Origin of the sequence: Streptomyces sp. NPDC051921 (genome assembly GCF_040680975.1) — a bacterium.
Classification (GTDB): Bacteria; Actinomycetota; Actinomycetes; order Streptomycetales; family Streptomycetaceae; genus Streptomyces.
This window is the reverse complement of the sequence record NZ_JBFAXU010000002.1, coordinates 1-56984: the sequence shown is the minus strand read 5'-3', so window position 1 is coordinate 56984 and position 56984 is coordinate 1. Positions and strand designations below refer to the sequence as shown.

Below are 56984 nucleotides of genomic sequence, written 5' to 3'. Positions count from 1 at the left end.
GCGGTTCGGCCGAGGACGTCTTCTACGAGCCCCAGCACCCCTACACCTGGGGACTGCTCGGTTCCATGCCGCGCATCGACCGCGAGCAGACCGACCGGCTCATCCCGGTCAAGGGCAACCCGCCCAGCCTCATCAACGTCCCGAGCGGCTGTGCCTTCAACCCGCGCTGCCCGTACGCGGACGTCCCCAAGGGCGGCATCACCCGGACCGTGCGCCCCGAGCTGACCGAGACCGGCAGCCGCCACTTCTCGGCCTGCCACATGGCGCCCGAGGAGCGGACCCGGATCTGGACCGAAGAGATTGCGCCGAAGCTGTGACCGACACCATGGAATCCTCGCCGGAGCCCCTGCTCAAGGTCACCGGCCTGCAGAAGCACTTCCCCATCAAGAAGGGCCTGCTGCAGCGTCAGACCGGCGCCGTGAAGGCGGTCGACGGCATCGACTTCGAGGTCTACCCCGGTGAGACCCTCGGCGTCGTCGGCGAGTCCGGCTGCGGCAAGTCGACGATGGGCCGGCTGATCACGCGCCTGCTGGAACCCACGGCCGGCCGGATCGAGTTCGAGGGCACGGACATCTCCCACCTCGGGGTGGCGAAGATGCGTCCGCTGCGCCGCGACATCCAGATGATCTTCCAGGACCCGTACGGCTCGCTGAACCCGCGCCACACGGTCGGCTCGATCGTCTCGGCCCCCTTCAACCTGCAGGGCGTGGAGCCCGAGGGCGGTGTGAAGAAGGAGGTCCAGCGCCTGCTGGGCCTGGTCGGTCTCAACCCCGAGCACTACAACCGCTACCCGCACGAGTTCTCGGGCGGCCAGCGCCAGCGCATCGGCATCGCGCGCGCCCTGGCCCTGAAGCCGAAGCTGGTCGTCGCGGACGAGCCCGTCTCGGCCCTGGACGTCTCCATCCAGGCGCAGGTGGTCAACCTCCTGGACGACCTCCAGGAGGAACTGGGCCTCACGTACGTGATCATCGCCCACGACCTCTCGGTGATCCGCCACGTCTCGGACCGCATCGCGGTGATGTACCTGGGCAAGGTCGTCGAGCTCGCCGACCGCAAGTCCCTGTACGAGTCGCCGATGCACCCGTACACCCGCGCCCTGATGTCCGCGGTCCCGATCCCGGACCCGCGCCGCCGCGGTGCGAAGACGGACCGCATCCTCCTGACCGGTGACGTCCCGTCGCCGATCGCCCCGCCCCCGGGATGCCGCTTCCACACCCGCTGCTGGAAGGCCACGGAGGTCTGCAAGACCCAGGAGCCCCCGCTCCTGGAGCTCCGCCCGGGCCAGCGCGTGGCCTGCCACCACCCGGAGAACGCGGAGGGCCTGACGGTCCCGGCGGCGCGGGAGTCGGTCGAGGTCGCGATCACGAAGGCGCCGGCGGAGGCGAAGCAGGCGGAGACGCCGGCGGAGCCCGAGGCGGACGCGTCGGCCGGGCGGGACGGGACGGTCGAGGCGGTCGCGTCGCCCGCGGCCGTCGAGTCCGAGGCCGCCGAGGCGGACGCCCCGGCGAAGCCGGAGAAGTCGCCGGAGGCGTGAACGCAGGTGAGGCCCCCGCTGCCCAGGGCAGCGGGGGCCTCACGGCGTACCGGCCCCACCGGTGCGCGGAGCCCGTCCCCGCGACCGGGACAATGGGGCGGTGCTCCACGATTTGTTCAACCCCTCCGTCCAACACGCGCTCGACCTCGTCGGCATCTTCGTCTTCGCGATCTCCGGCGCCCTGCTCGCCGTCCGCAAGAACTTCGACGTCTTCGGCATCGCCGTCCTCGCCGAGGTCACGGCGCTCGGCGGCGGGCTCCTGCGGGACCTGATCATCGGCGCCGTACCGCCGGCCGCGTTCACGGATCTCGGCTACTTCCTCATGCCGCTCGTCGCGACCGTGCTCGTCTTCTTCCTCCATCCCGAGGTGGAGCGCACCCAGACCGCGGTGAACGTCTTCGACGCGGCGGGCCTCGGGCTGTTCTGCGTGACCGGCACGACCAAGGCCTACGACTACGGTCTCGGCCTGACCTCCTCCGCGGCGCTCGGTCTGGCCACGGCCGTCGGCGGTGGTGTCCTGCGGGACGTCCTGGCGAACGAGGTGCCGTCGCTGCTGCGCTGGGACCGTGACCTGTACGCCGTGCCGGCCATCGTGGGCGCGACGATGACCGTGCTCTTCATCCGCTTCGACGTGCTGAATGCCTACACCAGCGGTACCGCCGTCGCGACCGCCTTCGTCCTGCGCCTCTTCGCCATGCGCTACCACTGGCGGGCCCCGCGGGCCTGGAACCGGCGCTCCTCCGCCCGCGAGGAGCCCGAAAAAGCTACCGCTCAGTAGCTAAAACCTGTACCGTCGAGGACATGAGCACGAGCATCGAGACGGTGAGCGAGTTCGATCGCGACACCGCCGTGACCCTTCGCGAGCCCGGCGTCTACGACGCCGAACTCTCCGCGGGCTGGACGATCATCCACGCCGTCAACGGCGGCTACCTCCTCGCCCTGCTCGGCCGCGCGCTCGGCGACCACCTGCCGCACCCCGACCCGTTCACGATCTCGGCGCACTACCTCACGCCGTCCGTGCCGGGCCCCGCGGTCATCCGCACCGAGACGGTCCGCACCGGTCGCACCCTCTCCACCGGCCAGGCCTCCCTCCTCCAGTACGCGGAGGACGGCACCGAGGTCGAGCGCATCCGCGTGCTCGCCTCGTACGGCGACCTGGACACGCTCCCGGACGAGGTCCGCACCACCGCGACCCCGCCCGCCGTCGCGCCGATCGACCAGTGCTTCGGCGCCTCCGACGGCCCCGCCCCGGCGATCCCCGGCTCCTCGGCGATCACCGAGCGGCTCGACGTCCGCCTCGACCCGGCGACCGTCGGCTGGGCGATCGGCGCCCCGTCGGGCAAGGGCGAGATGCGCGGCTGGTTCGGCCTGGCCGACGGCCGCGACCCCGACCCGCTCTCCCTGCTCCTCACCGTCGACGCGCTGCCGCCGACCTCCTTCGAGCTGGGCCTCAAGGGCTGGACCCCCACGGTCGAGCTCACCACCCACGTCCGCTGCCGCCCGGCCCCCGGCCCGCTGCGGGTCTCCATCACCACCCGCAACCTCGCGGGCGGCTTCCTGGAGGAGGACGCCGAGGTCTGGGACTCCGCCGACCGCCTGGTCGCCCAGTCCCGCCAACTGGCCCGCGCACCCCGCGGCTGAGCCGAGCCCGGAGGCCCTCGCCCCGCCCGTCGCCCGCGCCCACCTCGCCGGGTGGCGGCCGGGGCGGCGCGCTCCGCGGCGTAAACAGGCCAGAGGGCGGCGGCACCGGGGCCGCCTCGTAGAATCGGTCCCACCATGGCTTACCTCGACCACGCCGCGACCACGCCCATGCTTCCCGAGGCGATCGAGGCGATGACCGCCCAGCTCGCCGTCACCGGCAACGCCTCCTCGCTGCACGCCGCGGGCCGCCGCGCCCGGCGGACCGTCGAGGAAGCCCGCGAGACCCTCGCGGGCGCGCTCGGGGCCCGGCCCAGCGAGGTGGTGTTCACCTCCGGAGGCACCGAGGCCGACAACCTCGCCGTGAAGGGCCTGTTCTGGGCCCGCCGCGCCGCCGACCCGCGCCGCACCCGCGTCCTCGCCAGCCCCGTCGAGCACCACGCCGTCCTCGACGCCGTCGACTGGCTCGCCACCCACGAGGGCGCCACCGTCGAGTACCTGCCCGTCGACCCGCACGGCCGGGTCCACCCCGAGGCCCTGCGCGAGGCCGTCGCGCGCGAGCCCGAGTCGGTCGCCCTGGCCACCGTCATGTGGGCCAACAATGAGATCGGCACGATCATGCCGATCCGTGAACTCGCCGACGTCGCTGCCGAGTTCGACATCCCGCTGCACGCCGACGCGGTCCAGGCCTTCGGACAGGTTCCGGTCGACTTCGCCGCCTCCGGACTCGCCGCCATGACCGTCTCCGGGCACAAGATCGGCGGCCCCTACGGCATCGGCGCCCTCCTCCTCGGCCGCGAGTACACCCCCGTCCCCGTCCTGCACGGCGGCGGCCAGGAGCGACACGTCCGCTCCGGCACCCTCGACGTGCCCGCCGTCGCCGCCTTCGCCGTGGCCGGCCGGCTCTCCGCCGAGGGCCGCGAGGAGTTCGCCCGCACCGTCGGCGCCCTGCGCGACGAGCTCGTCACCACCGTCCGCGCCGCCGTCCCCGACGCGATCCTCGGCGGCGACCCGGTCGACCGGCTCCCCGCCAACGCCCACTTCACCTTCCCCGGCTGCGAGGGCGACTCCCTGCTCCTGCTTCTCGACGCGGCCGGCATCGAGTGCTCCACCGGCTCCGCCTGCACCGCCGGCATCGCCCAGCCCAGCCACGTCCTGCTCGCCACGGGTACCGACCCCGACCTGGCCCGCGGCACGCTGCGCTTCAGCCTCGGCCACACCTCCACCAAGGAGGACGTGGCGGCGGTCGCCGAGGCCATCGGCCCGGCCGTGGAACGGGCGCGGGCGGCCGGCCTGAGCTGAGGGCCTACCTTCGCGGACCGTCCGCCCCCGCGGGACCCGTGTCGGCGGCCGGGCCGCGGCGGCCGGGTCCCGACGGCCCGGTCCCGACGATCGGGCCGCGACGGCCGGGCCGCGACGGTCGGCCCGCGGCGGCCGGGTCCCGACGGTCGGGTCCCGACGATCGGGCTGCGACGGTCGGGCTGCGGCGGCCGGGCCGCGGCGGCCGGGTCCCGACGGTCGGCCCGCGGCGGCCCCGCGCCGGTGGGTCCGACCCTGGCCGTCGGGGGCCGATTGTGCGGCCCTGGCGGTCGGGCCCTGGCGGTCGGGCCCTGGCGGTCGGGCCCTGGCGGTCCCGCGCCGGTAGGTCAGACCCTGGCGGTCAGGGACCCACCGGGCGGCCCTGGCGGTCGGGCCGCGGCGGTCCAGCGCCGGCCGTGCGGTCCCGCCGGTCACCCGCCGGCCGTGCGGCCTTCACGGTCGGGCCCTGGACGCCCCCGCCGGCCGTCCCACGCGGTCTCAGCCCAGCCGTGTGCGTTCCTGCCGTACGAGGGCGATGTAGCGCTTCCAGTCCCAGTGCGGCCCCGGGTCCGTGTGGTCCGTGCCCGGCACCTCCACGTGCCCGATGATGTGCTCCCGGTCCACGGGTATCCCGTACCGCGCGCATATCCCGGCTGTCAGCCGCGCCGACGCCGCGTACATCGCCGCCGTGAAGTCCTGCGGCCGGTCGACGAAGCCCTCGTGCTCGATGCCGATGCTGCGCTCGTTCATGTCCCGGTTCCCCGCGTGGAAGGCCACGTCGAGCTCGCGGATCATCTGCGCGACGTGCCCGTCCTTGCGGACGACGTAATGCGCGGCGGCGCCGTGCCCGGGATCCTTGAAGACCTTCAGCGCCGACGCGTAGCTGCCCTGGACGACGTGGATCACCACGCGGTCGACCACGTAGTCGTCCGGGCGGTCCGCCCGCCGCCAGTTCGCCCGCGAGGCCGCCGACCACTCGGCACCCTTGTGGTCCAGCTCGCCCTCGACCCGCTTCTTCTCCATCCCCGGCAGGCGCCAGTAGAGCCGCGCCAGCTCGTCCCGGGCGAAGACGGCCGTGCCGGCGACGGCGACGGCGCCGCCGAGCAGCACCGCGCGACGCCCCGGCCCTTTCCCGCCCCCTGCCGCGGCCTTGGCTCCGCCCTTGGCCTTGCCCTTGCCCTTGGCCGCGCTTCCGCCCTTGGCCGTTCCTCTGCCCTGTCCCTTGCTCCCCATGTGATCGAGAACGCTTACTCCGACGACCTCGGTTCCCCGTGCCCGTACCCTGGTAGAGCTATGACTCAGACCTCGCCGCAGCGCTCCCACCCCCGTCCCCTCCGGGTACTTGCCGCCATGTCCGGCGGTGTCGACTCCGCCGTCGCCGCCGCCCGCGCCGCCGAGGCCGGGCACGACGTCACCGGCGTGCACCTGGCCCTCTCCGCGAACCCGCAGTCCTTCCGGACCGGCGCGCGGGGCTGTTGCACCATCGAGGACTCGCGCGACGCCCGGCGGGCCGCCGACGTCATCGGCATCCCGTTCTACGTGTGGGACCTCGCCGAGCGCTTCCGCGAGGACGTCGTCGCGGACTTCGTCGCCGAGTACGAGGCGGGCCGCACGCCCAACCCGTGCCTGCGCTGCAACGAGAAGATCAAGTTCGCCGCGCTCCTCGACAAGGCGCTCGCGCTCGGCTTCGACGCCGTCTGCACCGGCCACTACGCGACCGTCGTCCTCAACGAGGACGGCACCCGCGAGCTGCACCGGGCCTCCGACATGGCCAAGGACCAGTCGTACGTCCTCGGCGTGCTCGACGAGAAGCAGCTCGCGCACGCCATGTTCCCGCTCGGCGACACCCTCACCACCAAGGACGAGATCCGCGCCGAGGCGGAGCGGCGCGGCCTCGCCGTGGCCAAGAAGCCCGACAGCCACGACATCTGCTTCATCGCCGACGGCGACACCCAGGGCTTCCTCGCCTCCCATCTGGGTACGGCCGAGGGAGACATCGTCGACGAGTCCGGTACGAAGGTGGGCAGCCACCAGGGCGCGTACGGCTTCACCATCGGCCAGCGCAAGGGCCTGCGCATCGGGCACCCGGCCCCCGACGGCAAGCCGCGCTACGTCCTCGACATCTCCCCGGTGAACAACACGGTCACCGTCGGCCCCGCCGAGTCCCTGGACGTCACCGCGCTCACGGCCATCAAGCCCCGCTGGTGCGGCACCGCCCCCGAGGGCCCCGGCCGCTACACCGCCCAGCTGCGCGCCCACGGCGGCGAGACCCCGGTCACCGCCGCGCTCGAGGCCGGCCGACTGACCGTCACCTTCGACGAGCCGGTCCGCGGCGTCGCCCCCGGCCAGGCGATCGTGCTGTACGACGGCACGCGGGTGGTCGGCTCGGCGACGATCGCGACGACGGCGCGGAAGACGGCGGCGACCGCCGACGCGTGACGCGCGCGCACCGGCGGGCCCGGGCGGGGACTCAGTCCCCGGCCGGGTCCTCCCCGTAGAAGTCCGCCAGGACCGGCGCAAGGACGTGCGGGGCCACCTCGTGGGTCTGCCCGGTCAGGGTGCGGTGGCGGCCGCGCGGTACGGCCGCCGCGACCGTCCGGGCCGCCCTCCGCGTCCAGGCGGGGCTCGCGCCGCCGTCGACCACCAGCACGCGCGCGTGCACCCGGCCGAGCCGGCCCGCCTGGTCGGCGCCGCAGGTCGGCTCGTACACCGACAGCGGCCCGACCGGCACCCCGGCCGCCGCCGCGGCCAGCGCGAGCGCGCCGCCGGACGCCGTTCCGTGCACCGCCGCCGTACCGCTCGCGCCGCCCACCGCGCTCACCAGCGCCGCCAGGTCGGCGATCTCCCGTTCCACGGAGTCCGCGGCGGCTCGACGGTCGTACGCGACCACCGAGAAGCGCCGGGCGAGCAGCCCGGCCAGCGCCCGCTCGCCCCCCACCGTGCCCGGCGCCCCGCCGACCAGGACGACCGGCGGCCCCTCCCCGTAGCGCTCGTAGCCGATCCGCGTCCCGTCCTGCGCCCTGACCAGGCCCTTGGCCCGGTACGGCGTGGTGTTCACCTCGTCCATGGAAGGGCAGACCGGCGCCGCCCCCGGAACTCATCGCTCGCGGCCGGAACTTCACCAGGAAAAGATCTGCCTGTCCGCGGCAGGCCCTACGGTGGAGCGCATGAACATCTGCGTCTTCCTCTCCGCCGCCGACCTCGACGAGCGGTACACGGCCCCCGCCCGGGACTTCGCGGGCCTGCTCGGCAAGGCCGGGCACACCCTGGTCTGGGGCGGCTCCCACGCGGGCCTGATGGGGGTCGTCGCCGATGCCGCCAAGGAGGCCGGCGGCCGGCTCCTCGGCGTCTCGGTCGAGTTCCTGGCCCACAAGGCCTATGAGGGCGCGGACGAGATGGTGATGACGCGTGACCTCGCCGAGCGCAAGGCCCTCCTCCTCGCCCACGCCGACGCGATCGTGGTCATGGTCGGCGGCGCCGGCACCCTCGACGAGGCCACCGAGATCCTGGAGCTGAAGAAGCACGGCAAGCACACCAAGCCCGTCGTCCTCCTCAACACGGCGGGCTTCTACGACGGCCTCAAGACCCAGCTCCACCGCATGGACGAGGAGGGCTTCCTCCCCATCCCGCTGACCGACCTCGTCTTCTTCGCGGAGGACGCGGTCTCGGCGCTGGCGTACCTGGAGGCGTACGCGGCCTGAGTCCGCGAACGGTCCGACAGGGCGGGGGATACGAAGGGGCAGCTCTCGCGTCCCGGTCGTCGGCAGGATCCCGTCCCCGGATCCCCACCCCCGACGTCCGCTCCGACTTCTGGTCCGCCACCACGCCCCTGCCCTGACAGCTGAGAGCATGGGCCCATGGCTACTCATGTGATCACCGGAGCCGGCTCCGGCATCGGGGCCGCCGTCGCGCGGCGGCTGCACGCGCGCGGGGACGAGCTCGTGCTGCACGCGCGGGACGCGGGCCGGGCGAAGGAGCTGGCGGCGGAGTTCCCCGGGGCGCGGACGCTCGTCGGCGACCTCGCCGACCCGGACCGGCTCTCCTGGGCGTTCTCGCACCAGAGCCTGCCCGAGCGGATCGACACCCTGCTGCACGTCGCCGGCGTCGTCGATCTCGGCCCGGTCGGCGACCTCACCCCGAAGACCTGGCACCACCAGCTCAACGTCAACCTGATCGCGCCCGCCGAGCTGACCCGCCACTTCCTGCCCCAACTGCGGGTCTCCAAGGGGCACGTCGTGTTCGTGAACTCGGGCGCCGGGCTCAACGCGCACGCCGAGTGGAGCGCGTACGCCGCCTCCAAGCACGGCCTGAAGGCGCTCGCCGACTCCCTGCGCCACGAGGAGCACGCCCACGGCGTGCGGGTCACGTCCGTGTACCCCGGCCGGACCGCGAGCCCGATGCAGGCGAAGGTGCACCAGCAGGAGGGCAAGGAGTACGACCCCGAGAAGTGGATCGACCCCGAGTCGGTGGCCACCACGATCGTCATGGCGATCGACCTGCCGCGCGACGCCGAGGTCAACGACCTGACGGTGCGGCCGGGGCGCTGAGCGGGTGACGCGGGCGGTGGCGGGGGGACCGGCCGTGCGCCGGACGCCGCCGACGCCCGCGCGCGCACGGCACGTACCCTGCGGGAGTGAGCGAGAAGAACGACTTTTCCTGGGGCCCGGCCACCGGCGTCGGGTCCATGCCCGGCGGGGACGCCCGTGAGGCCGCCAAGACCGTGACCGGGTCCTTCGAGGACTTCCCGTTCCTCCCGGAGCTTCCCGCCCGCGGGCCCGGCGCGGACATGATCGGGCGGACCGCCGGGATGCTCGTCGAGCTCTACGCACACGTGGAGCCCAGCGGCTGGCGGATCAGCGACCGGCCGGGCCGGGACACCCGACGGGCGGTGTCGTGGCTGGGGGAGGACCTGGACGCCCTGGAGGAGTTCACCCAGGGCTACGAGGGACCGCTGAAGGTGCAGGCGGTGGGGCCGTGGACGCTGGCCGCCGCCCTGGAGCTGCGCGGCGGAGAGGCCGCGCTCGGCGATCCGGGGGCCTGTCGGGACCTGGCGGGCTCGCTCGCCGAGGGGCTGCGCGGACACCTCGCGGAGGTGCGGAAGCGGGTGCCCGGCGCCCGGATCGTGCTCCAGCTGGACGAGCCCTCGCTGACCGCCGTCCTGCTCGGCCAGGTCCGTACCGCCAGCGGATACCGCACCTACCGGGCCGTCGACCGGCAGGTCGTGGAGAGCGCGCTGCGGGACGTGATCACCGTGCACGACGGGCCCGTGGTCGTGCACTCGTGCGCGCCCGGCGTGCCGTTCGGGCTGCTGCGCCGGGCCGGCGTCGCCGGGGTGTCGTTCGACTTCTCCCTGCTCACCGAGCGTGACGAGGAGCAGATCGGGGAGGCCGTGGAGGGCGGGACCGTGCTCCTCGCCGGTGTGGTGCCGTCCACGGACCCGGCCTCGGGGGCATTGTCGGACCCGGGAGGTAGCGTCATGGGTGTCAGGACGCTGTGGCGCAGGCTGGGGCTGAATCCGGGGACTCTCGCGGAGTCCGTGGTGGTCACCCCGACCTGCGGTCTCGCGGGTGCCTCGCCGGCGTACGCCCGCAAGGCGCTCGCGCACTGCGCCCGGGCGGCGAGATCGCTCGCGGACAACCCAGAGTGACCGGGTTTCAGGCATCGGGAGGACGAGAAACGGTGGCAGTCGAACAGGGGGCCCCCGCCGAGGCGCGGGAGAAGCACGCCGAGCTGGCGGAGCAGGTCGAGGAGCACCGCTTCCGGTACTACGTGAAGGACCAGCCGGTCGTCAGCGACGCGGAGTTCGACCGGCTCCTGAGGGCCCTGGAGGACCTGGAGGAGCAGTATCCGGAGCTGCGCACGCCGGACTCGCCGACCCAGAAGGTCGCGGGGACGTACGCGACGGACTTCGCCTCGGTCGAGCACCGCGAGCGGATGATGTCGCTGGACAACGCGTTCGACGACGAGGAGCTGGCCGCCTGGGCCGAGCGCGTCGCCCGGGACGTGGGCACCCCCGACTACCACTACCTGTGCGAGCTCAAGGTCGACGGCCTCGCGGTGAACCTCACATACGAGCACGGCCGGCTGACCCGCGCGGCCACCCGTGGGGACGGCCGCACCGGCGAGGACATCACGCCGAACGTGCGGACGATCGCCGACATCCCGGACCGGCTGCGCGGTGAGCGCGTCCCGGACCTGGTGGAGATCCGCGGCGAGGTCTACTTCCCGATGGAGGCCTTCGAGGGACTCAACGCGCGCCTGGTCGAGGCCGGCGACAAGCCCTTCGCCAACCCGCGCAACGCGGCGGCGGGTTCGCTGCGCCAGAAGGACCCGAAGGTGACGGCGACCCGCCCGCTGCACATGGTGGTGCACGGCATCGGCGCCCGCGACGGCCTCGACATCTCCCGGCTCTCGGAGACGTACGAGCTCCTCCACGAGTGGGGCCTGCCCACCGCCCGGCACAACCAGGTCGTCTCGTCCCTCGCCAAGGTCCGCGAGTTCATCGCGTACTTCGGTGAGAACCGGCACTCGGTGGAGCACGAGATCGACGGCGTCGTCGTCAAGCTCGACGAGATCGCGCTCCAGGGCCGGCTCGGCTCCACGGCGCGCGCCCCCCGCTGGGCGATCGCCTGGAAGTACGCGCCGGAGGAGGTCAACACCAAGCTGGTCGACATCAAGGTCGGCGTCGGCCGCACCGGGCGCGTCACCCCGTACGCGCAGGTGGAGCCGGTGACGGTGGCCGGTTCCGAGGTCGAGTTCGCCACCCTGCACAACCAGGACGTGGTGAAGGCCAAGGGCGTGCTGATCGGCGACACGGTCGTGCTGCGCAAGGCCGGTGACGTGATCCCGGAGATCCTCGGCCCGGTCGCGGACCTGCGGGACGGCACCGAGCGGGAGTTCGTGATGCCGGCCGAGTGCCCGGTGTGCGGCACGCCGCTGAAGCCGATGAAGGAGGGCGACATCGATCTGCGCTGCCCCAACGCGCAGTCGTGCCCCGCCCAGCTGCGCGAGCGGCTGTTCTTCCTGGCCGGCCGTCAGTGCCTGGACATCGAGAACTTCGGCATCGTCGCGGCGGCCGCGCTCACCCGCCCGCTGGAGCCGGCCGAGCCGCCGCTCGTCGACGAGGGCGGTCTGTTCGACCTGACGATCGAGCAGCTGCTGCCCATCAAGGCGTACGTCCTCGACCAGGACAGCGGGCTGCCCAAGCGGGACCCGAAGACGGGCGAGGAGAAGGTCGTCGCCGTCTTCGCCAACCAGAAGGGCGAGCCGAAGAAGAACGCGCTGGCGATGCTGGAGAACATCGCCGCCGCCAAGAGCCGTCCGCTGGCCCGGTTCCTCAACGGCCTGTCGATCCGTCACGTCGGCCCGGTCGCCGCCGAGGCACTGGCCCGCGAGTTCCGCTCCCTGGAGCGGATCGAGCAGGCGACGGAGGAGGAGCTGGCGGCCGTCGACGGGGTCGGCGGGATCATCGCCGCCGCGGTGAAGCAGTGGTTCGCCGAGGAGTGGCACCAGGAGATCGTGCGCAAGTGGCGTGCGGCCGGGGTGAGTTTCGAGGACGAGGGCGCCGGGGAGGACCAGGGACCGCGTCCGCTCGACGGGCTGACCGTGGTCGTGACGGGCACCCTGCAGAACTTCACCAGGGATGGCGCAAAAGAGTCGCTGCAAGCCGTCGGTGCCAAGGTCACGGGTTCCGTTTCGAAGAAGACCGCCTTCGTCGTCGTGGGCGACAACCCGGGCTCCAAGTACGACAAGGCGATGCAGCTGAAGGTTCCGGTTCTGAACGAGGAAGGCTTCGTCATCCTGCTCGAACAAGGGCCCGAAGCCGCTTTGGAGGCCGCCCTCCCGGCCGACGGCTAGGCCGCCGGCCGACCGCGGAAGCTCACCCGTTCGGCGCATACCAGATCGTTACGGGTGGCCAGGTCGCATTCGGGCAAGAGATGAAGAGCACCGCCCGTCGGAGCCCTCCGCGGCCTACTGTGGTGACCGTGCGTCCGTCGCGCACGGCCGTGCGAGGGCCCTGCCGGCGCGAGCAGGAGCAGGACACGCGGTACGGCACGCGGCGGGACGACGGCCCAGTGGCATGACGACGGCCCCGCGATGCGACGCACCGCCGGCTGTGAGAGGGACGGGAATGAAACCGACCGAGAGTGCCGCCCCGGTCGCACGGCCCCAGGGCCGTGCGGCGTTCGTGGGCATCACCTCCGGGCTGCCCGGAGCTTTGGTGGGCATCGCCGCCGTCGCGCTCGCCGCCGGTCTCTACCGGGCGCTGAGCACCGGCGAGGGGCTCTTCCCCGGCGGTGCCGCCGGCTGGTCCCTCGCCGTCCTCACCGGACTCATCGTCGGGCATCTCGTGGCCCTCGGCCGCGACCGCTGGTGGGGCGGCACCGGCTCCGGCGCCGCCCTCACCCTCGCCGTCCTGCTCCTCTACGGCTGGGTGCCGGCCTCGCTGGTCTCGCTCACCGTCGTCCTCCTCGTCGCCGCCGCCCGCCGGCACCGCTGGCGCCAGGGCCTGCTGCACGGCGCCGTGGACGTCATCGGCACCGGAATCGCCGCCCTGGTGCTCGCCACCTTCGGGGACGTCCCCACCGTCGCGGAGCCCTGGCGACCCCTCGACTGGGGGATCGCCGACGTGCCCGAGGTGATGCTCGCGGCCGTCTCCTACCTGGTGGCGACCCGGCTCATGCTGTGGTACGCCCTCGCGCCGCAGACCGCCGGACTGCCCACGGCCGCGCGCACCGCCCTGCTCCGCCAGGGCCTGGTCGCCGTCGCCCTGCTCGGCATCGCCCCCCTCATCTGCGTCGTCGCCGCCGCCGGCCCCGCGCTCCTGCCGCTCTTCGCCGTCCCGCTCATCGCCCTCGACTCCACCCTGTGGATCGCCCGCGCCCGCGCCGAGGAGCAGCTGCGCGACCCGCTCACCGGACTGCCCAACCGGCAGTGGCTCCTGGAGCGCACCTGGACCGCCCTGGAGGAGGCCGAGGGCGAGGGCGTCCGCTCCGCCCTCGTGCTGATCGACCTCGACCGCTTCCGCTCGGTCAACGACACCCTCGGGCACCTCGCGGGCGACCGGCTCCTCCTCCAGATCGCCGAGCGCCTCCGGCTCGCGCTGCCGCGCGGCGCCGAGGCGGCCCGGCTCGGCGGCGACGAGTTCGCCGTCCTGCTGCCCACCGCCGACTCCACCACCAGCGCCCAGCGCGTCGCCCGGCACCTCGTCGCCGAGCTGTCCTCCCCGCTCGACCTCGACGGGCTCACCCTCGTCCTGGAGGCCAGTGCCGGCGTCGCCGTCTTCCCCGAGCACGCCCTCGACGCCGAGGGCCTGCTGCGCCGCGCCGACGTCGCGATGTACCAGGCGAAGCGGGACCGCACCGGCGTCGAGGTGTACGAGTCCAAGCGCGACTCGAACACCCCCGACCGGCTCGGCCTCCTCGGCGACCTGCGCCGCGCGCTCGACGCCGGCGAGGTCGAGCTGCACTACCAGCCCAAGGTCCGATTCGACGGACAGGTCGCCGGCCTGGAGGCACTGGTCCGCTGGGTCCATCCGGAGCGCGGAAAGGTCCCGCCGGACGAGTTCATCGCGATCGCCGAGTCCTCCGGCCTGATGCCCCACCTCACCGAGTACGTCCTGGAGACCGCCCTCGCGCAGGTGGCCCGCTGGCGCGCCCAGGGCCTCGACGTCCCGGTCGCCGTCAACGTCTCGCCGCGCGACGTCCACACCCCCGGCTTCGCCGGCGCCGTCGCCGCCCGGCTCGCCCGGCACGGGGTGCCGGCCGGCGCGCTCCAGCTGGAGATAACGGAGCACGTGCTCCTGGAGGACCCGCAGCGGGCCGCCGACACCATGGCCGGGCTCACCGGCCACGGCGTCAAGATGTCCCTCGACGACTTCGGCACCGGCTACTCCTCCCTGGTGCACCTGCGCCGCCTCCCGGTGAGCGAACTGAAGATCGACCGTTCCTTCGTCGCCCGGCTCGCCGTCGACACCGAGGACGCCGAGATCGTCCGCTGCACCGTCGACCTCGCCCACTCCCTCGGCCTGCTCGTGGTCGCCGAGGGCGTCGAGGACGACGAGACCTGGGAGCGCCTGCGCGACCTGGGCTGCGACGCCGTCCAGGGCTGGCTGGTGGCCGCCGCCATGCCTCCCGGCGAGACCACCGCCTGGCTGCGCGCCCGCGGCGAGCACGGCTGGCGCCGGCCCGCCGACATCTCGGCGACCCCCGCGACCGCGGCGATCGCCGACGTCGACCACCCCTCGGACCGCGTCGTCCAGTAGGCGTGGCGGCAGCCGTACGGAGGACCCCGCGGACGCCGTACGGATCTCCGGGAGCCCCCGCGGGGGCAAACCGTTTCACGGGTTCCGGTGCGGGCCCCATAGGATTGGGCCAACACCATCAGACTCACCCCGTGAGGATCCGCATGCCTGGCATCACGCGCGAGGAGGTCGCCCACCTCGCACGGCTGGCACGTCTGGAGCTCAAGGCCGAAGAACTCGACCACTTCGCCGGACAGCTCGACGACATCATCGGCGCGGTCGCCCGCGTCTCCGAGGTCGCAGACCAAGACGTACCGCCGACCTCCCACCCGCTGCCGCTGACCAATGTCATGCGCGCGGACGAGGTCCGTCCGTCGCTCACCCCCGAGCAGGCGCTCTCCGGCGCCCCGGCCCAGGAGCAGCAGCGTTTCAAGGTGCCGCAGATCCTGGGGGAGGACTAAGAACGTCATGACGGACAACAGCACCATCATCAAGCTCACCGCCGCCGAGATCGCGGCGAAGATCGCCTCCGGCGAGCTCACCGCCGTCGAGGTGACCGAGGCCCACCTGGCCCGCATCGAGGCCGTCGACGAGAAGGTCCACGCCTTCCTGCACGTCGACCGCGAGGGCGCCCTCGCCCAGGCCCGCGCCGTGGACGAGAAGCGCGCCCGTGGCGAGAAGCTCGGCCCGCTGGCCGGCGTGCCGCTGGCCCTCAAGGACATCTTCACCACCCAGGGCGTGCCCACCACGGTGGGTTCGAAGATGCTCGAGGGCTGGATCCCGCCGTACGACGCCACGCTGGTCAAGAAGCTCAAGGCCGCCGACGTGGTCATCCTGGGCAAGACCAACATGGACGAGTTCGCGATGGGCTCCTCCACGGAGAACAGCGCCTACGGCCCGACCGGCAACCCCTGGGACCTGACCCGGATCCCCGGCGGCTCCGGCGGCGGCTCCTCGGCCGCCCTCGCCGCGTACGAGGCCCCGCTCGCCATCGGCACGGACACCGGCGGCTCGATCCGTCAGCCCGCCGCCGTCACCGGCACCGTCGGCGTCAAGCCGACGTACGGCGCGGTCTCCCGCTTCGGCATGGTGGCCTTCTCCTCCTCGCTCGACCAGGGCGGCCCGTGTGCCCGTACGGTCCTCGACGCGGCCCTGCTGCACGAGGCCATCGCCGGCCACGACCCGCTCGACTCGACCTCGATCGACGCCCCGGTCCCGCCGGTCGTCGAGGCCGCTCGTAACGGCTCGGTCGCCGGCATGCGCGTCGGCATCGTCAAGCAGTTCCGCGGCGAGGGCTACCAGGCCGGTGTCGTGCAGCGCTTCGACGAGTCCGTCGAGCTGCTCAAGTCGCTGGGCGCCGAGATCGTCGAGCTGGACTGCCCGTCCTTCGACCTCGCGCTCTCCGCGTACTACATCGTCGCGCCGTCCGAGTGCTCCTCGAACCTGGCCCGCTTCGACGGTCTGCGCTACGGCCTGCGCTCCGGCGACGACGGCACCCGGTCCGCCGAGGACGTCACCGCGCTCACCCGCGAGGCCGGCTTCGGCCCCGAGGTCAAGCGCCGCGTCATCCTCGGTACGTACGCGCTGAGCTCCGGCTATTACGACGCGTGGTTCGGCTCGGCCCAGAAGGTCCGTACCCTCATCACCCGCGAGTTCGAGCAGGCCTTCGAGCGGGTCGACGTGATCGTCTCCCCGACGACCCCGACCACCGCCTTCCCGATCGGCGAGCGCGCCGACGACCCGATGGCGATGTACCTCGCGGACCTGTGCACCATCCCGACCAACCTGGCCGGCAACTCCGCCATGTCGCTGCCCTGCGGCCTGGCGCCGGAGGACGGTCTGCCGGTCGGCCTGCAGATCATCGCCCCCGCCCTGAAGGACGACCGTCTGTACAAGGTCGGCGCCGCCGTCGAGGCCGCCTTCGTGGAAAAGTGGGGGCACCCGCTGCTTGAGGAGGCTCCGTCGCTGTGAGTACGAGTGCACTGCAGAAGGCCAAGGGCTTCAAGAAGTCCAAGACCGGTACGTACCTGTCGATGGCCACCACCGCCTTCGGCGCCGTGAGCGTGACGAAGCAGATCAAGAAGGCCCGCAGCGAGCACGACACGCTCAAGCTCGTCGACGCCGTCGTGTCCGCCGCCGCCATCGTCACCGGCCTCGCGATCCTGTACCGCGAGCTGAAGCGCCTCGGCGACGACGACGTCCTGCTGGGCTGAGAGGGAAGTTCCACCGTGACTGTCACTGAACTGCTGTCGTACGAGGCGGCGCTCGCCGAGTACGACCCCGTCATGGGCCTGGAGGTCCATGTCGAGCTCGGCACCAAGACCAAGATGTTCTGCGGCTGCTCGACCGAGCTCGGCCAGGACGCGAACACGCAGACCTGCCCGACCTGCCTCGGCCTGCCGGGCTCGCTCCCGGTCGTCAACGCGGTCGGCGTCGAGTCCGCCATCAAGATCGGTCTCGCGCTGAACTGCGAGATCGCCGAGTGGTGCCGCTTCGCCCGGAAGAACTACTTCTATCCGGACATGCCGAAGAACTTCCAGACCTCCCAGTACGACGAGCCGATCGCCTTCGACGGCTACCTGGACGTCCAGCTGGAGGACGGCGAGATCTTCCGCGTGGAGATCGAGCGCGCTCACATGGAGGAGGACACCGGCAAGTCCACCCACATCGGTGGCGCGACCGGCCGCATCCACGGCGCCTCGCACTCGCTGCTCGACTACAACCGCGCCGGCATCCCGCTGATCGAGATCGTCACCAAGCCGATCGTCGGTGCGGGCGAGCGGGCCCCGGAGGTCGCCAAGGCCTACGTGGCGGAGCTGCGCGAGCTGATCCGTGCCCTGGGCGTCTCCGAGGCGCGCATGGACAAGGGCCAGATGCGCTGCGACGTCAACCTGTCGCTGATGCCGAAGGGTTCCGACACCTTCGGTACGCGCTCGGAGACGAAGAACGTCAACTCGCTCCGCTCCGTGGAGCGTGCGGCGCGTTTCGAGATCCAGCGGCACGCGGCGGTCCTGTCCTCCGGCGGCTCCATCGTCCAGGAGACCCGTCACTTCCACGAGGACGACGGGACCACCACCTCGGGCCGCATCAAGGACAACGCCGAGGACTACCGCTACTTCCCCGAGCCGGACCTGGTGCCGGTGGCCCCCTCCCGCGAGTGGGTCGAGGAGCTGCGGAAGGGGCTGCCGGAGCTGCCGCGCCTGCGCCGCAACCGGCTGCGCGGGGAGTGGGGCGTGTCCGAGCTGGACATGCAGGCCATCCTCAACGCGGGCGCGGTCGAGGCGATCGTCGCCACGACCGAGGCGGGCGCCGACGCGGCGTCGGCCCGCAAGTGGTGGATGGGCGAGCTGGCCCGCAACGCGAACGAGCAGGGCGTCTCGCTGGACGAGCTGCCGATCACCCCGGCGGACGTCGCCCGCGTGTCGGCCCTGGTCGCCTCCGGCGACCTGAACGACAAGCTGGCCCGCCAGGTCATCGAGGGCGTCCTCGCGGGCGAGGGTGCCCCGGACGAGGTCGTCGAGAAGCGCGGTCTGAAGGTCGTCTCCGACGACAGCGCGCTCGGCGCGGCGGTCGACGAGGCCATCGCCGGCAACGCGGCCATCGCCGACAAGATCCGCGGCGGCAAGGTCGCCGCCGTCGGCGCCCTGGTCGGCGCGGTCATGAAGGCCACCCGCGGCCAGGCCGACGCGGCGAAGGTCAAGGACCTGATCCTGGAGCGGCTGGGCGTCAGCGAGGGCTGATCCCGGCCCGTAGGGCTCGTACGGTCGACAGAGCGGCCCCGCACCGGAACTTCCGGTGCGGGGCCGCTCTGTGACGTACGGCCGCTGCCGACGGCGGCCAGGTCGTGTCCGGGAAGGAGCGCCGTCCGCCCGCAGGACAGGGCCTAGCGGCGCAGGATCGGTCCGGCGATCACGCCGTTGCCTTCGTCGGAGCAGGAGGAGGACTCCACCTTCAGCCGCAGCCGGAGCGCTCCGGCGATCTTCAGGGTGCGGGAGATCGGTTTGCCGAGCTGGACGGTCTCGTTGAACAGGGCCGGCTGGTCGTCCACGGAGACGACGATCCGGGCCGCCTCGACCTTCGACCCGTCGTCGATGCCCGCGGTGAACTCGAAGGTCTGCCACTCGCGGTTGAGGTCGTACTCGACGTAGGCGCCGTTGTAGCAGTCGCCGTGCAGGGCGGCGCCGTACTCCTTGGTGTTGATCTTCGCCGGGCCGACCGTGAAGGAGTCGGGTTCACTGACCGAGGAGAGCGTGGTCAGGTCCGCCATGGGCACGTCGGGCAGCGTGCCGGGATCGTACGAGGGGCCGGCGGAGGCGTCCGGGTCGGTGGACTCCGTGTCCGTGGGCTCGGGCGAGGGGGAGTCGGTGGTCGGCTCCTCGGTCGGCGTGGGCACGGTGGTGGCCGGGGCGGAGGAGGTCGTGTCGCCGCCCTTCGCGGAGTCGTCCTCCTTTTTGCCCTTGTCGCCCAGCAGGTTGACGCCGATCACCGCGAGGACGGCGATCACCGCGACGGCGGCGACGGAGCCCAGGACGAGACCGGTACGACGCTTGCGGCGCGGCGGCTGCTGCTCCGGCCCGTGCGGAGCCTGCGGCACGACGGGGATGGGGTACGTCGGCTCCCCGAAGCCCTGGGGGGCGCCCGGGGCCGCCGTCGGCGGACCGGAGGGCTGCGGGCCGGAGGGCTGCGGACCGGATGGCGGCGGACCGGCAGGCTGCGGACCGGAGGGCGGTGGACCGACGGGCGGCGCGGGCGCCTCCGGGACGACGGCCGGGGCGGCGACCGGCGGAGCGACGGGGGGCGCGACGAGTGGCGCCGGGGTGGGGACGGCGTCCTGGAGGGCGGCCGCGCGGTTCGTCGTGGTGGTCGACACGACCCCGTGCCGTACGTCCTTCACCCAGGCCGACAGGCTGACCGGGCGGCGCTCGGGGTCGGCCGCGGCGATGCTCAGCACCCGGGCGCGCTCCTCCTCCGGCAGCCCGGCCACGTGCGGCAGCCCGGCGAGCGCGGCGGACAGCTGCTCGGGAACGGTCGGCGGAGCCTGGCCGCTGAGCATGAAGTAGGCGATGGCACCGAAGGCGTACCGGTCAGAACCCGGGGTCCGCTTGCCCTCGAACACCTCGGGCGCCGCGTAGCCGGGGGTGAACCACACCTCGGCGGTCTGGTGGTCGGCGGTCAGCTTGCTGAGGCCGAAGTCGACGAGGGTGGCCTGCCCGTGCTGGTCGACCATGACGTTGCCGGGGGAGAGGTCGCCGTGCACGACGGTGCGCCCGGACGGGGTGGCCTTGCCGGAGTGCAGCCAGTCGAGGACGTCCGCGAGCTGCTCCAGGGTGCGCATCACCTCACGGCGCTCGGCGGGGGTGGTGAGGGTGCGCTCGGCCCGCCAGTCGCGCAGGTCGAGCCCGTCGACGTGGTTCATGACGAGGACGAGGGCCCGGCCGCTGAGGGTCTCCGCCTCGCCGGGGCGGTGGATCGGCGGGCCCTGGAAGTGCTCGCGGACGCCCACCACGCCGGGGCGGTGGACAAAGCGCAGCAGCTCGGCCTGTTCGTTCCACTTCCGGCTGACCCGTTCGAACAGCTCCGGCGTGATGGTCGTCTTGGAGTCGAGCACCTTGACGACGACGGGCTCGGTCCCGCCCGCCAGCTCGATCTCCGCGAGGTACAGCACGGCCTCGCCACCCCGCCCGATGGACCTCAGCAGGCGGTACCGGTCGGGCGCGGAGTCGGGCCCGATGTGATGCGCAGTGCCGCTCAATCTTCCCCCATGCACCATGAGTTGACAGGCAATCAGCTTGCCGCTCGGGGCGAGGTGGGGTCAACCGAGCTGATATACGATCACGATTGATCAACTTCTGAGCAATCCGGTCGCATTGTCACGATGTGGCCTGTCTGTAGGGGGAATAGCGTGTCCATCCGTCGAAGCGGAAAGGGCCGAAGAGCCCTGGCGCTCCTCGTCGCCGGCGCCGCCGCCGTCTCGGTCATCGGCCTCCAGGCCGGCCCGCTCGCGCCGGAGGCGGCCGCGGCCACCCCGGACGGCAGCCGGTTCAAGGGCGTCAACTGGGCCGACCCGCGTGACAACTTCGCCGCGGACGCCGTCGTGCCGTCCGGCCTGTCGACCGAGGACGACTACCTGACGACGTACTACAAGTCCGCCGCCGTGGTCGGCGAGTTCCAGCGCGAGTTCGGGGTCGACACGCTCCGGCTTCCCGTCAACCCCGCCTCGGTGAACGGCCCTTGGTGGGACTCGTACCAGGGCGCGATCGACGCCGCCGTCGGCAGGGGCGCCAAGGTCGTGCTCGGCTACTGGGAGGGCCCCGGCGCCGCCAAGGACGGCCGGATCGACGACAGGGCCGCCTACGACGCCATGTGGCGGACGATCGTCGACCGGTACGGCGACACCGGCCGGGTCTACTTCGAGCCGATGAACGAGCCGTACGGCTACGCGGCGACCGAGTGGGCCGACACCGCCGCCGACTGGCTCGCCGCCTACGGCAGCATCGTCCCCCGCGAGCGCGTCTTCGTCGGCGGCGTCGGCTACAGCGAGGACGTCCGGCCCGTGTGCGCGGATCCGCGGCTGGCCGGCACCCATCTGTCCCTGCACCAGTACGGCTTCTGGCACCAGGACTGGACCGACCCCGCCCGGTGGGCCGCGGACCTGCGGACCAAGGTCGGGAACTGCGCCTCCCGGACCGTGCTGACCGAGTTCGGGACCGAGCTCACCACCGGCCTCGACTACAACGGCCCGGTCGACGGGCGCTGGCAGATCGCCACCCTCCAGGCCCAGACGGACACCCTGCGCGAGCTGGGCATGGGCTCGGTCTACTGGCCCGGTCTGCGCACCGGAGACGGGTACAGCCTCACCGAGCTGGAGGGCACCGGCACCGACCTGACCCTGCGCACCACCAACGCCTCGGCCGCCGACCGGCTCGCCTGGGCCTGGTGGGGCACCGGCCGTCCGGCCACCACCACGGGTGCGCTGCGCGGTGTGGGCTCCGGCCACTGCCTGGACGTCCCCGGGGCCTCTCGCGAGCCGGGCACCAAGATGATCATCTGGTACTGCAACGGCGGGGAGAACCAGCGGTGGACCTACACCGCCGCGAAGGAGCTCCGGGTCTACGGGAACATGTGCCTCGACGTCGACCACGGCGGCACCGCCGGCGGCACCCCGCTGATCCTGTGGCCCTGCAACGGCGGCAGCAACCAGAAGTGGAACATCAACGCCGGCGGCTCGATCACCGCGCAGGACTCCGGCCTGGCGCTCGACGTCGGCGGCGCCTACACGGCCGCCGGCAGCGCGGTCGGCCTGTGGTACGGCAACGGCGCCACCAACCAGCAGTGGCAGCGCCTCTGACGGGTGCCGCACCCGGCTGATGCCTGGTCCCGCCCGCGCGGCTCGTCCGCGCAGGGGCCCGGCACCCGCCCGGGCCGTCCGCTGCTGTACCAGCCGGACGCCTTCGCGCAGGCCGGGGACGGTGAGGTGACCGTGACGCTGCGCAACGCCGGCAAGACGAGCGCGCACTTCGCGCTCTACCCGTACGCGGGCGAGTCCGCGGTCCCGCAGCACACCGACGTCAGGGGGACGGGCAGCTGGGCGGTCCCCCTCAAGTGTGATCATTGCCGCCGTCGAGGTGGCCGGTCCCGAGGGCTTCCGCCGCCGCCTCATGGGGCACATGGAGAACGGGCGCCCCAGCGTGTCCGGCTGAGATCCCGCAGCCCGGCGCCTTCCCGGGGCCCTTCGCGCGGGGGTCCGGGACCTCGGTCCCGAACCCCCGGCGCGCTCTGTGAGGATTGCCACGAAAGGGACAAACGATCACGTTTGGCTGCGACAGTGGGCGGCGGACCACCGACCACCCGAGGAGCACGTCCTTTGGCAGCCATCGCACGATGGTGCATCAAGCACCGCCTCGTCACCGTCCTGCTGTGGCTCCTCGCCCTCGGCGGCGCCGTCACCGGAGCGGCGATCGCCGGCAACGCGTACTCGAACGACTACGACGTCCCCGGCACCGAATCCGGCCGCGCCGTCGCCCTCCTCGACAAGGGCTTCCACGGCGCCGGCGGCGACACCGACACCATCGTCTGGCACACCGACCGCGGCAGCGTGACGGCCCCCGACGTCGAGCAGCGCATGACCGCGATGCTCAAGAAGGTCGAGCACCTCCCCGGCATCGCCTCCGTCACCTCGCCGTACGGCTCCGTGCCGGGCCAGATCAGCGAGGACGGGCACACCGCCTACGCCTCCGTCACCTTCGACGCCAAGGCCTCCGACATCCCCAAGGCCCGGGCAGAGGCCCTCGTCGACACCGCCAAGGCCGCCGCCACGCCGAGCGTGCAGGTCGAGCTCGGCGGCGAGGCCGTCGGCGCCACCGAGGCCCCCAGCGCCCACATCGCCGAGATCGTCGGGGTGGCCGTCGCCGCCCTCGTCCTCTTCCTCGCCTTCGGCTCCCTCGCCGCCTCCGCGCTCCCCATCGCGACCGCCCTGGTCAGCGTGGGCATCGCCTACTCCGGCATCGCGCTGCTCGGCCACGTCATGACGGTCGCCGACTTCGCCCCCATGCTCGGCATGCTCGTCGGCCTCGGCGTCGGCATCGACTACGCGCTGTTCATCGTGACCCGGCACCGCAAGGGCCTCAAACGCGGTCTCCCCGTGGCCGAGGCCGCGCGGGTCGCGGTCGCCACCACCGGCCGGGCCGTCGTCTTCGCCGGCGCCACCGTCTGCATCGCGCTGCTCGGCATGCTGATCCTGAGGCTCAACTTCCTCAACGGCGTCGCCATCGCCGCCTGCCTCACCGTCGTCCTCACCGTCGCCGCCTCGGTCACCCTGCTGCCCGCGCTGCTGTCCTTCATCGGCATGCGCGCCCTCAGCCGCAAGGAACGCCGTCGGCTCACCGAGCACGGCCCCGAGCCCGAGCTGCCGACCACCTTCTCCGCCCGCTGGTCCCGCTTCGTCGAGCGCCACCCCAAGCTCCTCGGCGCGGTCGCCGCCCTCGTCATGGCGGTCCTGGCCCTGCCCACCTTCTCGCTCCACCTCGGCAGCTCCGACCAGGGCAACAACCCCGCCACCGCCACCACCCGCAAGGCCTACGACCTGATCGCCGAGGGCTTCGGCCCCGGCACGAACGGGCCGCTCACCCTCGTCGCCCAGCTCGACGGCGCCGACGACCGGGTCGCCCTCGACGCACTGCCCGCCGCACTGGCGCACACCAACGGCGTCGCGTCCGTCTCCCCGGTCACGTACAACCACGGCGGCGACACCGCCGTCCTGACCGTCGTACCCGAGTCCTCGCCCCAGTCCGAGGCCACCAGCCAGCTGGTCGACCGGCTCCGCGACGACGTCCTGCCGACCGCCGCGGACGGCACCTCGCTGCAGGTCCACGTCGGCGGCGTCACCGCCTCCTACGACGACTTCGCCGAGATCATCGTCGGCAAGCTGCCGCTCTTCGTCGGCGTCGTGATCGCCCTCGGCTGCCTCCTGCTGCTGCTCGCCTTCCGCTCCCTCGGCATCCCGCTCAAGGCCGCGCTCATGAACATCGCCGCCGTCGCCGGCGCCTTCGGCGTGGTCGTCGCGATCTTCCAATGGGGCTGGGGGACCGAGCTGCTCGGCCTCGGCAGCGCCGGGCCCATCGAACCCTTCCTCCCCGTGATCATGGTCTCGGTGCTCTTCGGGCTCTCCATGGACTACCAGGTCTTCCTGGTCAGCCGGATGTACGAGGAATGGCTGGAGACCGGCGACAACCGCCGCGCCGTACGGGTCGGCCTCGCCGAGACCAGCCGGGTGATCAACTCGGCCGCGGTCATCATGATCTCCGTCTTCCTCGCCTTCGTCCTCTCCGGCGACCGACGCGTCGCGATGTTCGGCATCGCGCTCGCCGCCGCCGTCGCCCTGGACGCCTTCGTCCTGCGCACCCTCCTCGTCCCCGCCCTCATGCACATGCTGGGCGGCGCGAACTGGTGGCTGCCGCGCTGGCTCGACCGACGGCTGCCGCGCATCAGCATCGAACCGCCCGAGAGCCGGGTCGCCGCCGACGCGCGCGCCGCCGACGCCCACCCGAAGATCCCCGTACAGCGCGTGGTCATGGGCGAGGCGGAGGAGACCGAGGGCGTCGCCTGAGGCATCCCCCGGGGCCGCCTGAGGTACCCCGGGGCCGCCTGAGGCGCCCCGGGACCCTCCCTAAGGACCCCCCAGGTCCGCCTAAGGCCCCCCGTACGCCGAACATGCGGCACTCTCCCCATGTGGCCGCACCCCCTGGGAGACGAAAGTAGAGGCATCGCAAGGAGCGATACCGAAACCGGAATCCCCCAGGGAGAACACGATGTTCCAGTACGAGCTGCACCGCGCCGAGCACGCCGAGCTGGTCCGCCAGGCCGCCGCCGCCCGCCTCGCCCGCGAGGCCGTCCGCGCCGCCAAGGCCCGCCGGGCCACCGGGCACCAGGATCCGGAGGGGCGGGTGAGCGCAGACCGGAAGCACTTCGCCCGGGCCGCGTGACCCCGCATGAGCGCGTCCCGTGCGAACGGCACCCGCCCGGTCGGCCCCCGCAGGAGCGGACCGACGGACGCCTGTGCGATGCTCGGCGCCGTGGAGACCAGGTCAGTCAGCCCCGTCTTCGTCGGCCGCGCCGGCGAACTCACCGCCCTCACCGAGGCGCTCTCCCGCGCGACCGCGGGAGAGCCCCAGGCCCTCCTCGTCGGTGGCGAGGCCGGTGTCGGCAAGACCCGGCTCATCGAGGAGTTCACCGACGCGGCCTGCGCCCAGGGCGCCGTCGTCGCCCTCGGCGGCTGCGTCGAGATCGGAGCCGACGGACTGCCCTTCGCCCCCTTCTCCACGGCCCTGCGCGCCCTGCACCGACGCCTCCCCGAGGAACTCGCCGCCGCCGCCGAAGGGCACGAGGGCGAACTCGCCCGACTCCTGCCCGAACTCGGCGACCCCGCGAGCCACGAGCCGGCCGCCGAGGACGCCACCGCCCGCCTCTTCGAGCTGACCGTACGGCTCCTGGAACGCGTCGCCGCCGGGCGCACCGTCGTCCTGGTCCTGGAGGACCTGCACTGGGCCGACACCTCCACCCGGCACCTGCTCGCCTACCTCTTCCGCACCCTGCGCCGCGGCCGGATCGTGGTCGTCGCCACCTACCGCGCCGACGACATCCACCGCCGCCACCCGCTGCGCCCCCTGCTCGCCGAACTCGACCGGCTGCGCTCCGTCCGCCGCGTCGAACTCGCCCGCTTCACCCGCGCCGAGGTGCACCGCCAGCTCACCGGCATCCTCGCCGCCGAACCCGACCCCGGCCTCCTCGACGAGGTCTTCGAACGCTCCGACGGCAACGCCTTCTTCGTCGAGGAACTCATCGCCTCCCACGAGTCCGGCTGCCACCCCGGCTCCCTCAGCGCCTCCCTCCGCGACCTCCTCCTGGTCCGCGTCGAGACCCTGCCCGAGGACACCCAGCGAGTCGTCCGGATCGTCGCCGAAGGCGGCTCCACCGTCGAGTTCGACCTGCTCGCCGCCGTCGCCCGGCTCTCCGAGGACGCCCTCCTCGACGCGCTGCGCGCCGCCGTCGGCGCCAACATCCTCCTCGCCGCCCCCGACGGCGACGGCTACCGCTTCCGCCACTCCCTGGTCCGCGAGGCCGTCAGCGACGACCTGCTGCCCGGCGAGCGCTCCCGGCTCAACCGCCGCTACGCCGAAGCCCTGGAGAGCGACCCCGGCCTCGTCCGCGCCGACGAGCGCGCCAACCGGCTCGCCACGTACTGGTACCACGCCCACGACGCCGCCCGCGCCCTGCCCGCCGTCCTCCGCGCCTCCGTCGAGACCCGCAAGCGCTACGCCTACGCCGAGCAACTGCGGCTTCTCGAAAGGGCCATGGAGCTCTGGGACGAGGTCCCCGACGAGGTCCGCGGCGGGCTGCGCCCCATGGACTACGCCGAGGCCTATCCCGCCTGCGGCTGCGACCCCGAGACCACCCCGCTGCGCTTCCTCGACCTGCTCGCCGAGGCCGCCGTCGCCGCCCGCCTCAGCGGTGAACGCGAACGCGCCCTGAAGATCGGCCGCACCGCGCTGCGGCTGCTCGACAGCGACGAGGAGAGCGACCCGCTGCGCGCCGCCTGGTTCTCCGTCGAACGGGCCCGCATCCAGTCCAACCTGGGCCGCGGCGACGGCTGGGCCGAGATCGCCCGCGCCCAGGAACTCGTCCGCGGGCTGCCGCCGTCCGCCGTGCACGCCGTGGTGCTCGCCGTCGCCGCCGGCTGGGGGATGCTCCGCAACCCCGGCCCCGACGCGCTGGCCGCCGCCGAACGCGCCGTCGAATACGCCCGCCTGGTCAAGGCCGAGGCGACCGAGCTCACCGCCCGGCTCACCCTCGGCACCATCATGGTGGCCGCCGGCGACACCGAGCGCGGCCTCGCCGAGATGCACGAGGTCCGCGAGCGGACCATGGCCCTCGGCCAGTTCCACGAGGCCTCGCGCGCCCACGTGAACATCTCCTCCTGTCTCGAAGGGCTCGGCCGATCCCACGAGGCCGTGGACGTCGCCACCGCCGGGATCGAGATGTGCGGCACCCGCGGCCTGGTCGACAGCGCGGGCTGGGTCCGCGCCAACCTCGCCGAGTCGCTCCACTCCCTCGGCGCGTGGGACCGGGTCCAGGAGGAGTGCGAACTGCTCCTGCGCACCGGCGCCGCCGGCACCAAGCCGGGCGGCACCGCGCTGCTGCTGCTCGCCCAGCTGGCCGCGGCCCGCGGCGAACCCGCCGTCGCCGCCGCCCGCCTCACCGAGGCCGCCGCCCGCTACGGCAGCCGCGACCCGATCCCGCAGTACAGCCTGCCCATGGCCCACGTGACGGTCGCCGTGGCCGCCGCCGAGGGCCGCCTCGCCGACGTACGCGCCGAGCTCGCCACCGCGGCCGAGGGCGGCTTCCAGCCCGGCACCCACCGCTACGGCTGGCCGCTCGTCCTGGCCGCCGTCGCCGCGGAGGCCGACGCCCGGGGCCTGCCGGCCGCCGCCGAGGGCCGCGCCGCCGCCCTCGACCTGGTACGCCGCTGCGTCCGGGGCCTGGCCACCCCGGCGCCGGTCTGGGAGGCCTACTCCCTGTACGTCTCGGCCGAGCTGGCCCGCGCCGAGGGCCGGGACAGCACCGAACGCCGGGCGGAGGTCGTCGACGCCTTCGCCGCGCTCGACCGCCCCTACGAGCTGGCGAGGGCCCGGCACCGGCTCGCCGACGCCCTGCTCGCCGAGGGTGGCCGGCGCGAGGAGGCCGCCGACCTGCTCCTCGAGGCCCACGCCACCGCCACCCGCCTCGGCGCCCACCCGCTGCGGGAGGACGTCGAGCTCCTCGCGGCCCGCGCCCGCCTCGGCACGCTCACCGCCGACCGGTCCGCCCGGCCGGAACCGGAACCGGCCGACGACACCGTCGACGCCTTCGGCCTCACCCCTCGCGAGCAGGACGTGCTGAGGCTGGTGTCCGAGGGCCGTACCAACCGCCAGATCGCCGAGGAGCTCTTCATCTCACCGAAGACGGCGAGCGTCCACGTCTCCAACATCCTCGCCAAGCTGGGCGTCGCCGGCAGGGGCGAGGCCGCCGCCCTGGCCCACCGCCTGCGCCTCCTGGAGCCCCAGCCCCAGCCCTAAGGCCCGTCGGTCGCGCCCGGCGTCCCGGCCTCGGGCGCGGTGTCCGCAGCGGTGTCGGGCGCGGTGTCGGGCGCGGTGTCCGCAGCGGTGTCGGGCGCGGTGTCGGGCGCGGTGTCCGCAGCGGTGTCGGGGGCGGGCGCGGTGTCCGCAGCGGTGTCGGGGGCGGGCGTGGCGCCGGGTATCCGAACCACGACCTTCCCCGAGGCCAGGTCTATCGGCCCCTTGTGCGGGGCACCCTCGCCCAGGTCCTCCCTGGTCAGGGCCAGCCGCTGCCGCTCGTCCTCGGTGTGCTTGCGGCCCGGCGCGAACAGCTCTTCCATCAGGTTGAACATTCGGTCTCGCCTTCCTACCCGACCTCCAGTCGGAGGATCCGGTCGTCACCGGGCCCGGGCGTGCCCCGGGTGTCGGTCTCGCTGGTCACCAGCCAGAGCCGGGCGCCGCCCCCGGTCGCCAGGACCGTGCGCAGCCGTCCGTACTCATCCTTGAGGAACGCCTCCGGCTCCCCGGAACGTTCCGCACCGGAGAGCGGGATACGCCACAGGCGCTCGCCCCGCAGCGCGGCCATCCAGATCGCGCCGCGCGCGTACGCGATCCCGCTCGGCGAGGCCTGGTCGGTCGACCACTGCGCCACCGGGTCCACGAACCCGGCCCGGCCGGCGCGGCCCTCGACGACCGGCCAGCCGTAATTGCGCCCCGGCTGGATCAGGTTCAGCTCGTCCCAGGTGTTCTGCCCGAACTCCGACGCCCACAGCCGCCCGTCCGCGTCCCAGGCCAGCCCCTGCACATTGCGGTGCCCGTACGAGTACACCACCGAGCCCGGGAAGGGATTGCCGGGCGCCGGGCGGCCCTCCGGGGTCATCCGCAGGATCTTCCCGCCGAGCGAGCCCTTGTCCTGGGCGAGCCCGGTGCGGCCCGTCTCGCCCGTCCCCGCGTACAGCATCCCGTCCGGCCCGAAGGCGATGCGCCCGCCGTTGTGGACCAGCCCCTTCGGAAGCCCGGTCAGCACCGGCTCCGGCGGCCCGAGCCGGTCGCCCGCCCCGCCCCCGTACCGCATGCGGACGATCCGGTTGTCCGAGGACGCGGTCAGATACGCGTACACCCAGCCGTCGCGCACGGCGAGGCCCATCAGCCCGCCCTCGCCGCCCGGCACCACCCCCGGCACCTCACCGAGCGAGGTCTGTCGCCCGGTCCGTGCGTCGACCCGGGTGATCGTCCGCTCGTCGCGCGAGGAGACGAGCAGGTCGCCGCCGGGCAGCTCGGCCAGGCCCCATGGCGACCTCAGGCCCTCGGCCGACGTCCCCGCCACCCGCACCCGGCCCGCGGCGCCCGACGGCGCCGCCGACGAAGCGGGCGGGCCCGACGGGACGGACGCCGAGGAGGCGGGCGGCGTCCCCGCCCGCCCGCCGTCCCCGTCCTGCGGCGACGAGCACCCGACGACCAGCAGCAGCAGGGCGGCGGCGCCCGCCACGCCCCCGACGACGACTCGGCCTCGACCCATGCTCCCGATCCCTTCCCGCGGCTGCCTTCCTCTGGTGATACACCGCTCGCGCCGTTCGGGTTCCCGGCCACACGCCGGATCATGCGCTCAGTCCCACGACCCCCGGGGCGCCGGCAGTGCCGCGATCTCCGCCAGGTCCGCCGCGTCCAGCTCCAGCTCCGCCGCCCCCGCGTTCTCCACGGCCCACCGCTCCCGCTTGGCACCCGGGACCGGGATCACGTGCGGGCCCCGGCCGAGCACCCACGCGAGCGCCACCTGCGCCGGCGTGACCCGCTCGCCGTGCCGGGCCGCCACCCGGCGGAGCCCCGCCACGAGCGGCTGGTTGGCCGCCATCATCTCGGCCGTGAAGCGAGGGTGCCGGGCCCGCGGGTCGTCCGCCTCGAACCCGCCGCCCGGCGTCAGCGTCCCGGTGAGATAACCGCAGCCCAGCGGCATCGCGGCCAGGAAGCCCACACCTCGCGCCGCGCACCAGGGCAGCAGCCGCTCCAGCGCCTCCGGCGACCACACCGACAGCTCGGCCTCGACCGCGCTCACCGGGAAGACCTGCTGGATCCGCTCCAGTTGGCGGATCGTTCCCTCGTAACCGCCGCCGGGCACGCCCCGCCGGGCCGACCGGGCGCCCACCGCGCACAGCCCGAGCGCCCGCACCTTGCCGGCCCGCACCAGCTCGGCCATGGCGCCCCAGGTCTCCTCCACCGGCACCTCCGGGTCGGCCCGGTGCAGCTGGTACAGGTCGATCACGTCCGTCTGCAACCGGCGCAGCGAGGCGTCGCAGGCCCTGCGCACGTACCCGGGGCGCCCGTTGGCCACGACGTGCTGGTCGCCCACGAGCAGGCCGACCTTCGTCGACACGAAGGCGTCCGCCCGGCGCTCCTTCAACACCCGCCCGAGCAGCAGCTCGTTGGTGAAGGGGCCGTACATGTCCGCGGTGTCGAGCAGGTTCGCGCCGACGTCCAGGGCCGCGTGGACCGTCCGCAGCGAGCGGTCGCCCCGCTGCTGCGAGGCGCTGTACGCCCAGCTCATCGGCATGCATCCGAGGCCCACCGCACCCACTCCGAGCGCCGCCGCCCCGATCGTCCTGCGCTCCACCTGCCGGTACCCCTCCCTGTGCCGCCCCCCAAAGTAACCAATGGCGCGCGGGATTCTTCGCTTAGCCTCGCCCACATGACACTCGATGACTCCGCCGCTGACGTGTGGCTTCCGATTCCGGCCGACGAGATCGACGGACTGCCCGCGCCGGGCGCCTCGGGCCTGAACTACCGTTTCTGGGACGGCGGACCGGACTTCCCGGCCGACCCCGCGCGCTGCGCCTTCTACGTGGTGCCGTACATGAAGGGCGAGCGGATCGCGGTGCGCCCGCTGGCGGCGATGACCTCGCTGCGGGCCGTGCAGACGCTCTCCGCCGGCATCGACCACGTCACTCCCGGAATCGACGCGCTGCGTCCCGGTGTGCGGCTGTGCAACGCCAAGGGCGTCCACGAGGCCAGCACCGCCGAGCTGACGCTCGCCCTGATCCTCGCCTCGCTGCGGGGCATCCCCGGCTTCGTCCGCGGCCAGGACGCCGAGGAGTGGCGGGCCGGTTTCTACCCGGCACTCGCCGACAAGTCCGTGCTGATCGTCGGGTACGGGTCGATCGGGGCCGCCATCGAGGACCGGCTCGTTCCCTTCGAGTGCGCGCGGGTCGTGCGCGTCGCGCGCTCCGCGCGTGCCACCGAGCGCGGTCCCGTCCACCCGTTGACCGAACTGCCCGCCCTGCTGCCCCAGGCCGACGTGGTCGTGCTCTCCACGCCGCTCACCCCCGACACCCGTCACCTCGCCGACGCCGGATTCCTCGCCCGGATGAAGGACGGCGCCCTCCTGGTCAACGTGGCGCGCGGTCCCGTGGTGGACACCGCGGCGCTCCTGAAGGAGGTGGAGACCGGCCGGATCGCGGCGGCACTCGATGTCACGGATCCGGAACCGCTGCCCGCCGGGCATCCGCTGTGGCACGCTCCCGGTGTCCTGGTCAGCCCCCACGTGGGTGGCTCCACCTCGGCGTTCATGCCGCGCGCGAAGCGCCTGCTCGCGGCCCAGCTGACCCGCTTCGCGGCGGGAGAGGAGCTGGCGAACGTCGTCCTGACCACCTGAGCCGCCGCCCGGAGCCGCCGCTCCCCGCTGTCGCCCCGGTGGTGCGCGCCCCCCGAGTGCGCCGGTCACGAGCCCTCCAGGCCGTCACGGAGAGTACTGCACCCCTGTCCCTGAGTGACGATCCTGGTGTATGGTCCCGGGGCGGGGGACTGCGTCGAGAACGGGCAGACGCTGGGGAGCGAAGTGACGGGACATCAGATTCCGAGGGGGGCGACGGGTGAAGCACGGCCGAGTGACCGACGATCCGACGCGGCGGTACCGCCGGCGACCATCCCCCCGCGCCTCGCGGCCACCCTTCCGGACCAGCCGGTCCCGGACCGGCCCGCCCGCACGGCCGGGCCCGGCGCGGCCGACGCCGCTCACCGCCCGGCCGGCGCCCCCGGGGGCCACGTCGCCGTGCCCCCGCCCCGCAGCGGAGACGGCCCCGCCCCCGACGACGGCGGTGCACGGGCCACAGCGGTGCCCTCGGCGCCATCCCGCGCCCCCGGCGCCCCGGACAGAGCCCCCGACGGCGACTCCGCCGCCCCGGGCGACAGCAGCGCCCCGACCGCCCCGGGTGACGGGGGCGCCCCGACCGCCCCGCCCGCCCCGGGCCACGGGCGTGCGCAGGCCTCCGGCCGTGCCGCCCGCGCCGCCGGCCGCTGCTCCGGCCACGACGAGCCCTCCGGCGGCTGTGGCGGGCACGAGGCGGCGGGCCCCGACCGCCGGCGGGACGCCCTCGGAGCGCAGCACGCGCACGAGCATCCCGGTGAGGCGCCGGAGGAACCGGTGACGGCCGGGACCCTCGTCGGCCGGCGCCCCGTCGCCGCCGGCGGGACCGGGCCACGCACCGGCGCCGGGCCCGAGCTGCCGGGGCCCGCCGCCGGGGGAGTGCTCGCCCAGATCGGGCTCGGGCTCCTCTGCGGCGGGTACGCGACCGGTGCCGCCCTCGGCTGGGGATCCCCCCGGCTCTCCCTCGTCATGGGCGACTTCGGGCTGAGTGCCGCCGCGTTCGCCGCCGCCGTGTCCTGCCTGCTCTACGCCCGCGGGCACCACCGCAGCTTCCGCCCCGCGTGGCTCCTGTTCGCCTTCTCCTCCTTCATGGCCGCCGTCGGCAACGCCGTCTGGGGCTGGTACGAGGTCGTGCTGAGGACCGAGGTGCCCAGCCCCTCCGTCGCCGACGTCTGCTTCTTACTCTTCGCCCCGCCGGCCATCGTCGGCCTGCTCGTCCTCGCCAAGCGGCCCGTGACCCGGGCCGGCTGGGTCTGCCTCGGGCTCGACGCCTGGCTCATCGGCGGCTCGCTGCTGACCCTCTCGTGGAGTCTCGCCCTCGCGCACACCGCGTACGTCCCGGGCGAGAGCGTGGCCAGGGCCGCGCTCTCCCTCGCGTACCCGCTGCTCGACATCGTCCTCGTCAGCATGGTGCTCGCGCTGCACTTCCGGCGCTCCCACGTCAACCGCTCGGCGATCAACACGGCCATCGCCGCCCTGGCGCTCACCGTGCTGTGCGACGCGCTGTTCACGTCGCCGCTGCTGCGCGAGCACTACAGCTCGGGGCAGCTCCTGGACGCCGGCTGGTTCGCCGGCTCGCTGCTGCTCGCGTACGCGCCCTGGGGTGTGCGCCGCTCCGTGGACGTGCCGCCCGCCGCCCGCGTCCGGCACCCGCACAGCCGCCCGCTGGCCGGCTCGCTCGCCGCCCTCACCCCGTACCTCGCGGCAGCGGTCTGCACGCTGGGCATCCTGTACAACGTCGTCGAGGGACGCAGAGTGGACCGCGTCGTCGTCCTCACCGGCTGCGCGGTCGTGCTCGCCCTGGTCGTCCGGCAGGGCATCATGCTGCTCGACAACATCGCCCTCACCCACGAACTGGCCCAGAAGGAGAACCACTTCAGGTCCCTCGTGCAGGGCTCCAGCGACGTCATCATGATCGCCGCGCCCACCGGCATACTCCGCTACGTGAGCCCCGCCGCCTCCGGCGTCTACGGCCGCGAGGCGGAGGACCTGATCGGCTCCGAGCTGGCCTCCCTGATCCATCCCGAGGACCTCGGCGGGGTCGTCCACGAGGTGCGCCGCTTCCTCGCCGCCCCGCCGTCCGAGGAGCCCACCACCCGGATCGAGTGCCGCTTCCGCTCCGGCCGCGGCGACTGGCTCAACGTCGAGTCCACCGTCAACCGCCACCAGGGCGGCCTGATCTTCAACAGCCGCGACGTGACCGAACGCGTCCGCCTCCAGGCGCAGTTGCGGCACAACGCGGAGCACGACCCGCTCACCGACCTGCCCAACCGGGCCCTGTTCACGGACCGGGTCCGGGGTGCGCTGAGCGGCCGCCGCGCCTCCGATGCCGGCACCGCCGTGCTCTTCATCGACCTGGACGGCTTCAAGGGCGTCAACGACCGCCTCGGGCACCAGGCCGGCGACGAGCTGCTCATCCAGGCCGCCCGCCGGCTCCAGGACTCCGTACGGGCCGGGGACACCGCCGCCCGGCTCGGCGGCGACGAGTTCGCCGCGCTCATCCTCGGCGACGGCACCCGCGACCGGGCCGACCGGGAGTGCCGCGTCCACGAGATCGCCGACCGGTTGCGGGTGCGGCTCTCCCAGCCGTACCGCCTGGACGGCGGCAACGAGGTGCGGGTCGCCGCCTCCATCGGCGTCGCCTTCGCCGAGCCCGGCCTCAGCGCCGGGGAACTGCTGCGCAACGCCGACCTCGCGATGTACCGGGCCAAGGCCGGCGGCAAGGACCGCGTCGAGCTGTACGCCCCGCAGATGCAGGCCGAGGTGGTCCGCCGTACCGAGCTCGCCGCCCGGCTGCGCACCGCCCTGCACGACGGCGAGTTCGCCCTGCTGCACCAGCCCGTGGTGGACCTGGCCACCGGCCGGATCGCCGCCGTCGCCGCGCAGGCCCGCTGGCGGTCCGCCCAGGGCATCCTCTTCACCCCGGCCGAGTTCCTGCGGGCCGCGGACGGCGAGCGCACCGCCGAGCTCGGCCGCTGGCTCCTCGAAGAGGCGGTCGAACAGGCCGCCGAGCGGGCCGGGATCGGGCATCGCACGCCGGTGACCATCCGGCTGTCCGCCCGTCGTCTGCTCGACCGCTCGCTGCCGCTCGGCTCCGTGGAGTCCCTGCTCACCCGGCACGGGCTGCCGTCCGGCTCCCTGATCGTCGAGCTCGCCGACAGCGACCCGCGGGACCCCCGGGTCACCTTCGACGAGCTGGAGCAGCGCCTGGCCGCGCTGCGGCGCCTCGGGGTCAAGATCTCCCTCGACGGATTCGGCAGCGGACACGCCGCCATCAACGCCCTGCGCCGCCTTCCGGTCGACATACTGAAACTGGACCGGGGTCTCGTCGAGGGCATCGTGGAATCGGCCAGACTGCGCAAGATCACCAGCGGTCTGCTCCGTATCGCCGGCGACCTCGGGATGCAGTCCGTCGCCGACGGGGTGGACATGCCCGAGCAGGTGCTGGCCTTGCGCGCCATGGGCTGCACCCATGGTCAGGGCATGGCCTTCTCCGGCCCGCTCGACGAGTACCGGCTGCGCCGGGCCCTGGTCAGGGACGAGTACCCGCTGCCCGTGCCGGTTCCGGTGACTGCCGGAAACCGTCCCCCGTTGCGCTCAAATAGTGAGACGCCCGTCCCACCCACTTGACAGTGGCAGCGCGTCGGGGGGAGGGTCAGTGCCATGCGCACCCGAATTCTCGTACTTGGAAAGCGCGTCGGCTGAGGCAGGCCCAGAGAAGGCCCGCCTGAAACGCTCCCGACGCGCTCCCCTCGCTTGCCTCCCGGCACGAGGGGTTTTTTGTTGCACCGGCTCACCCTGAAGTCGTACCAAAACCTCGCAAAACGCCTCGCACACCACCTCGCACCAACCCTCTGCTTCGAGAAGAGAACGCTGATGACCGAGCAGGCCACCGGGCACCATCCGCAGCCGCGCACCCGTAGCGGCGCACCGTCCGCCACCACCGTCGAGCACGTCACGGGTGCGCAGTCCCTCATTCGCTCTCTCGAGGAAGTGGGCGCCGACACCGTCTTCGGCATCCCGGGCGGCGCGATCCTCCCGGCGTACGACCCGATGATGGACTCGACGCGCGTGCGCCACATCCTGGTCCGCCACGAGCAGGGCGCCGGCCACGCCGCCACCGGCTACGCGCAGGCCACCGGCAAGGTGGGGGTCTGCATGGCGACCTCGGGCCCGGGTGCCACCAACCTGGTCACGCCGATCGCCGACGCGCACATGGACTCCGTCCCGCTGGTCGCGATCACCGGCCAGGTCGCCTCCAAGGCGATCGGCACGGACGCCTTCCAGGAGGCGGACATCTGCGGCATCACCATGCCGATCACCAAGCACAACTTCCTGGTCACCAAGGCGGAGGACATCCCGCGGACGATCGCCGAGGCCTTCCACATCGCCTCCACCGGCCGCCCCGGCCCGGTCCTGGTCGACATCGCCAAGGACGCCCTCCAGGCGAAGACCGTCTTCAGCTGGCCGCCGCAGACCGACCTGCCCGGCTACCGCCCGGTGACCAAGCCCCACGCCAAGCAGATCCGCGAGGCCGCCAAGCTGATCACCGGCGCCAAGCGCCCGGTCCTGTACGTCGGCGGCGGTGTCCTCAAGGCCGGTGCCACCACCGAGCTGAAGGTCCTCGCGGAGCTGACCGGCGCCCCGGTCACCACCACCCTGATGGCCCTGGGCGCGTTCCCCGACAGCCACCCGCTGCACGTGGGCATGCCGGGCATGCACGGTGCCGTCACCGCCGTCACGGCGCTGCAGAAGGCCGACCTGATCGTCGCCCTCGGCGCCCGCTTCGACGACCGCGTCACGGGCAAGCTGGACAGCTTCGCGCCGTTCGCCAAGATCGTCCACGCCGACATCGACCCGGCCGAGATCGGCAAGAACCGCGCCGCCGACGTCCCGATCGTCGGTGACGCCCGCGAGGTCATCGCCGACCTGGTCCAGGCCGTCCAGGCCGAGCACAGCGAGGGCAACAAGGGCGACTACACCGCCTGGTGGAGCGACCTCAACCGGTGGCGCGAGACCTACCCGCTGGGCTACGACCTGCCGGAGGACGGCAGCCTCTCGCCGCAGCAGGTCATCGAGCGGATCGGCAAGCTCGCGCCGGAGGGCACGATCTTCGCCGCGGGCGTCGGCCAGCACCAGATGTGGGCCGCCCACTTCGTCGACTACGAGAAGCCGCGCACCTGGCTCAACTCCGGCGGCGCCGGCACGATGGGCTACGCGGTCCCGGCGGCCATGGGCGCCAAGGCCGGCGAGCCCGACCGCACGGTCTGGGCGATCGACGGCGACGGCTGCTTCCAGATGACCAACCAGGAACTGGTCACCTGCGCCCTGAACAACATCCCGATCAAGGTCGCCATCATCAACAACGGCGCCCTCGGCATGGTCCGGCAGTGGCAGACCCTGTTCTACAACCAGCGCTACTCCAACACGGTGCTGCACTCCGGCCCCGACGACGTCAACCCGGAGGCGCGGGGCACCCGCATCCCGGACTTCGTCAAGCTGTCCGAGGCCATGGGCTGTGTCGCCCTGCGCTGCGAGGACCCGGCCGACCTCGACAAGGTCATCGAGGAGGCCAACGCCATCAACGACCGCCCGGTCGTGATCGACTTCATCGTCCACGAGGATGCCCAGGTCTGGCCCATGGTCGCCGCCGGCACCTCCAACGACGAGGTCATGGCCGCCCGGGGCGTCCGCCCCGACTTCGGCGACGGCGAAGACGACTGAAGCGCAGAGCGAAGGAAGAGACCCACACCATGTCCACCAAGCACACGCTCTCCGTCCTGGTCGAGAACACGCCCGGCATCCTCGCCCGGATCGCCGCCCTGTTCTCCCGCCGCGGCTTCAACATCGACTCGCTCGCCGTCGGTGTCACCGAGCACCCCGACATCTCCCGCATCACCATCGTGGTCAATGTCGAGGACCTGCCGCTGGAGCAGGTGACCAAGCAGCTCAACAAGCTGGTCAACGTCCTGAAGATCGTCGAACTCGAGCCCAGCGCCGCGATCCAGCGCGAGCTCGTCCTGGTGAAGGTCCGCGCCGACAACGAGACCCGCTCCCAGATCGTCGAGATCGTCCAGCTGTTCCGCGCCAAGACCGTGGACGTCTCGCCCGAGGCGGTCACCATCGAGGCCACCGGTTCGAGTGACAAGCTCGAGGCGATGCTGAAGATGCTGGAGCAGTTCGGCATCAAGGAGCTCGTCCAGTCGGGCACGATCGCCATAGGGCGCGGCTCCCGGTCCATCACGGACCGGTCCCTGCGGGCCCTCGACCGCAGCGCCTGACACGCCCGACACCGAGCCGACCGTCAAGACGGGTCGACCGACGGTCCACCCGACGGTCCGCCTGGCGAGACCCGAAAACCTTCCTCCCGCACCCCGCCGTACGGTGGGAGCAACACCAGCACCTCAAGGAGATTCCCAGTGGCCGAGCTGTTCTACGACGACGACGCCGACCTGTCCATCATCCAGGGCCGCAAGGTCGCGGTGATCGGATACGGCAGCCAGGGCCACGCCCACGCGCTGTCGCTCCGTGACTCGGGTGTCGACGTCCGCGTCGGTCTGCACGAGGGCTCCAAGTCCAAGGCCAAGGCCGAGGAGCAGGGCCTGCGCGTGGTGACCCCGGCCGAGGCCGCCGCCGAGGCCGACGTCATCATGATCCTGATCCCGGACCCGATCCAGGCCCAGGTCTACGAGGCGTCGATCGCCCCGAACCTGAAGGACGGCGACGCGCTGTTCTTCGCCCACGGCTTCAACGTGCGCTTCGGCTTCATCAAGCCCCCGGCCGGCGTCGACGTCGCCCTGGTCGCCCCGAAGGGCCCGGGCCACCTGGTCCGCCGCCAGTACGAGGAGGGCCGCGGCGTCCCCGCGATCGCCGCCGTCGAGCAGGACGCGACCGGCAACGCCTTCGCCCTGGCCCTGTCCTACGCCAAGGCCATCGGCGGCACCCGCGCCGGCGTCATCAAGACGACCTTCACCGAGGAGACCGAGACCGACCTCTTCGGCGAGCAGGCCGTGCTGTGCGGTGGCGCCAGCGCCCTCGTCAAGGCCGGCTTCGAGACCCTGGTCGAGGCCGGTTACCAGCCGGAGATCGCCTACTTCGAGTGCCTCCACGAGCTGAAGCTGATCGTGGACCTCATGTACGAGGGCGGCCTGGAGAAGATGCGCTGGTCCGTCTCCGAGACCGCCGAGTGGGGCGACTACATCACCGGCCCGCGCATCATCACGGACGCCACCAAGGCCGAGATGAAGAAGGTCCTCACCGACATCCAGGACGGCACCTTCGCCAAGAACTGGATGGACGAGTACCACGGCGGTCTGAAGAAGTACAACGAGTACAAGACCCAGGACGAGAAGCACCTCCTGGAGACCACCGGCAAGGAGCTGCGCAAGCTCATGAGCTGGGTGAACGACGAGGAGGCGTAAGCCTCTGGGCACGGGGCCGGACATGCTGTCCGGCCCCGTGCCACTTCCTTGGACACCCCGTCCAACCACGGACGGGTGATCCTTCCAACGAGGCGTACGACGCAGGTCGACGCACCACTAGACTGCTCAACAACATCGCGTCTGGCCCACAGCGTCGTGCGCTTTCACGCGGCAAGCCCCCTCCACCGCTGCGGCCGTCGGGACGGCCGTCCGCACTGCCTTTGTGAGGACTCACGTGAGCTCGAAACCTGTCGTACTCATCGCTGAAGAGCTGTCGCCCGCCACCGTCGACGCGCTGGGACCGGACTTCGAGATCCGGCACTGCAACGGCGCCGACCGCGCCGAGCTGCTCCCCGCGATCGCCGATGTCGACGCCATCCTGATCCGCTCCGCGACCAAGGTCGACGCGGAGGCCATCGCCGCCGCCAAGAAGCTCCGGGTCGTCGCCCGCGCCGGTGTCGGCCTCGACAACGTGGACGTCTCCGCCGCCACCAAGGCCGGCGTGATGGTCGTGAACGCCCCGACCTCCAACATCGTCACCGCCGCAGAGCTCGCGTGCGGTCTCCTCGTCGCCACCGCGCGCAACATCCCGCAGGCCAACACCGCGCTGAAGAACGGCGAGTGGAAGCGCTCGAAGTACACCGGCGTCGAGCTCAGCGAGAAGACCCTCGGTGTCGTCGGCCTCGGCCGCATCGGCGTCCTGGTCGCCCAGCGCATGTCCGCCTTCGGCATGAAGATCGTCGCGTACGACCCCTACGTGCAGCCCGCCCGCGCCGCCCAGATGGGGGTGAAGCTGCTGGCCCTGGACGAGCTTCTGGAGGTCGCCGACTTCATCACCGTCCACCTGCCCAAGACGCCGGAGACCCTCGGTCTCATCGGCGACGAGGCGCTGCACAAGGTCAAGCCCTCGGTCCGGATCGTCAACGCCGCGCGCGGCGGCATCGTGGACGAGGCGGCGCTGTACTCGGCGCTCAAGGAGGGCCGGGTCGCCGGCGCGGGCCTCGACGTGTACGCCAAGGAGCCCTGCACGGACTCCCCGCTCTTCGAGCTCGACGAGGTCGTGTGCACCCCGCACCTGGGCGCCTCCACGGACGAGGCCCAGGAGAAGGCGGGCATCGCGGTGGCCCGTTCGGTGCGCCTGGCGCTCGCGGGCGAGCTGGTCCCGGACGCGGTCAACGTCCAGGGCGGCGTCATCGCCGAGGACGTGAAGCCGGGTCTGCCGCTGGCCGAGAAGCTCGGCCGGATCTTCACGGCGCTGGCCGGCGAGGTCGCGGCCCGGCTCGACGTCGAGGTGTACGGCGAGATCACCCAGCACGACGTGAAGGTGCTCGAACTCTCCGCGCTCAAGGGCGTGTTCGAGGACGTCGTCGACGAGACCGTGTCGTACGTCAACGCTCCGCTGTTCGCGCAGGAGCGCGGTGTCGAGGTGCGCCTGACCACGAGCTCCGAGTCGCCCGACCACCGCAACGTGGTCACCGTGCGCGGCACGCTCGCGAGCGGCCAGGAGGTCTCGGTCTCCGGCACGCTGGCGGGCCCGAAGCACCTGCAGAAGATCGTCGCGGTCGGGGACTACGACGTGGACCTGGCGCTCGCCGAGCACATGGTGGTGCTGCGCTACGAGGACCGTCCGGGTGTCGTCGGCACGGTCGGCCGGATCCTCGGCGAGGCCGGTCTGAACATCGCGGGCATGCAGGTCTCCCGTACGGAGGAGGGCGGCGAGGCGCTGGTCGTGCTCACCGTCGACGACACGGTCCCGGCGAACGTGCTCTCCGAGATCGCGGAGGAGATCGGCGCGACCTCGGCGCGCTCGGTCAACCTGGTCTGATCGCGGCGGTCATTCCGACCGCCTGTCGCACCGCTTCGTACCCGCCCTCTAGACGTACGTCTTAGACAAGCGTCTAGGTGGCGGGTACAGTGCTGTCCATGGGACACAAGGAAGATCTGCTCGACGGCGCCAAGCGCTGCCTCCTGGAGAAGGGCTACGCCCGGACGACCGCCCGTGACGTGGTGGCCGCCTCCGGGACCAACCTGGCCTCCATCGGCTACCACTACGGCTCCAAGGACGCCCTGCTCCAGCAGGCCTTCCTCGCGCTGACCGAGGAGTGGGGCGAGCGGGTCGGCGGGGCGGACGTCGAGGCCGCGCAGCTCCCCGCCGATCCGTACGAGCGCTTCCGCGCCGTCTGGGAGCGCCTGATCGGCGCCGCCGATGCCAGCCGTCCGGTCTGGAAGCTCCAGACCGAGGTCGTCACCCGTCTCGACGACGACGAGAAGCTCCGCGAGGCGATCAAGGAGCCGCAGCGGGAGGGTCGGCTCGGCATGGCCGAGGGCATGCTCGGCATCGACCCGGAGGCGGAGCCCGAGAAGGCGCGCGTCGCCGGGCTGCTCGTCCAGGCCCTCGCCACCGGGGTCATGATCCAGTGGGTGGTCGACCCGGAGACCGCGCCCAGCGCCGACGACCTCACGGCGGGACTCAAGGTCCTGATGGGGGAGGAGAGCTGATCACCACCTTGGCGCGCGGGTGATCGCCCTCGACGTACCGCAAGGCCCGGTCCGCCTCGGCCAGCGGATAGGTCCGCTCGACCACCGGGGCGATCCGGCCCTCCTCGGCGAGCTCCCGCAGCGCCGCCAGGTTCTCCGCCCGGGGCTTCGCCGTGAGCACCCGGACCCGGCCGCCGGTGAACAGCGAGGCCAGCTGCCCCTGGATGATCAGCCCCATGGGCCCGACCAGGCTGCCGCCCTCGAAGGCGCCCCCGCCGGACAGCACGAGCCTTCCCCCCGGGGCGAGCACCCGCCGGTACTCGGCCAGGGACCTGTTGCCCACGAGGTCGAGGAGAAGGTCGTACCGCTCCGGCCCCTGGGTGAAGTCCTCCCGCGTGTAGTCGAGGACGCGGTCCGCGCCGAGACCCCGGACCAGTTCCACGTTCCGCGTGCTGCACACCCCGGTCACCTCGGCGCCGTACGCCTTCGCGATCTGCACGGCGAACGTGCCCACGCCCCCCGACGCGCCGTTGACCAGCACCTTCTGGCCCTGCCTCAGCCGGCCCAGATCACGCACCCCCATCAGCGCGGTGTTGCCCGCGAGCGGGATCGCCGCCGCCTGCTCGTAGCTCAGGCCGGAGGGTCTTCGTTCCACCGCGTCCTGCGCCGCGCACACGTACTCGGCGAAGGAGCCGGCGGCCTCCCCGAACACCTCGTCGCCCGGCCGGAACCGGCTCACGCCCGCGCCGACCGCCGTCACCACCCCGGCGAAGTCCCGCCCCCTGACCCGCTCCCTGGGGCGCCGCAGTCCCAGCGCCAGGCGCGCCACGTACGGGTCACCCCGCATCAGATGCCAGTCCGCCGCGTTGACCGAGGCCGCGTGCACCCGCACGAGCACCTCGTGCTCCCCGGGCACCGGCACGTCGACCTCCCGGAACTCCAGCACGTCCGCCGATCCGTACCGGTCCTGCACCCACGCCTTCATCGCACCGCCCTCCGACCGCCCGGACCACCGACTCCCCTCGACGGTAGAGGTCCTGACATGCCGTGGGATATCGGGGACACCCCTCAGGCTTCCCCGAATGCCCCCTAAGGGGTCACGCCGCGGCGGTCACAGCCTCGCCGCCTTCAGTGCCATGTGGAGCAGCAGCCGGTCCTCGCCCGCGTCCAGGTCGAGGCCGGTGAGCTGTTCGACGCGGGAGAGGCGGTAGTAGAGGGTCTGGCGGTGGATTCCGAGGGCCGTCGCCGTGCGGCCCGCCTGGCCCGCGTGGTCCAGGAACACCTCGGCCGTGCGGGCCAGTTCGGCGTGCGCCGGCGCGAGCAGGGCGCGGACCACCGGGTCCGGTTCGGCCGGCGGCAGCGCGGTGAGCATGCGGTACGGGCCGATGGCCGCCCACTCGGCGAGCGGGCCCAGGTGCGGCTGCGCGGTCGCCGCCCGCGCCGCCGAGACGGCCTCGCGCCAGGACACGTCCAGATCCGCGAGCCCGCGGCGCGGGGCCGCGATTCCGGCGACCGCCCCCGGCCCCGCCGTACCGCGCAGCCGGCCGGCCGCGGTGCCGGCGGGGGCGGGGTTGTCGGCCGACCGCAGCCGCACGAGCGCGGCGAGCGCCCGCGTCGCCCCGCCCTCGTCGGCGCCGGAGGGGCCCGCCGCCCCCGCCGCGTACGCCGTCCCCGCGCCCGGTGCCCCCGTCAGCCCGGCCCCCGGCCGGCTCCACGGCAGCGTGCACAGGGCCGACGCGCCCGGGACCGTGCGCGGGGACGGGGAGTCCTCGGCCGGCCAGGGGGCGAGGCAGACCAGGGCGTGGAGGCCTTCGGCGTCCGGGCCGAGCGCGGTGCGCAGGGCGGCCACGGCCATGTCGTACTGCCAGCCGCGTTCCGCGGTCAGGGTGGCGCGCAGCTCCCGGGAGAGGTCCGCCCCGGCGCGCTCCTCGTCGGCCAGGAGGTCGCCGATCCGGGCGGCGACCTCCATGGCGGCGGTCAGTTGCGCGTGCGAGGGGCCCGGCTCGGCGTCGAGCAGCCACACGTAGCCGAGGACGACACCCCGATGGCGTACGGGCAGGCAGATCCGGTCGCGGAAGACACCGGCGTCCGGGGCGGCCGGGATGCGGACGGGGCCGGTCGCCCGGGTGATGCCGAAGCCCTCGAACCAGGCGCGGACCGCCGGGGTCGACTTCCTGGTGAGGATCGACCGGGTGCGGACCGGATCCATGGCGCTGTCGTCCTCGCTGTCGTGGGCGCCGAAGGCGATCAGGCCGAAGTCGCGGTTCTCCAGGGTCGCCGGGGCGCCGAGCAGCGCCGAGATCTCGTCCACCAGGTCCTGGTAATCGCCCTTCACGGCGCCCATTCTCGCACCGCCGGGCGCTCTCTTCAGACAGATGTCTGAGGGCGGAGCCACGGATGCGTGACAGCTGTAGATGGCGGACGATCGGAGCGATCCTTAGGTTTCACGGTGGTTCTTCGTGCTGTTCCCGATCGGTTACGGAAATACGGGTACGGCACCTTTCGTCACCCTGCCCTCTGGAGGTGCCCCGTGCTGGGTCCCGTGATCCTCGCCGCGTCGCGCAGCGACAAGATGCGCCGTTTCGTGTCGGCCGCCCCCGGGACCAAGCAGGTCGTGGCTCGCTTCATCGCCGGCGAGACGGTGAACGACGTCGTCCCGATCGTGCAGGACCTGGCGGCCCGCGGCCTGGAGGTCACCCTCGACGTGGTCGGTGAGGACATCACCACCGTCGAGCAGTCCCACGCCGCCCGTGACGCCTACCTGGAGCTGATCGGACGCCTCAAGGAGCTGGGCCTGGGCGCCCGCGCCGAGATGTCCGTCAAGCTGTCGATGTTCGGCCAGTCCCTGGAGAACGGCCACGAGCTGGCCCTCGCCAACGTCCGCCCGGTCGTCGCGGCCGCCGCCGAGATCGGCACGACCGTCACCCTGGACGCCGAGGACCACACCACCCTCGACTCGATGTTCGCCATCCACGAGGAGCTGCGGAAGGACTTCCCGCAGACCGGCTGCGTCATCCAGGCCTACCTCTTCCGCACCGAGGACGACGCCCGCCGCCTCGCCGCCAACGGCTCGCGCGTGCGCATCGTGAAGGGCGCCTACAAGGAGCCCGCCTCGGTCGCCATCCAGGACAAGCCCGAGATCGACAAGGCCTACGTCCGGATCATGAAGATCCTCATGGAGGGCGAGGGCTACCCGATGATCGGGTCCCACGACCCCCGGCTCATCTCCGTCGGCCAGGAGCTCGCCCGCCGCGCCGGGCGCAAGCTGGACGAGTACGAGTTCCAGATGCTGTACGGCATCCGCACCGAGGAGCAGAACCGGCTCGCGGCCGAGGGCCACCGGATGCGCGTCTACACGGCGTACGGCACCGACTGGTACGGCTACTTCATGCGCCGCCTCGCGGAGAAGCCGGCCAACCTCCTCTTCTTCGTCCGCTCCATCCTCACCAAGGGCTGAGCCCCACACCCCTCCGAAGGAGTTCCGAGACTCATGGACGCTGTGACCCAGGTCCCCACTCCCGTCAACGAGCCGGTGCACGGCTACGCCCCCGGCTCCCCCGAGCGCGCCCGCCTCGAGGTCAAGCTCAAGGAGCTGGCCGACAACCCGCGCGAGCTGCCGATGACCATCGGCGGCGTGAAGCGCATGGGCGGCGGCGAGCGCGTCGACGTCGTGCAGCCGCACAACCACAAGGCCGTCATCGGCACCTTCGCCGGCGCCACCCAGCAGGACGCCCAGGACGCCATCGACGCCGCCCTGGCCGCAGCCCCGGCCTGGCGCGCGATGTCCTTCGACGACCGCGCCGCGATCATCCTGCGCGCCGCCGAGCTGCTCGCCGGCCCGTGGCGCGAGACGCTGGCCGCCTCCACCATGCTCGGCCAGTCCAAGACCGCCCAGCAGGCCGAGATCGACACCCCGTGCGAGCTCGTCGACTTCTGGCGCTTCAACGTGGCCTACGCCCGCCAGATCCTCGCCGAGCAGCCGCCGGCGAACTCCCCGGGTGTGTGGAACCGTCTGGACCACCGCCCGCTGGAGGGCTTCGTCTACGCGATCACGCCGTTCAACTTCACGGCCATCGCGGGCAACCTGCCCACCGCCCCCGCCCTCATGGGCAACGTGGTGGTCTGGAAGCCGTCCCCGACCCAGACCCACTCCGCGGTGCTCCTCATGGAGCTCCTGGAGGAGGCCGGCCTGCCGAAGGGCGTCATCAACCTGGTGACCGGCGACGGCATCGCCGTCTCCGAGGTGGCCCTGAACCACCGCGACCTGGCCGGCATCCACTTCACCGGCTCGACCAAGACCTTCCAGCACCTGTGGAAGACGGTCGGCAACAACATCGAGTCGTACCGCTCCTACCCGCGGATCGTCGGCGAGACCGGCGGCAAGGACTTCGTCGTCGCGCACCCGAGCGCCGACCGCGCCGTCCTGAAGACCGCGCTGACCCGCGGCTCCTTCGAGTTCCAGGGCCAGAAGTGCTCCGCGTCCTCGCGTGCGTACGTCCCGGCCTCCATCTGGAACGACGGCTTCAAGGAGGAGTTCGCGGCCGAGGTCGACGGCATCAAGATGGGCGACGTCACCGACCTGTCGAACTTCATCGGCGCCGTCATCGACGACCGCTCCTTCGCGAAGAACAAGGCCGCCATCGACCGTGCGAAGGCCGACGCCTCCTGCACGATCGTCGCCGGCGGCACGTACGACGACTCGGAGGGCTACTTCGTCCGTCCGACAGTCATCGAGTGCACCGACCCGGAGAACGAGGTCTTCACGACCGAGTACTTCGGCCCGATCCTCGCCGTGTACGTCTACGACGACGCGAAGTACGACGAGATGCTGACCCAGATGGAGTCGGTCTCGGACTACGCGCTCACCGGCTCGGTCATCGCGGGCGACCGCGCCGCCGCCGCGTACACCATGGAGAAGCTGCGCTTCGCGGCCGGCAACTTCTACATCAACGACAAGTCGACCGGCGCCGTCGTCGGCCAGCAGCCCTTCGGCGGCGGCCGTGCCTCCGGCACCAACGACAAGGCCGGCGCCCCGCAGAACCTGATGCGCTGGACGCTGACCCGCGCCATCAAGGAGACGCTGGTCCCGCCGACCGAGTACGGCTACCCGCACATGGGCTGACGCCTCCCGCCGCTTCCTGGGCGGCCCCCGAACACCGCCCCCTTCCTCGGTCCCCCAACCGAGGTCGGGGGCGGTTTCCATGGGCGGGCCCACGGGGGCGGGCTTAGGCTGCTGGGGAGGGGGACCGGCTCGGCGAGGAGGTACGGCATGCCTGGTTCGACGACCCTCGGCCCGGGACACGGGGTCGACGCGATCGACCATCCCGACGCTCAGCGGATGACGGCCGTGATGCGGGAGCTGCACCGGCTGCTCGTCACCACGGGACCCGAGCGGCTCACGCACGCGCAGGTCACCGCCCTGTGCGGGGGCGACGCGCACTCGCGCATGGAGTTCACCGCCTGGGTGGAGCGCGCGGCCCACGAGCTGGAGCGGGCTACGAGCTGACCGGGACGCGCCGCGCGAGGAAGTCCGCGATCAGCGACGCGATCTGCGGCGCGTGGGTCTCCAGGGCGAAGTGCCCGGTCGGCAGGAGGTGGACCTCGGCGTCCGGCAGGTCGCGGCGGAAGGCCTCGGCGCCGGCCGGGACGAAGACCTGGTCGCCCTCGCCCCAGACGGCGAGGAGCGGCACCCGGCTGGTGCGGAAGTACTCCTGGAAGGCGGGGTACAGGGCGAAGTTGGCGTCATAGTCGGCGATCAGGCCGAGCTGGATCTCGTCCTGGCCCTCGCGGGCCATCAGGGCCGCGTCGCGCTCCCACGCGTCGGGGTCGAGCAGGTCGCGGTACTCGGCGGGCACGCCGGTCTCGTACTGCCACCGGATGCCGTCGAGGGAGCGGATGCCGCGGACCGGCGCCTCGGTCTGGGGGGTGCGCTCGGCGATCAGGGCGAGGACCGGGGCCCAGGCGTCGGCGCCGAGGCCGTCGAGGTACGCGTTGCCGTTCTGGGAGACGATCGCGGTGATCCGCTCCGGGTGGGCGAGCGCGAGACGCAGGCCGATCGGGGCACCGTAGTCCTGGATGTAGAGGGCGAACCGGTCGAGGCCGAGCGCCTCGGTGAATTCCGAGGTCAGTGCGGCCAGTTCGGCGAAGGTGTACGAGAAGTCGGCGGCGTCCGGTGCGGCGCTGCGGCCGAAGCCCAGGTGGTCGGGGGCGATCAGCCGGTAGCGGTCGGCGAGCCGCGGGATCAGGTCGCGGAACATGCGCGAGCTGGTCGGGAAGCCGTGCAGGAGGAGCAGGACGGGGGCGTCGGCGGGGCCGGCCTCCCGGTAGAAGATCTCGTGGCCGCGGACGGTGACGGTGCGGTGGTGGATCGGCAGCACGGACATCTCTCTAACCCCTCATTGCTGGATGACTGGTTACTAGGAGAGTCAATCGCGTCTCCTCTAACCTGTCAATGACTTTTTGAAGGTTAGAAGGTCCGTCCGGTGCGGGTCGTGCGGGAGACTGGCGGCGTGATCGGAGACGCCCGGGTGCGGACCGCGCCCACCCACGACCTCGGCCCCGACCGGCTGCGCGCCGTGCGCGCGATGCTCGACGCCGCCTTCGAGGGCGACTTCGCCGACGAGGACTGGGACCACGGCCTCGGCGGCCTGCACGCCTGGATCGAGGACGACTCCGGGATCGCCGCCCACGGAAGCCTCGTCATGCGGCGCGTCCTGCACCGGGGCCGCTCCTACCGCGTCGGGTACGTCGAAGCCGTCGCCGTCCGTGCCGAGCTGCGCCGGCAGGGCCTCGGCGGCCGGATCATGGCCGAGCTGGAGCGTGCCGTCGACGGCGCGTACGCCTTCGGGGCCCTGTCCGCCTCCGACGCCGGCGCCGCCCTCTACCGGGCGCGCGGCTGGAGTCCGTGGCGCGGGCGGATCGAGACGCTCAGCCCGGACGGCATCGTCCGCCTGCCCGACGAGGAGGACTCCACCTACCTCCGGCCGGCCGCCGGGCGCCCGCTGCCGGACCCCGCCGACCCGCTCGTCTTCGACTGGCGGGACGGCGACGTGATGTGACCCTCCGCCGGCCCCGCGTCAGGACGTGGGGCCGGTGCGGGGCGCCGCCCCCGTCCGGGGTCGCGTGGACTCCAGGTGCGCGGTGTACACCCCCGAGACCATCGAACCCAGCGCCAGGGTGATCGCGAGGCCCCCCATGCCCATGACCCCGATGAAGAAGGCGCCGGTCGACGCGAGCACCAGCGCCGTCCACGCCGCCAGCACCACCTTGCCCCGGCGGCTCAGGAACAGCCACCGGCCGGGCGTCTCGGGCAGGGCGTCCAGTGCCGCGGCCGGGCCCGCCGTCGCCGCCCGGGGGCGCTTGAAGTAGCCGTACACCAGCCATTCCCCGCACAGCTCCCAGCCCTCGGGCGAGAGCTCGCCGAGCACCCGGGCCCGCCGCCGGCCCGCGATCACCTCGCGGCGGTACTCCCAGCGCAGCGCCGCGCCGGGCGCCCGTCGGCAGACGAACCGGCCGAGCGGGTCCAGCGATTCGACCTCCCAGCCCTGGTCGCCGTGGACCGCGAGCATCCGCCGGTCGTTGAAGAGGTCGGCGGTCCAGGTCCAGTGCTCCGCCGCCGCGCCCGGCCCCTCCGGCTCGGGGGCGAGCCCGCCCAGCGAGGCCGCGAACCGGGCGGCCGGACCGAACTCCTCCTCCGGGGCGGTGCCCGTCTCCGCCACGTGTCCGCGCAGGTCGGCGACGGTCGCGGCGATCTGCTCCTCCGGCACGCCCGTGGCGCGCAGGGCGGCGGTCAGGTCGTCGAAGTACGCGGTCATGAAGTGCTTCCCCCTGCGTGCAGCTTGCGTCGTACGGCCCGGTGGAACTCCGTCCAGGCCTCGCTCTCGGCCGCGAGATGCGTCCGGCCCGGCTCGGTGAGCCGGTAGTAGCGCCGCCCGGGGCCGCGTTCGGCGGCCCGGAACTCGGCCTCGACCAGTCCCGCCTCCTCCAGGCGGTTCAGCACCGGATACAGCGTCCCGCCCTTGATCTCGCCCAGGCCCGCCTCGGCGAGCGACTTGGCGATCTCGTACCCGTAACTCTCGCCGTCGGTCAGGCAGGAGAGGACGAGCAGGTCGAGGACTCCCTTGAGCCAGCTGGGGCGACGGTCTGCGGCCATGGCGGCATTCCATCACTACCTAGGTAGGAATGCAATCTAGGTAGTCGACTGGGTGCCGTGGCTCACCGGCTGGGCGTGGCTCACCGGCTGGGTGCCGTGGCCCGCCGGCCGGCCCAGGCCCTGCCGGGCCCCGGCATCTTCGTGCCCTCGATGGTGAGCAGTGCCTTCGGGAGGGCCGTGATGCCGGAACTGTCGCTGATCGGAGCACCGCCCTCGGTGCAGATCACCGATCTCGGACCGGACCGCCCGAGCCGGTCGGTGGGCTATGTCACCGCCCCTGAGCCGGCGAAATCCCTCGCCGTCCGGGCTCTGATCCGCGAGCTGCGCGGCCGGGCGGGATGGTCGCCGTCTCAGATAGTAGGAAGTCCGAGTAATTGTGGAGACAGATGAGGCTCCCTGCCCTAGCTTTGTAGAAGCCGAACGTCCCGCTCCATCGAGCGTAGGCGGACGCGAGCGCGACGCCCCTAGGCAGGCAACCCCTGCGGCGGCGCTCCCCGCCCCTTCCGGCGCCTTCGATCACCACTGATCTCCGCACATCCGGATCACCACTGATCTCAAGGAGTCGATCCCTCATGGCCGCTCAGACCGCCCGTCGCGTCCGCCACTCCTCCACCCGCCCCAGCGACGACGCCCGCAAGAACGCCGCCGCCGCCCTCCAGCGCGCCCTCGACCGCCGCGACAACGGCGGCGCCACCGGTCACTGACCGGCGCGCCGGCACCGCCGTCAGGCGTCCGCGGGTCTCCGCACCCCCGCGGACCCGTCACCGTCCCGGTTTCCGCGCCTCGATCAGGGTCCGCGCCGAGTGCGCCACGAACGGGCCCCGCTCGCGGATCCGCGCGTCCAGCGTGCGCAGGCGCGACAGCTGCCCGTCCACCGTGAAGCCGGGCACGATCCAGATCACCTTGCGCAGGAACCAGATCACGGCCCCCACGTCGTGGAACTCCATCCGCAGCCGCTCCGACCGCAGGTCGACGACGTCCAGGCCCGCGGCGCGGGCCGCCGCGCCCTCGTCGTCGGGGTGCCGCAGCCGGGCCGCCTCCGGCTGCGGTCCCAGGAAGTACTCGACGAGCTCCCACACGCTGGCCGGACCCACGTGCTGGGCGAGGTACGTGCCGCCCGGGCGCAGCACCCGGGCGATCTCGGCCCACCACACGGTCGCCGGATGGCGGCTCGTCACCAGGTCGAACGCCGCGTCGCCGAACGGCAGCGGCGGTTCGTCCGGGTCGGCCACCACCACGACCCCGCGCGGGTGCAGCAGCTCCGTGGCCCGTGCGACGTTCGGCGGCCAGGACTCGGTGGCCGCCGCCGTCGGCGGCAGCACCGGCACGCCCGCGAGCACCTCGCCGCCCCCGGTCTGGACGTCCAGGGATGCTCCGGCCGTGGCGAGCCGTTCGCCGATCAGGCGCTGATATCCCCAGGATGGGCGCTCCTCGGTCGCCCGCCCGTCCAGCCAGGAGAAGTCCCAGCCGTCCACCGACGCCCAGGAGGCCTCCGCCACGAGTTCCTCGAACGACCGGGTGCCTCCGGTGTCTCCGACGTCTCCGGTGTCCCGCGGGGTGTGCGTCATGACTCCATCATCGACGGCGCGCCTCCCCCCGAGCAGGAGGATCGTCCGCATCCTGGACATGATGTGTCAGACGATGGGACGAAGAGTAGGGTGCCGACATGTCTCACAGCATCGATCTCGCAGTCATCCCCGGCGACGGCATCGGCCAGGAGGTCGTGGCGCAGGGCCTCAAGGTCCTCGCGGCCGCCCTTCCCCAGGATGTGAAGCTGGAGACGAAGGAGTACGACTTCGGCGCCAAGCGCTACCACGCGACCGGTGAGACGCTCACCGACGCCGACCTCGACGCCCTCAAGCAGCACGACGCGATCCTGCTCGGCGCGATCGGCGACCCGTCGGTCCCGTCCGGCGTCCTGGAGCGGGGCTTCCTCCTGAAGCTGCGCTTCGCCTTCGACCACCACGTCAACCTGCGCCCCTCCAAGCTGCTCCCCGGCGTCGCGACCCCGCTCGCCGGCCAGCCGGAGATCGACTTCGTCGTCGTCCGCGAGGGCACCGAGGGTCCGTACACCGGCAACGGCGGCACCATCCGCAAGGGCACCGAACACGAGGTCGCCACCGAGGTCTCCGTCAACACGGCCTACGGTGTCGAGCGCGTGGTCCGGGACGCCTTCGCCCGCGCCCAGGCGCGCCCCCGCAAGAAGCTGACGCTGGTCCACAAGAACAACGTGCTGACCTTCGCGGGCCACCTCTGGACCAACATCTTCACCAAGGTCGCGGCCGAGTTCCCCGAGGTCACGACCGACTACCTGCACGTCGACGCCGCGACGATCTTCCTCGTCACCGACCCGGCCCGGTTCGACGTCATCGTCACCGACAACCTCTTCGGCGACATCATCACCGACCTCGCCGCGGCCGTCTCCGGCGGCATCGGCGTCGCCGCCTCGGGCAACATCAACCCGAGCGGCGAGTTCCCGTCCATGTTCGAGCCGGTCCACGGATCCGCGCCGGACATCGCGGGCCAGGGCAAGGCCGACCCGACGGCCACCGTGCTCTCCGTCGCCCTCCTCCTGCGTCACCTCGGCCACGAGGCCGAGGCCGCCCGGATCGAGGCGGCCGTCGCCGCCGACCTCACCGAGCGGGGTGACAGCGTCCGCACGACGGACGAGATCGGCGACGCGCTCGCGGTACGCGTAGCGAGCTGACCCGCCGCTGAACTCCCACCCAGCCGCCGGGTCGCGACAAGCACCCGGCGGCTGTACCTATGCGGTCGCCGGGTGCCACCATCGAACCCTTGGACCGCGTACACACCGTTTCCGTGCACCGGCCCCCACGAGCGATAATCGAACGTGGGGCCGCGGCATGCGGGAAAGCTCGGACGTCCTAGCAGTACTGCGTGACTGCGGAGCGGCGTGAGCGCGGTCCGACACACACAACCGGTGAAGGACAAGCACTCATGACGACGCCCACCATCGAGCTCAAGCCCTCCTCCAGCCCGCTGTCCGACGCGGAGCGCGAGGCGATCCTGGCCAACCCGGGGTTCGGCCGGCACTTCACCGACCACATGGTCACCATCCGCTGGACGGAGGGCCGCGGCTGGCACGACGGCCAGCTCGTGCCGTACGGCCCGCTCTCCCTCGACCCGGCGACGAACGTCCTGCACTACGCCCAGGAGATCTTCGAGGGCCTGAAGGCCTACCGCCGCCCCGACGGTTCCGTCGCCAGCTTCCGTCCCGATGCCAACGCCCGTCGCTTCCAGCGCTCCGCGCACCGGCTCGGCATGCCCGAGCTGCCGGTCGAGACCTTCGTCGAGGCCTGTGACGTGCTGGTCCGGCAGGACGAGGCGTGGGTCCCGGAGCACGGCGGCGAGGCCTCGCTCTACCTGCGCCCGTTCATGATCGCGACCGAGGTCGGCCTGGGCGTCCGCCCGGCCAACGAGTACCTGTTCGTGGTCATCGCCTCCCCGGCCGGCCCGTACTTCCCGGGCGGCGTGAAGCCCGTCTCCATCTGGGCCTCCGAGGACCGCGTCCGCGCCGTCCCCGGCGGCATGGGCGACGCCAAGACCGGGGGCAACTACGCGGCCTCCCTGCTCGCGCAGGCCGAGGCGGCGGCGAAGGGCTGCGACCAGGTCTGCTACCTCGACGCGGTCGAGCACAAGTGGGTCGAGGAACTCGGCGGCATGAACCTGTACTTCGTGTACGGCAACAAGATCGTCACCCCGACGCTGAGCGGCTCCATCCTGGAGGGCATCACGCGCGACTCCCTCCTCCAGGTGGCGGGGGACCTCGGTTACGAGTCCGAGGAGGCCCGCGTCTCCATCGACCAGTGGCAGGCCGACACGGAGAACGGCACCCTCACCGAGGTCTTCGCCTGCGGCACCGCCGCCGTCATCACCCCCGTCGGCACGGTGAAGTCGGCCCGCGGCGAGTGGCAGCAGTCGGGCGGCGAGCCCGGCGAGGTCACCATGAAGCTGCGCGAGGCCCTGCTCGCCATCCAGACCGGGAAGTCCGAGGACGTCCACGGCTGGATGCACGAGCTGGGCAAGTAAGGCCTGAGGCCAGGGACTTACGGGGTCACGACTCCGAGTCCACCAGGGCGCCCGGGACGGTCACCGTCCCGGGCGTCTCCGTCTGCCGGGCGGGCGTGAGCACCGCGTACAGCACACCGCCGACGATCCCGGACAGCACGAAACTGCAGTCGATCCCGCCGGTCAGCGCGAGCAGCGGGCCCTCGTAGAGCGGGGTCGACACGCCGGCGAGGCCGACGGCGGCGCCGATCGCCCAGGAGGCGGTGGCGCGCGGGTGCCAGCCGGCCGAGTACCAGTAGACGCCGCCGCGCGAGCGCCGGTTGTAGACCTGGAGCGCCTCGGCGTCGTACGCGCCGCGGCAGCGCCGGTGTCCGATCAGGGTGATGACCGCCCAGGGCGTGCCGATCGCGGTGAGCAGCAGCACGAACGAGGTCATGGCGGTCTGCGCGTCCGAGGCGAAGTGGCCGAGGAAGACGAAGGCGGTGGCCACCGCCGCCACGACAAGGGTGGCGCGGGCGCGGGTCGCCCTGGGCAGGATCGCGTCGAGGTCGAGGCCCATCGAGTACAGCATCAGACCGGCGTTGCCGACCGAGCCGGCGGTCGCGGCGAGCAGCAGCGGCACCAGGTACCAGGCGGGCGAGGCCGCGACGAGGGGACCGGCGTAGTCGGCGCCGCCGCGGGCCGCGAGGGCCGTGACCGTACCGAAGAGCTGCGGGACGAGGAGGCCGACGAGCAGGCCCAGACAGGTGGCGCGCCAGATCTTCCTCGGGCTGTGCCGCTCGGGCGAGATGTAGCGGGTGTAGTCGCCGAGCAGGGTGATGAAGGCGACCGGTCCGCTGAGTCCGGCTGCGACCGCGGAGAGCAGCCAGGTCGGCCAGAACGAGCCCAGCAGGTACGGGGTGTCGGGCACCGCGGCGGTGGTGAAGTCCCCGGCGTAGGCGACGAGTCCGATGGCGAGCAGCACGGTCATGCCGATCGCGAGCGCCTGGCTCAGCTTGAGCAGCAGCCGGTAGCCGTAGACGGCGCCGACCACGGTCAGGGCGGCGAGCAGCGCGTACACGGCGGCGTGCGTCGCTCCGCCGGTGGGCAGCCCGACCAGGCGCTCCAGGGTGCCGACCATCACGTCGCCGCCGATCCACAGGGTCAGCGCCGTGTAGCCGAGGGAGAGCAGCAGTCCGACCACCGAGCCGACCAGTCGGCCCCGTACGCCGAAGAAGGCGCCGGAGGAGGTGGACAGGTTGGTGGCGGTGCGCAGCGAGACGAGCGCGAGCGGGGCGGTGACGGCCACGCCGACCAGGGTGCCGACGACGACGGAGGTCACCGAGGCCCAGAGCCCGAGTCCGAAGGAGACCGGGAGCCAGCCGAAGACGATCACGCCGAGGCAGAGGTTGGAGCCGAGCAGGATCGAGACGAGGTCCCGGGGTCCGCTGGTGCGTTCCTCCTCGGGGATGGTGTCGACTCCGCGCTGTTCTATCGCCATGGGGACTCCCTGGGGGACGGGGGGTGGGGCGGGCGGGGGAGTGGGGGGTTTAGAGCGGTGCTCAATGTCAGCCAATGTGACTCATCGCAGACGGCCACGTCAATGCTTGGAAGATGCCGCACGAACATTTAGAGTGTCACTCAAACAGGAGGTGCACGGACGTGCGACTGACTCCCACGGAACGTGACCGGCTGCCGATCTTCGGTGCCGCCGAGCCGGCCCGCGCCCGCCCGGCCAGGGGCCTGCGGCTCGACGTGCCGGAGGCGACCGGGCTCATCGCTCAACCGCCTCTACTTCCCCTGATTCGCTAGGACCCGTGATCATGACGCACCGCATGCCCGCCGAGTGGACCCCGCACGAGCGCACCTGGATGGCCTGGCCCAGCCCCAACCCCACCTTCACCAACCCGGAGGAGCTGGCCGAGGCCCGCGCCGCCTGGGCGTCCGTGGCCCGCGCCGTCCGCCGCTTCGAGCCCGTGACGGTGGTCGTCGCCCCCGGCGACGCCGACTCCGCCCGCGCCCTCCTCGGCGAGGACGTCGAGCTGGTCGAGCGCGAACTCGACGACGCCTGGATGCGCGACATCGGCCCCACCTTCGTGAAGGACGAGGAGGGCCGGCTCGCCGCCGTGGACTGGGTCTTCAACGGCTGGGGCGCGCAGGACTGGGCCCGCTGGGAGCACGACTCCAAGATCGCCTGCCACGTGGCGGACGCGGCCGGCGTCCCGGTGGTGAGCAGCCCGCTCGTCAACGAGGGCGGCGCCATCCACGTCGACGGCGAGGGCACGGTCCTGCTCACGGACACCGTGCAGCTCGGTGCGGGCCGCAACCCCGAGTGGAGCCGCCAGGAGGTCGAGGCGGAGATCCACGCCAGGCTCGGCACCACCAAGGCGATCTGGCTCCCGCACGGCCTGGCCGGCGACTACGGCCTCTACGGCACCCAGGGCCACGTCGACATCGTCGCCGCCTTCGCCCGCCCCGGCACCGTCCTGGTGCACAGTCAGCAGAACCCCCAGCACCCCGACTACGAGCGCTCCCGCCTCTACGTCGACCTCCTGCGCGGCCAGACCGACGCGCAGGGCCGTCCCCTGGAGGTCATCGAGGTCCCGGCCCCCACCGTCCTGAAGGACGAGGAGGGCGACTGGGTCGACTACTCGTACATCAACCACTACCTCTGCAACGGCGGTGTGGTCCTGTGCGCCTTCGACGACCCGCACGACGAGGTCGCCGCGGAGATCTTCCGCCGCCTGTTCCCGGAGCGGGAGGTCGTCCTGGTGGACGCCCGGACCATCTTCGCGGGCGGCGGCGGCATCCACTGCATCACCCAGCAGCAGCCGGCGGTCTGATACGGACCGGCGGCCCCGTCCCGGCTCCGGGCCCCGTCCCGGCTCCGGGCCGGCAGGTCGATGTAGCGGACCTCGGCGCCGTGCGCGAGGGCCCAGCGGATGGCGACCCACTCGGGCGAGAACGCGGCCATCGGCCAGAACG

The 56984-nt window shown here is 72.7% G+C and carries 47 protein-coding genes and 4 pseudogenes (1 of these 51 running past the window's edge); 37 read left to right on the top strand and 14 right to left on the bottom strand.

All coding sequences use genetic code 11. The features are described 5' to 3' along the window. From AB0M16_RS02955 to AB0M16_RS02935, 5 genes are all read left to right on the top strand, one after another. Positions 1-317 carry the end of an ABC transporter ATP-binding protein gene (locus tag AB0M16_RS02955; protein ID WP_365338053.1) on the top strand. The gene continues 790 nt to the left of window position 1, outside the view, so 317 of the gene's 1107 nt are visible here — the last part of the coding sequence; its start codon lies beyond the left edge, outside the window; the stop codon is at positions 315-317. Between the two features lie 8 nt (positions 318-325). Continuing rightward, the gene (locus AB0M16_RS02950; protein WP_365338727.1) at positions 326-1534 is read left to right on the top strand and encodes a dipeptide ABC transporter ATP-binding protein; all 1209 of its coding nucleotides are present in this window, start codon (positions 326-328) and stop codon (positions 1532-1534) included. A 100-nt stretch (positions 1535-1634) separates the two neighbouring features. Then, the gene (locus AB0M16_RS02945; RefSeq protein WP_365338051.1) at positions 1635-2312 is read left to right on the top strand and encodes a trimeric intracellular cation channel family protein; all 678 of its coding nucleotides are present in this window, start codon (positions 1635-1637) and stop codon (positions 2310-2312) included. A 23-nt stretch (positions 2313-2335) separates the two neighbouring features. Then, complete coding sequence (locus tag AB0M16_RS02940) at positions 2336-3175, top strand: thioesterase family protein (RefSeq protein ID WP_365338049.1); 840 nt, start codon at positions 2336-2338, stop codon at positions 3173-3175. Positions 3176-3310: 135 nt separating this feature from the next. Next, positions 3311-4474, top strand: coding sequence for a cysteine desulfurase family protein (locus AB0M16_RS02935; protein ID WP_365338047.1), 1164 nt, complete (start codon positions 3311-3313; stop codon positions 4472-4474). A 495-nt stretch (positions 4475-4969) separates the two neighbouring features. Here the strand turns inward: AB0M16_RS02935 and AB0M16_RS02930 are convergent, their stop codons facing one another. Beyond that, the gene (locus AB0M16_RS02930; RefSeq protein ID WP_365338045.1) at positions 4970-5704 is read right to left on the bottom strand and encodes an N-acetylmuramoyl-L-alanine amidase; all 735 of its coding nucleotides are present in this window, start codon (positions 5702-5704) and stop codon (positions 4970-4972) included. A 60-nt stretch (positions 5705-5764) separates the two neighbouring features. Here AB0M16_RS02930 and mnmA point away from each other — a divergent pair, with 60 nt between their 5' ends. After that, positions 5765-6910 carry a tRNA 2-thiouridine(34) synthase MnmA gene (gene mnmA / locus AB0M16_RS02925; RefSeq protein ID WP_365338043.1) on the top strand — a complete coding sequence of 382 codons (1146 nt, stop codon included), beginning with the start codon at positions 5765-5767 and terminating at the stop codon, positions 6908-6910. A 31-nt stretch (positions 6911-6941) separates the two neighbouring features. On the opposite strand, the gene AB0M16_RS02920 is transcribed toward mnmA, so the two are convergent. Next, positions 6942-7538, bottom strand: a complete 597-nt coding sequence (locus AB0M16_RS02920) for an alpha/beta hydrolase (RefSeq protein WP_365338041.1) — start codon at positions 7536-7538, stop codon at positions 6942-6944. 100 nt (positions 7539-7638) lie between these two features. Here AB0M16_RS02920 and AB0M16_RS02915 point away from each other — a divergent pair, with 100 nt between their 5' ends. The 9 genes from AB0M16_RS02915 to gatB all read left to right on the top strand — a co-directional run bounded on the left by AB0M16_RS02915 (position 7639) and on the right by gatB (position 18454). Further along, positions 7639-8172 carry a TIGR00730 family Rossman fold protein gene (locus AB0M16_RS02915; protein WP_365338039.1) on the top strand — a complete coding sequence of 178 codons (534 nt, stop codon included), beginning with the start codon at positions 7639-7641 and terminating at the stop codon, positions 8170-8172. Positions 8173-8328: 156 nt separating this feature from the next. After that, the gene (locus AB0M16_RS02910; RefSeq protein ID WP_365338037.1) at positions 8329-9018 is read left to right on the top strand and encodes an SDR family oxidoreductase; all 690 of its coding nucleotides are present in this window, start codon (positions 8329-8331) and stop codon (positions 9016-9018) included. 137 nt (positions 9019-9155) lie between these two features. Then, positions 9156-10118, top strand: coding sequence for a methionine synthase (locus AB0M16_RS02905; protein ID WP_365338725.1), 963 nt, complete (start codon positions 9156-9158; stop codon positions 10116-10118). Between the two features lie 32 nt (positions 10119-10150). Further along, positions 10151-12328: an NAD-dependent DNA ligase LigA gene (gene ligA / locus AB0M16_RS02900; RefSeq protein ID WP_365338035.1), complete on the top strand. Its 2178-nt coding sequence runs from the start codon at positions 10151-10153 to the stop codon at positions 12326-12328. A gap of 274 nt (positions 12329-12602) precedes the next feature. After that, positions 12603-14735 carry a bifunctional diguanylate cyclase/phosphodiesterase gene (locus AB0M16_RS02895; RefSeq protein ID WP_365338033.1) on the top strand — a complete coding sequence of 711 codons (2133 nt, stop codon included), beginning with the start codon at positions 12603-12605 and terminating at the stop codon, positions 14733-14735. Between the two features lie 143 nt (positions 14736-14878). Continuing rightward, a complete protein-coding gene (gene gatC, locus AB0M16_RS02890; protein WP_010984178.1) occupies positions 14879-15175 on the top strand; it encodes an Asp-tRNA(Asn)/Glu-tRNA(Gln) amidotransferase subunit GatC in 297 nt (98 codons plus the stop codon). Between the two features lie 7 nt (positions 15176-15182). Continuing rightward, positions 15183-16685 carry an Asp-tRNA(Asn)/Glu-tRNA(Gln) amidotransferase subunit GatA gene (gatA, locus tag AB0M16_RS02885; protein ID WP_365338031.1) on the top strand — a complete coding sequence of 501 codons (1503 nt, stop codon included), beginning with the start codon at positions 15183-15185 and terminating at the stop codon, positions 16683-16685. A 62-nt stretch (positions 16686-16747) separates the two neighbouring features. Continuing rightward, positions 16748-16927: a hypothetical protein gene (locus AB0M16_RS02880; RefSeq protein ID WP_365338723.1), complete on the top strand. Its 180-nt coding sequence runs from the start codon at positions 16748-16750 to the stop codon at positions 16925-16927. Between the two features lie 15 nt (positions 16928-16942). After that, positions 16943-18454 (top strand): Asp-tRNA(Asn)/Glu-tRNA(Gln) amidotransferase subunit GatB, encoded by a 1512-nt coding sequence (gene gatB / locus AB0M16_RS02875; RefSeq protein ID WP_365338029.1) that lies wholly within the window; start codon positions 16943-16945, stop codon positions 18452-18454. A gap of 143 nt (positions 18455-18597) precedes the next feature. Here the strand turns inward: gatB and AB0M16_RS02870 are convergent, their stop codons facing one another. Next, on the bottom strand, positions 18598-20466 hold the full coding sequence (locus AB0M16_RS02870; protein ID WP_365338027.1) for a protein kinase: 1869 nt from the start codon (positions 20464-20466) through the stop codon (positions 18598-18600). 150 nt (positions 20467-20616) lie between these two features. On the opposite strand from AB0M16_RS02870, the gene AB0M16_RS02865 reads away from it, so the two are divergent. The 5 genes and pseudogenes from AB0M16_RS02865 (at position 20617) to AB0M16_RS02845 (ending at position 28324) form a co-directional block, all read left to right on the top strand. Beyond that, positions 20617-22062 (top strand): ricin-type beta-trefoil lectin domain protein, encoded by a 1446-nt coding sequence (locus AB0M16_RS02865; RefSeq protein ID WP_365338025.1) that lies wholly within the window; start codon positions 20617-20619, stop codon positions 22060-22062. Positions 22063-22065: 3 nt separating this feature from the next. Next, a pseudogene (locus tag AB0M16_RS02860) lies at positions 22066-22239 on the top strand (hypothetical protein); the annotation flags it as partial. 339 nt (positions 22240-22578) lie between these two features. Further along, positions 22579-24819, top strand: a complete 2241-nt coding sequence (locus tag AB0M16_RS02855) for an MMPL family transporter (protein ID WP_365338721.1) — start codon at positions 22579-22581, stop codon at positions 24817-24819. 202 nt (positions 24820-25021) lie between these two features. Next, positions 25022-25195 (top strand): hypothetical protein, encoded by a 174-nt coding sequence (locus AB0M16_RS02850; RefSeq protein ID WP_365338023.1) that lies wholly within the window; start codon positions 25022-25024, stop codon positions 25193-25195. Between the two features lie 78 nt (positions 25196-25273). Continuing rightward, positions 25274-28324, top strand: a complete 3051-nt coding sequence (locus AB0M16_RS02845; RefSeq protein ID WP_365338719.1) for a BREX system ATP-binding domain-containing protein — start codon at positions 25274-25276, stop codon at positions 28322-28324. On the opposite strand, the gene AB0M16_RS02840 is transcribed toward AB0M16_RS02845, so the two are convergent. The 3 genes from AB0M16_RS02840 to AB0M16_RS02830 form a co-directional block, all read right to left on the bottom strand. After that, positions 28321-28656, bottom strand: coding sequence for a DUF6191 domain-containing protein (locus AB0M16_RS02840; protein ID WP_365338022.1), 336 nt, complete (start codon positions 28654-28656; stop codon positions 28321-28323). The two genes, AB0M16_RS02845 and AB0M16_RS02840, sit on opposite strands and share 4 nt — an antisense overlap. Positions 28657-28670: 14 nt before the next feature. Continuing rightward, positions 28671-29822 (bottom strand): PQQ-dependent sugar dehydrogenase, encoded by a 1152-nt coding sequence (locus AB0M16_RS02835; protein WP_365338020.1) that lies wholly within the window; start codon positions 29820-29822, stop codon positions 28671-28673. Between the two features lie 87 nt (positions 29823-29909). Further along, positions 29910-30911 (bottom strand): aldo/keto reductase, encoded by a 1002-nt coding sequence (locus AB0M16_RS02830; protein ID WP_365338018.1) that lies wholly within the window; start codon positions 30909-30911, stop codon positions 29910-29912. Positions 30912-30986: 75 nt separating this feature from the next. Here AB0M16_RS02830 and AB0M16_RS02825 point away from each other — a divergent pair, with 75 nt between their 5' ends. The 7 genes from AB0M16_RS02825 to AB0M16_RS02795 all read left to right on the top strand — a co-directional run bounded on the left by AB0M16_RS02825 (position 30987) and on the right by AB0M16_RS02795 (position 41860). After that, entirely contained in the window at positions 30987-31949 is a 963-nt protein-coding gene (locus AB0M16_RS02825; protein ID WP_365338016.1) for a 2-hydroxyacid dehydrogenase, read from the top strand. Positions 31950-32795: 846 nt separating this feature from the next. Continuing rightward, on the top strand, positions 32796-35570 hold the full coding sequence (locus AB0M16_RS02820) for an EAL domain-containing protein (RefSeq protein ID WP_365338717.1): 2775 nt from the start codon (positions 32796-32798) through the stop codon (positions 35568-35570). A gap of 246 nt (positions 35571-35816) precedes the next feature. Beyond that, entirely contained in the window at positions 35817-37664 is a 1848-nt protein-coding gene (locus AB0M16_RS02815; protein WP_365338014.1) for an acetolactate synthase large subunit, read from the top strand. A 29-nt stretch (positions 37665-37693) separates the two neighbouring features. Continuing rightward, entirely contained in the window at positions 37694-38221 is a 528-nt protein-coding gene (ilvN, locus tag AB0M16_RS02810) for an acetolactate synthase small subunit (protein WP_015036373.1), read from the top strand. Positions 38222-38359: 138 nt separating this feature from the next. Then, complete coding sequence (gene ilvC, locus AB0M16_RS02805) at positions 38360-39361, top strand: ketol-acid reductoisomerase (RefSeq protein WP_365338012.1); 1002 nt, start codon at positions 38360-38362, stop codon at positions 39359-39361. Positions 39362-39596: 235 nt separating this feature from the next. Continuing rightward, on the top strand, positions 39597-41186 hold the full coding sequence (serA, locus tag AB0M16_RS02800; RefSeq protein WP_365338010.1) for a phosphoglycerate dehydrogenase: 1590 nt from the start codon (positions 39597-39599) through the stop codon (positions 41184-41186). 98 nt (positions 41187-41284) lie between these two features. After that, positions 41285-41860 carry a TetR/AcrR family transcriptional regulator gene (locus AB0M16_RS02795; protein WP_365338008.1) on the top strand — a complete coding sequence of 192 codons (576 nt, stop codon included), beginning with the start codon at positions 41285-41287 and terminating at the stop codon, positions 41858-41860. On the opposite strand, the gene AB0M16_RS02790 is transcribed toward AB0M16_RS02795, so the two are convergent. Both AB0M16_RS02790 and AB0M16_RS02785 read right to left on the bottom strand, forming a co-directional pair. Next, on the bottom strand, positions 41832-42824 hold the full coding sequence (locus AB0M16_RS02790) for an NAD(P)-dependent alcohol dehydrogenase (protein WP_365338006.1): 993 nt from the start codon (positions 42822-42824) through the stop codon (positions 41832-41834). The two genes, AB0M16_RS02795 and AB0M16_RS02790, sit on opposite strands and share 29 nt — an antisense overlap. A gap of 126 nt (positions 42825-42950) precedes the next feature. Further along, on the bottom strand, positions 42951-44174 hold the full coding sequence (locus AB0M16_RS02785; protein WP_365338004.1) for a helix-turn-helix domain-containing protein: 1224 nt from the start codon (positions 44172-44174) through the stop codon (positions 42951-42953). A gap of 195 nt (positions 44175-44369) precedes the next feature. Here AB0M16_RS02785 and AB0M16_RS02780 point away from each other — a divergent pair, with 195 nt between their 5' ends. The 3 genes from AB0M16_RS02780 to AB0M16_RS02770 all read left to right on the top strand — a co-directional run bounded on the left by AB0M16_RS02780 (position 44370) and on the right by AB0M16_RS02770 (position 47345). Beyond that, positions 44370-45296 (top strand): proline dehydrogenase family protein, encoded by a 927-nt coding sequence (locus tag AB0M16_RS02780; RefSeq protein ID WP_365338002.1) that lies wholly within the window; start codon positions 44370-44372, stop codon positions 45294-45296. 33 nt (positions 45297-45329) lie between these two features. Further along, positions 45330-46961, top strand: coding sequence for an L-glutamate gamma-semialdehyde dehydrogenase (pruA, locus tag AB0M16_RS02775; RefSeq protein WP_365338000.1), 1632 nt, complete (start codon positions 45330-45332; stop codon positions 46959-46961). Between the two features lie 147 nt (positions 46962-47108). Then, on the top strand, positions 47109-47345 hold the full coding sequence (locus AB0M16_RS02770) for a hypothetical protein (protein ID WP_365337998.1): 237 nt from the start codon (positions 47109-47111) through the stop codon (positions 47343-47345). Here the strand turns inward: AB0M16_RS02770 and AB0M16_RS02765 are convergent. Continuing rightward, complete coding sequence (locus AB0M16_RS02765; protein WP_365337996.1) at positions 47335-48222, bottom strand: alpha/beta fold hydrolase; 888 nt, start codon at positions 48220-48222, stop codon at positions 47335-47337. The two genes, AB0M16_RS02770 and AB0M16_RS02765, sit on opposite strands and share 11 nt — an antisense overlap. A 129-nt stretch (positions 48223-48351) precedes the next feature. Between AB0M16_RS02765 and AB0M16_RS02760 the strand changes: the two genes are divergently transcribed. After that, positions 48352-48897 carry a GNAT family N-acetyltransferase gene (locus AB0M16_RS02760; RefSeq protein ID WP_365338715.1) on the top strand — a complete coding sequence of 182 codons (546 nt, stop codon included), beginning with the start codon at positions 48352-48354 and terminating at the stop codon, positions 48895-48897. Positions 48898-48915: 18 nt separating this feature from the next. On the opposite strand, the gene AB0M16_RS02755 is transcribed toward AB0M16_RS02760, so the two are convergent. Both AB0M16_RS02755 and AB0M16_RS02750 read right to left on the bottom strand, forming a co-directional pair. Beyond that, positions 48916-49653, bottom strand: a complete 738-nt coding sequence (locus AB0M16_RS02755) for a hypothetical protein (protein ID WP_365337994.1) — start codon at positions 49651-49653, stop codon at positions 48916-48918. Continuing rightward, positions 49650-49991, bottom strand: coding sequence for a helix-turn-helix transcriptional regulator (locus tag AB0M16_RS02750; RefSeq protein ID WP_365337993.1), 342 nt, complete (start codon positions 49989-49991; stop codon positions 49650-49652). The genes AB0M16_RS02755 and AB0M16_RS02750 overlap by 4 nt, the downstream gene beginning before the upstream one ends. 141 nt (positions 49992-50132) lie before the next feature. On the opposite strand from AB0M16_RS02750, the pseudogene AB0M16_RS02745 reads away from it, so the two are divergent. After that, positions 50133-50381, top strand: a pseudogene (locus AB0M16_RS02745) (LysR family transcriptional regulator); the annotation flags it as partial. Between the two features lie 182 nt (positions 50382-50563). Next, positions 50564-50695: a hypothetical protein gene (locus tag AB0M16_RS02740; RefSeq protein ID WP_365337991.1), complete on the top strand. Its 132-nt coding sequence runs from the start codon at positions 50564-50566 to the stop codon at positions 50693-50695. A 57-nt stretch (positions 50696-50752) separates the two neighbouring features. Here the strand turns inward: AB0M16_RS02740 and AB0M16_RS02735 are convergent, their stop codons facing one another. After that, positions 50753-51559, bottom strand: coding sequence for a class I SAM-dependent methyltransferase (locus AB0M16_RS02735; protein ID WP_365337989.1), 807 nt, complete (start codon positions 51557-51559; stop codon positions 50753-50755). Between the two features lie 98 nt (positions 51560-51657). On the opposite strand from AB0M16_RS02735, the gene AB0M16_RS02730 reads away from it, so the two are divergent. After that, complete coding sequence (locus AB0M16_RS02730; protein ID WP_365337987.1) at positions 51658-52698, top strand: 3-isopropylmalate dehydrogenase; 1041 nt, start codon at positions 51658-51660, stop codon at positions 52696-52698. 251 nt (positions 52699-52949) lie between these two features. Then, complete coding sequence (locus AB0M16_RS02725; protein ID WP_365337985.1) at positions 52950-54041, top strand: branched-chain amino acid aminotransferase; 1092 nt, start codon at positions 52950-52952, stop codon at positions 54039-54041. Positions 54042-54066: 25 nt separating this feature from the next. Here AB0M16_RS02725 and AB0M16_RS02720 read toward each other — a convergent pair whose 3' ends face one another. Continuing rightward, positions 54067-55500, bottom strand: a complete 1434-nt coding sequence (locus AB0M16_RS02720) for a cytosine permease (protein WP_365337983.1) — start codon at positions 55498-55500, stop codon at positions 54067-54069. A gap of 161 nt (positions 55501-55661) precedes the next feature. Between AB0M16_RS02720 and AB0M16_RS02715 the strand changes: the two are divergent. Then, positions 55662-55781: pseudogene (locus AB0M16_RS02715) on the top strand (urease subunit gamma); the annotation flags it as partial. A gap of 41 nt (positions 55782-55822) precedes the next feature. Then, on the top strand, positions 55823-56842 hold the full coding sequence (locus tag AB0M16_RS02710) for an agmatine deiminase family protein (RefSeq protein WP_365337981.1): 1020 nt from the start codon (positions 55823-55825) through the stop codon (positions 56840-56842). A gap of 2 nt (positions 56843-56844) precedes the next feature. Here the strand turns inward: AB0M16_RS02710 and AB0M16_RS02705 are convergent. Continuing rightward, positions 56845-56984: pseudogene (locus AB0M16_RS02705) on the bottom strand (DUF5682 family protein); the annotation flags it as partial.

Excerpts from the sequence above, each read along its gene's own strand:
- AB0M16_RS02950 (WP_365338727.1), top strand. The coding sequence starts at position 326 with ATGGAATCCTCGCCGGAGCCCCTGCTCAAGGTCACCGGCCTGCAGAAG.
- AB0M16_RS02940 (WP_365338049.1), top strand. The coding sequence starts at position 2,336 with ATGAGCACGAGCATCGAGACGGTGAGCGAGTTCGATCGCGACACCGCC.
- AB0M16_RS02935 (WP_365338047.1), top strand. The coding sequence starts at position 3,311 with ATGGCTTACCTCGACCACGCCGCGACCACGCCCATGCTTCCCGAGGCG.
- AB0M16_RS02930 (WP_365338045.1), bottom strand. The coding sequence starts at position 5,704 with ATGGGGAGCAAGGGACAGGGCAGAGGAACGGCCAAGGGCGGAAGCGCG.
- mnmA (WP_365338043.1), top strand. The coding sequence starts at position 5,765 with ATGACTCAGACCTCGCCGCAGCGCTCCCACCCCCGTCCCCTCCGGGTA.
- AB0M16_RS02920 (WP_365338041.1), bottom strand. The coding sequence starts at position 7,538 with ATGGACGAGGTGAACACCACGCCGTACCGGGCCAAGGGCCTGGTCAGG.
- AB0M16_RS02915 (WP_365338039.1), top strand. The coding sequence starts at position 7,639 with ATGAACATCTGCGTCTTCCTCTCCGCCGCCGACCTCGACGAGCGGTAC.
- AB0M16_RS02910 (WP_365338037.1), top strand. The coding sequence starts at position 8,329 with ATGGCTACTCATGTGATCACCGGAGCCGGCTCCGGCATCGGGGCCGCC.
- AB0M16_RS02905 (WP_365338725.1), top strand. The coding sequence starts at position 9,156 with ATGCCCGGCGGGGACGCCCGTGAGGCCGCCAAGACCGTGACCGGGTCC.
- AB0M16_RS02895 (WP_365338033.1), top strand. The coding sequence starts at position 12,603 with ATGAAACCGACCGAGAGTGCCGCCCCGGTCGCACGGCCCCAGGGCCGT.
- gatC (WP_010984178.1), top strand. The coding sequence starts at position 14,879 with ATGCCTGGCATCACGCGCGAGGAGGTCGCCCACCTCGCACGGCTGGCA.
- gatA (WP_365338031.1), top strand. The coding sequence starts at position 15,183 with ATGACGGACAACAGCACCATCATCAAGCTCACCGCCGCCGAGATCGCG.
- AB0M16_RS02880 (WP_365338723.1), top strand. The coding sequence starts at position 16,748 with ATGGCCACCACCGCCTTCGGCGCCGTGAGCGTGACGAAGCAGATCAAG.
- AB0M16_RS02850 (WP_365338023.1), top strand. The coding sequence starts at position 25,022 with ATGTTCCAGTACGAGCTGCACCGCGCCGAGCACGCCGAGCTGGTCCGC.
- AB0M16_RS02845 (WP_365338719.1), top strand. The coding sequence starts at position 25,274 with ATGCTCGGCGCCGTGGAGACCAGGTCAGTCAGCCCCGTCTTCGTCGGC.
- AB0M16_RS02840 (WP_365338022.1), bottom strand. The coding sequence starts at position 28,656 with ATGTTCAACCTGATGGAAGAGCTGTTCGCGCCGGGCCGCAAGCACACC.
- AB0M16_RS02835 (WP_365338020.1), bottom strand. The coding sequence starts at position 29,822 with ATGGGTCGAGGCCGAGTCGTCGTCGGGGGCGTGGCGGGCGCCGCCGCC.
- AB0M16_RS02825 (WP_365338016.1), top strand. The coding sequence starts at position 30,987 with ATGACACTCGATGACTCCGCCGCTGACGTGTGGCTTCCGATTCCGGCC.
- AB0M16_RS02815 (WP_365338014.1), top strand. The coding sequence starts at position 35,817 with ATGACCGAGCAGGCCACCGGGCACCATCCGCAGCCGCGCACCCGTAGC.
- ilvN (WP_015036373.1), top strand. The coding sequence starts at position 37,694 with ATGTCCACCAAGCACACGCTCTCCGTCCTGGTCGAGAACACGCCCGGC.
- AB0M16_RS02795 (WP_365338008.1), top strand. The coding sequence starts at position 41,285 with ATGGGACACAAGGAAGATCTGCTCGACGGCGCCAAGCGCTGCCTCCTG.
- AB0M16_RS02790 (WP_365338006.1), bottom strand. The coding sequence starts at position 42,824 with ATGAAGGCGTGGGTGCAGGACCGGTACGGATCGGCGGACGTGCTGGAG.
- pruA (WP_365338000.1), top strand. The coding sequence starts at position 45,330 with ATGGACGCTGTGACCCAGGTCCCCACTCCCGTCAACGAGCCGGTGCAC.
- AB0M16_RS02770 (WP_365337998.1), top strand. The coding sequence starts at position 47,109 with ATGCCTGGTTCGACGACCCTCGGCCCGGGACACGGGGTCGACGCGATC.
- AB0M16_RS02765 (WP_365337996.1), bottom strand. The coding sequence starts at position 48,222 with ATGTCCGTGCTGCCGATCCACCACCGCACCGTCACCGTCCGCGGCCAC.
- AB0M16_RS02755 (WP_365337994.1), bottom strand. The coding sequence starts at position 49,653 with ATGACCGCGTACTTCGACGACCTGACCGCCGCCCTGCGCGCCACGGGC.
- AB0M16_RS02750 (WP_365337993.1), bottom strand. The coding sequence starts at position 49,991 with ATGGCCGCAGACCGTCGCCCCAGCTGGCTCAAGGGAGTCCTCGACCTG.
- AB0M16_RS02740 (WP_365337991.1), top strand. The coding sequence starts at position 50,564 with ATGGCCGCTCAGACCGCCCGTCGCGTCCGCCACTCCTCCACCCGCCCC.
- AB0M16_RS02735 (WP_365337989.1), bottom strand. The coding sequence starts at position 51,559 with ATGACGCACACCCCGCGGGACACCGGAGACGTCGGAGACACCGGAGGC.
- AB0M16_RS02730 (WP_365337987.1), top strand. The coding sequence starts at position 51,658 with ATGTCTCACAGCATCGATCTCGCAGTCATCCCCGGCGACGGCATCGGC.
- AB0M16_RS02725 (WP_365337985.1), top strand. The coding sequence starts at position 52,950 with ATGACGACGCCCACCATCGAGCTCAAGCCCTCCTCCAGCCCGCTGTCC.
- AB0M16_RS02720 (WP_365337983.1), bottom strand. The coding sequence starts at position 55,500 with ATGGCGATAGAACAGCGCGGAGTCGACACCATCCCCGAGGAGGAACGC.
- AB0M16_RS02710 (WP_365337981.1), top strand. The coding sequence starts at position 55,823 with ATGACGCACCGCATGCCCGCCGAGTGGACCCCGCACGAGCGCACCTGG.